This is a genomic window from Mycolicibacterium sp. HS_4_1 (assembly GCF_054515875.1).
This window is the reverse complement of record NZ_CM137261.1, coordinates 459523-517193: the sequence shown is the minus strand read 5'-3', so window position 1 is coordinate 517193 and position 57671 is coordinate 459523. Positions and strand designations below refer to the sequence as shown.

The following is a 57671-nucleotide window of genomic DNA, read 5'->3' as shown; positions in this document are numbered from 1 at the left end:
CCCCGGGCTCGCCCGTCATGTCCATGCTCGGCCTCGACGACACGCTGAGCCGGGCCGGCCGCCTCACCCGACTGGTCGACGACGACGCTCCGCTGGGCCGGGCGCTGGCACCGGGTGGCGTGCTCGATCGGTTGCTCCGTCCAGGTGGCCTGGTGGATCAGATCAGCCAGGACGGCGGCATCCTCGACCGCCTGACCGCCGAGGGCGGCGCCGTGACACGGGCACTGGCACCAGGCGGCGTCATCGACCAGTTGACTCTCGACGGTGGCCTGTTGGACCGATTGACATCCGACGACGGCGCGTTGTCCCGAGTGCTCGCTCCCGGCGGCTTCGCCGAACAGGTGCTCGCCCCCGACGGTGTCGTGGACCGGGTACTCAGCGAGGACGGCATCGCCGCCCGCCTGATCGCGAAGGACGGACCGGCCGACCGCGTCCTCGCCGACGGCGGTGTGGTGGACCGGCTGCTGAGTTCGGGCGGCATCGTCGACCGACTGCTCGAACCGGGCGGCCCGGCCGACCGCGGACTCGCCGACGGCGGTGTCGTCGACCGCGTACTGTCCGCCGACGGCATCCTGGACCGGGTCCTCGCCCCGGGCGGCGTGGCCGACCGCGGACTCGCCGAAGGCGGCGTCGTGGAACAGATGCTCGCCGACGGCGGCCTGGTGGACCGGGTCCTTCGACCGGAAGGCATCGCCGATCGATTGGTCGGCGAGGGTGGTATCGCCGACCGGCTGTTGGCCGACAACGGCGTGGTCGACCGGGTCCTGCGCACCGACGGCATCGCCGATCGCCTGCTCGGCGATGGCGGGCCGGTCGACAAGATGCTCGCCGACGGCGGCCTGGTGGACCGACTGCTCAGCGAGGGCGGTATCGCCGAACGGCTGCTCGACGAGGGCGGCGCGATCGATGTCCTCACCGCACCCGACGGTGCCCTGATGAAGTTGAACGACGTCGTCGACAACCTCAACCAACTGGCACCCGTACTCGCCGGGCTCGCCCCGACCGTCGACAAGCTGTACGACGCGGTACTCGTCCTCAACGATGCGGTGAATCCGCTGAGCAACATCGCCGGGCGAATCCCACTGAGCCGCCAGCGCGGCAAGCGTGCCACCCGGGCAGCCGCCGCGCGGCATGCCATCGATGAGAATGGCCAGGACCAACCGGGATCTGGCCACTGACCCTGACGGGTTAGGATTCGGGGCGGTTTCGAACGTTTTCGGGCCACATGCCTCCCTAGCTCAGTGGTAGAGCACCGCTCTTGTAAAGCGGATGTCGTCGGTTCAATCCCGACGGGGGGCTCCAAATAGGTAGCGACCAATTGTCGGTGGCTCGTCGTAACGTCGCGCTATGAGGTCATGCCTTGGTTGTGGCACTCCGCTCGTGAGGCGCAGCCAGAAGAGCTACTGCGGTAATGCGTGCCAAGCTTCAGCACGCCGCGATGCGAGCACTAAACAGTGGCTCGAAACGGGTGTCGGGCGCATCGACAGCCACCAAGGCCATTACATCCGGGACTATCTTCTCGGCGCTCAATCCGGCTGCTGCGCGATCTGCGGCGGCGACACATCCTGGCACGACCTGCCGCTGGCGTTGGTACTGGACCACATCGACGGCAACCCAACGAATAACCGTCGCGAGAACCTGCGGCTGATCTGTCCGAACTGTGACTCACAGCTGCCGACGTACAAGAGTCGCAACCGCGGCAACGGCCGCCACTTCCGACGCGAGCGTTACGCCAATGGGCAGTCGTACTAGGGCAGATGAACATCCGCCATGCCGGTCGACTCTCCCTACTGCCGGGTGAAGCGCCCGATCCAGGCCAGCGCAAGGCTGACGACGAACAGCATCGGAGCGCCGATCTGCACCACCTCCAGCTGCCAGGGGCTGACGGCCGTGAGCGTCCCCAGGACCACCGCGACAATGACAATCACCAGCCGCACCGCCAGCAGCGGCCGGCTTTTCAGGGCCGACACCAAGGTCTGGCGCCCGACGGTGACCACCAGCTTTCCCAGCGCGGCGCCGAGAGCGACAGTCGCCACACCGATCCCGATCCGCGGTCCCACACCCAGTGTGTTGCCGGGAGCTGCCGTGACGAGCAGCAGCCACAGTAGGAACAGCACTCCGGCAGTGCACCACCGCAGCCACCGGGCCATCGCTAGCGCGATGTTGCGGCGTGCCAAACCGCCGAGAGCGGGGTCGAGCGTGCCGGCGCCGAGAAAACCCCGCAGCGCACCCAATATCCGTCCCCGCGCCATCCGGTTGACCGCCAGGTTGTGCGTCGCTATCGCATGATCGGGTTGCAGCCGGAGTGCTGCGGTGTATTCGGCATCCGATTCGGCGGTTCTGGACAACTTCCGAAAGATGTTCCCGCGCAGGACGAACAGGTCAGGATCTGAGGGTTCCAGACGGATCGCTTCTGTGACCTCGGTCAGCGCGGCATCCAGCCAGCCTTCATCCGACAGGATCTGGGCATACACCAAGTGGGTCCGGTACTCGTTCGGGTTGCCACAGACCGCTCGCCAGGCCATCCACTTCGCCTCGTGCAGCCGCCCCTGTCCACGAAGTGCCAAGGCGTACAAGCGAATCGCGTGCTCATTGTCAGGGGCCGATTTCAACGCCGCATAGAGCCGACGCTCGGCGCCGATGTAGTCTCCGAGCCCGATGGCGGCCTGGGCATCGAAGATGAGCAACGCCGGATCGTCCGGCGCCATCGACAGCGCGTGGGCCAGCACCTCGCGGGCGCGCTGATGGTTGTCGACGTCGAGGTATACCCGCGCCTGTTGCAGCGCGGCGTCGACAGCGTCGGCTGTCACCGAATCTTGTTGCGGCGCAGGTACTTCGCCAGTTCGTCGTAGGTGCCGTCCCGATTGCCGAATTCGACGACGTTACGCGCCGTATCGAACCACGGACCGGTCGACGGGTGAACCTGACGCAGCGCCGCCTCCACGTCGGACATTCGCACCGGCCGTACCTGCCCGGTGTGCAGTGAGTCGGCCATCGCCAATTGCGTTGCGGTGTCACAGACATGAGCCAGATCTGCGCCGGAGAAGCCCGCCGTACGAGCCGCCAGTGCGGACAGGTCGATCCCCTCGATCGGGCGATCCTGCAGATGCAGCCGCCCGATACTGGCCCGGGCCGCGGTGTCGGGTAACCCGACGAAAACCATCCGGTCGAACCGTCCCGGTCGGCGCAGCGCGGCATCGACATCCCATGGCGCGTTGGTGGCGCCCAGGATGTAGACGCCGTCGTTGCTGGCCGATGCCGAATCCAGTTCCTCCAGCAGGGTATTGACGATGGTCCGGATGCCGGACGTGCCACTCAGCGCGGATCGCCGGTGGCCCAGTGCATCGACCTCATCGAAGAACAGCACGCACGGCGCGTTACGCCGCGCGGTGTCGAAGACCGAGCGGATGCTGCGTTCGCTCTCGCCGAACCAGCGGTGCAACACGTCGGCGATGCCGACCTGATAGAAGTTCGCGCCCAATTCGCCCGATACGGCCTTGGCGATGAACGACTTCCCACACCCTGGCGGGCCGTAGAGCAGCAGGCCGCCGCGGGCCGACATTTTGTAGGCCTTCATCAGCTCGGGGTTGCGAAGCGGCCCGAGCAGCGAGAGTTCCAGCTGTTTCTTGACGGCGTCCATGCCACCGACGTCCGCGAGCCGCACCCCACTGCGCGTAACCGCCTCGAAGTCGTCCTCTCCCACTGCCTGCGCGGGTTCGTCGACAAAAGCAGGCTTGACGATGTCAGATACCTGGTCTTCGGCCGCCGCCCAGTCGAACGATGACTTCGGTTGCGGGACTTCAGGTTCCGGTACCGGCACCGGGGCGGCAAGTGCCGCAGTGCATTGCTGCAACAACCCCTGCGCCGTGGCGTCGGTCGGGTCGGCCGCCAGTACCGCACCACAGTGCGCCAATGCCTCGGCGTGCCGCCCCCGCTCGGCCAGCAGTTCCGCCAGGTGCAAGCGCAGGGCCAGCGCGTCCGGACTCTGCTCGACCGCCAGCACCAACTGCGCGATCACCGGATCATCGGTCATTTCCATCCCCCTTGCCCCAAGCCGACCTCAATCCTAGGTCGGCAGTCCCGTCAGCTGCCCGGTCACCGAGGCCCGTACCATCCGGCCGCAAGCCAATGCTGCCCGCCGATCGCGAGCGCGATCGTGACCAGCAACGCCACCACCACCGGCCACCAGCGGGCCGCACGCCGCCACAGCCGGTCGCCCGGCCCACCGTCCCCCACGCACGACTCCCTCTGAATACGTTCCGCAAGGTGTAGTCGGCGGACCGGTGGCCAACCGAACGCCCACCTGGCAGTGATCTGGCACACGGCGAAGGCCGGGCGCCCAGGGGACCTACGATTTTGTTGTGACACTGCGTGACCGCGTAGCCGCTGCTCGACGCCGCGTACTCGGCGACCGGCCGTCCACCGCCGATACCGCGGGGCTGCCCGTCATCACACCGCTGCAGCCCATCGACCAGAGCGACGAACATGCCGTCACCGAGGTCGTGGAGCTGGCGATGAACGTCGGCGAGGTGCTGCTGGATTCCGGCACCGGCGCCATCGACACCAGCAAGCAGATCGCGTTCGTCGCCGCCACCTACGGCCTGACCGACTGCGCCGTCGACGTCACCTACAACGCCATCCACGTCTCCGCCCGCCGAGGGCCCGGCCTGCCGCCCACCAATTACATGCGCACGGTGAAGTACCGGTCGCTGGACTACACCCGGCTCGAACAGGTGGACGTCCTGATCCGCCGGATCGGCCGCGGGCATCTCGGCCTGGGGCCCGCCCGCGCGGCGCTGGACTACATCGTCGCCGCCGATCATCCGTATTCGCGCAAGGTCGCGCTGTCCGGGTGGGCGCTGATGGCCGCCGCGGTGACACTGATGCTCGGCGGCAGCCCCACGCTCGCAGTCGTCTCATTCATCACCACCGCCGCCATCTACGGAACCAACGTCGCGCTCGGCAAGCTGGGCCTGCCGTACTTCTTCCAGCAGGTGATGGGCGGGTTCATGGCGACGGTGCCGGCGGCGTTCGTCTACAAGCTGGCCATCGAGCACAGCGCCGTCGTCGCGCCGTACCGCATGATCGTGTCGGGCATCATCGTGCTCATGGCGGGCCTGTCGCTCGTCGGTTCGGTGCAGGACGCCATCACCGGCGCGCCCGTCACGGCCGCTGGGCGATTCATCGAAGTCATGGTCTACACCGCGGGCCTGGTCGGCGGTGTCGGCATCGCGCTGCGGCTCACCGCCGCCCTCGGCGCGGGCCTGCCGCCGATGCAGCAGGAAGTGCTGCCCTACGCACCACTGCCGGTCATGGTGCTCACCGGCGGGCTCGCGTCGGCAGCCTTCGCCCTCGCCAGCTACGCCTCGCTCAAAGCGCTGACCACCTCGTTCGCCTCGGGTGCTGTCGGTGCGGGCCTGGTCGGGACGATCCTGAACGCCGGGCTCGGGCCGATCGTCGCCTCAGCCACCGCCGCGACGGTCGTCGGCCTCGCCGGTGGCATGCTGGCCCGGCGCGCGGTGGTGCCGCCCATCATCGTGGCCGTTGCCGGCATCACCCCGCTGGTGCCCGGTCTCGCCGTGTATCGCGGGCTGTCGGAGATCATGGCCGGCCAGACGGTGGCGGCCATCTCCAATCTGTTCACCGCCGTCATGGTCGGGTGCACGCTGGCCGCCGGGGTGACACTCGGCGAATGGGTGGCGCGCACCCTGCGCCGTCCGCGCCTTCCCCGCCGACTGCTCGGGTCGCGCGTAGCGTAGAGCGCCATGTCCGAGACCGGAATCTGGATCGCCTGGGGCCTACCCACCCAGGGCCGTGAACTCCAAGCCCTCGCCGCCCTGCGCAATGCGCGGGGATACCTGCAGGCACTCGTCGACGACGGGCGGATCGAAGAGTTCGACATCACGATCCTGCGCCCGCAGACCACGGAGTTGGGCGGCTTCGTCCACATCAAGGGCACGCGCGTGCAGATCGACATCCTGCGCCGCACCGGGGATTTCGAGCGCTGGGCCACCGGCATCCAGCTGGTTGCGGGCCGGGTGGCTTTTGTCGACAGCTGGGTCGACCGGGGCATCGACCACGCCATCGAGTTGTACGAGGATGCGCTGCGCGAGGCCGGCCTGACCAACTGACGGTATCGGAACAAAAACAACCTGCCGAAACGCTTCCGCGGCGCGTTCCGATGTTGTTCCATAGATTAGTTAGCTGGAGTAACAGGGGAGGCACCATGGGCGCCACCAGATATGTCGGCCGGGCCGGCCGGCTCGCCTTCGCACTCGGTATCGGAACCGCGATCGCATCCGGTCAGGGCACGGCATGGGCCGACCCGTCCGGACAATCCGGCAGCAGCGCGCCCTCGGGTCCCGCGGCGTCGTCGCCGGCCTCCACAGCAGGCGAAAACGCCGCTACGTCGGGCACTTCCGGAACCGGCACCAAGCCACCGCACAGCAAGCCCCAACCGAAAAAGGACGACCCGAAACCTGGGTCGTCGGCGACGGGGACCGCCGGCGACGCGACTGATCCGTCCGACACCGACGCGGACACCAAGACGGACACGAAGACCGAAACCAAGACGGACAAGGTGCAGACGAAGGGCCGCGACCGCGGCAACCTGCAGAGGAACAGCAGCGACCCTGCGAAGCCACCGACCGTCACTCCCCCGAAAACTCCGAAACTCACACAGCTGACTGCCTCCGCTACGCCCGACAAGCCGCTCGCCACCCAGCAGACCACGACGCCCACCCCGGTCAGCGTGGCCGCCGTCGCACCGACTGCCATGAAGATCACCACCAGCGCGGTCACGACCTCGCCCACGCCGGTCGCCGCGACGACGAACGTGATCACCCCGACCGTCACCGCTCCGACCGTCACGGCGCTGAACCCGGTGGCCGCCGTCGTGAATGCCGTTGCCGGCGTGCTGAATTGGGCCTTCAATCCGAACGGCAGCCCGGCACAGCCGACCCTGGCCTGGACGGTGCTGGCCTTCGCCCGCCGAGAATTCGACAACCTGCTGACGGCGATCAAGCCGCAGAACGCCGCGGCCGCTCTGGTCACTACGAGCCAACCACTGACCGCCACCGCGGTCGTGGCGGCGGCGACCGTGAGCAACCCACAACCGGCCTTCCCCACTCCCGGCCAGCAGATCAGCGCCTCGACGACCTTCGTCAACTGGGTCACCGGCAACTTCGACCCCAACAACACGTACACGCGGTTCGGGGTCTGGGGTACCGACGTCGGCACCATGTGGGACAACGGGATTCCCGACAATCCGAGCACCCCGATCAACGAGCACCAGGTATTGATGGCGTTCGGTGACACCTTCAGCGGGCCCAACATGACCGGCAACTGGCTGAACAACATCCTTTTCCGCACCTCGAACACCGACCTTTCCAAAGGCATTTCGATCCCGGACGGCCAGTGGCTCAACGGCAACATGTTCGGCGGCACTCCGCTGTCGTCACCGACAACGGCACGCCAGATCATCCTGCCCTCTGGCCTCCCCGCCGGACTACCCTCCGGAGTGACGCTGATCCCGACCTCGGGCATCTCGCTGCCGACACCGGGCACCCAATTCGGCGCCACGCAGTATCTGAGCTTCATGTCGGTCAAGCAGTGGGGCGCGCCCGGTCAATGGACCACCAATTACTCGGCGATGGCTTACTCGACCGACAACGGGGAGAACTGGACCATCGCGCCGCAGAGCGTGCGGCAGAACTGGGGCGGTAACGCCAATTTCCAGCAGGCGGCGCTGCTGCGTCCCGGAGACGGCTACGTCTACTCGTACGGCACACCGAACGGTCGCGGCGGCGCGGCTTACGTGTCCCGCGTGAGTGAAACCGACATCCTCGACGCCTCCAAATACCAGTACTACAACAAGGGCAACCCGGGCTGGTTCTTCGGCCTCGGCGCCGTCAAAGCCGGCTGGTACAACGACCCGTCGATGGCCACCCCCGTCTTCGGCCAGAGCACCGGTGCGTGCGGAATCGCCCAGGCGGGCAACAACGTCGGCGAGATGTCCGTCCAGTACAACAAGACGCTGAACAAGTACGTGACCCTCTACGCCGACCAGTTCAACAACGTCGTGATGAGCACGTCGGACACTCCGCAGGGCACCTGGTCGCAGGCCAAAGTCCTGATGCCGCAACAGAACGGCGGCATCTACGCACCGATGATGGACCCCTGGTCGCCCTCGACCCTGGGCACCGGCACCGACCTGTACTGGAATCTGTCATTGTGGAGTGAGTACAACGTCATGCTGATGAAGACCGATCTCACCAAGGTGTAGCCGTGATCCGCGCGCCTCTCCTGACCGCTGTCGCCGTCGTCCTGGCGACAGCGATGGCACCGTTGTGTTCGGCTGACCCCGTTGCACCACAACAGGATCAGTTGTGTCCGCCGACGGCCGACGAAGCGACCACCATGCCGACGACTCCGGCACCCGTATCGGGGGCCAACACGCCGCTGCAATGCCGTCAAGGCCGCTGGCAGCCGGTCGCGCTACCCGCCGAACCCAGTGACCGATGGTGGAGTACCGGCCCGGCCATTGCGCTGCACGGCCAGGGCATGCGCAATCCGAACCTGATGTCCGGCACATGGAGTGGTACCCCCTTGGCCCCCGGGAACCAGTGCCATGTGACCCAGCGCGTGGTTGTCAGCGCCGGCGTCGTCAGCGCACCCGCGCCGACCGACGGCGCGCCTGATGAGACCATCCACTTCGACGTCGCGCCGACCGCGTCCTCGGTCGAGTTCTCCGGTTACTGCCTCTGGACGCGACTCGGCTGAGTCGTCAGACTACGGCGTCATCTCGTAGCGACCCGCCAGATCTCGCACGGTACGGACCATGCGCTCGAAGCGCTCCGGGTCGCCCACCGGGTCGGCGATCAAATCAAGCGCCAGCTTCTTCTGCGCGGCAGTCGCACTGGTCTTGCAATGCAGCGTGGTGGCGTGCCGCGAGAAGTCGGTGACCAGGACCTCGAACAGCTGGTCCAGCACGTCGTCGTCGGTCCCGTCGATGGCGGCCTGTTCGAGGATCAGCTGCGCGTAGGGCAGCAGCGTGAACAGCTCACCGATCGCGAACAGGAAGTCGATGTCGTCCTGCTGCGCCGCGGTCGGCGTGGCGGCCGCCAGGAGAGTCTGGAAACCGTTGGCCTGCTTGAGGAAGACCGCCACATTCGGCAGATGCGGGAATTCCTCAAGGACGGCGCGCCAGTCGGCGAACGCCACCCGGCTCAGGCCACGGCTGGGGCCCTGCGCGAACAGGAAGTCGTCGTTGGTGAAGTCCCGGCGGCGACGCACTCGGGGCAGCGGGGTGCTGCGCAATGCCCTCGGAGCCTTCGGAATCCGTGCGATCTGCGGCACCACCGCGGAACCTGCCGCCCGCAGGCCGCTGGCCACGACCCGCGTCGCCGCGTTCGGCGAGTACTCCACGGGCAGCTGCTGCAGCGCCAGCAGACCGGCGTCGGCGGGGCGGAACATGAAGTTCTGCATGAACTTCAACGACAGCGCCATGTTGACGTGGACGGTGCCCTCGAGGCGGGGCAGGCCGACCGAACCCAGCAGCGCCATGGGGAAGAACATGTCGTTCTCGAAACCGCGCGCGGCGATGGTGTCCGAGAGCAGAGTGACGATCTTCTCGCCCTCGCGGGTGACGGTCATCTTCTCGATGGCATTGAACAGCAGGTAGCGCCGATCATTCGGCGATGCCGACCGCATGTAGTCGATGGCGCGCTCGCTGTAGAGCTTCATGCCCGCCAGCCGGGCGTAGGCCTCGGTGAGCATGCGGCGAATCTGCGGAAACTCAGTGACGTGCTGCCCAAACAGGATTCGATTCTCCGCGTGCGTGACAGCCTCGTACATGGCGTGCTCACAAGTGCCGATGGCACCGAACCCGAGATTGAACTTGCCGATGTTGACGGTGTTGATCGCGGCGTGGAACGCACCCTTGCCGGCGTGCAGGATGTCGTCTTCGGAAACGGCATAGTTGTCCAGATCGAAAGCCGCTACGTACATCTGGCCGTTGACGACGTTCTTGCGCAGCTTGTAGTCGGGGTGCTGACTGTCGGCCGCGAAGAAGAGATACCCGTCGAAATCCTCGTCGGACTTGCCACCGTCCAGCGCGGTCGAGCTATCCAGGATCGGTTTGTCGGCACGGCGGCCGAACACCGAGACCATGCGGGCGACATTGCCGTTGCCGATGTAGTACTTGCCGCCGGTCGCGCGGTATGCGTCCGCCGAGTTGTCAGAGCTAGGCGTCAGCACCATGTCCGTGGAGTACACGTCGGCGCCGTGTTCCTTCTCGGACAGGCCGAACGCGAAGATCTCTCCGGCCTCGAGAAGCTCGGCGGCGCGCTTGCGGGCTGCGGTGTTCGACGACTGCCAGATGGGGCCCAGCCCCAGGATGGTGACCTGCCAGACGTACCAGTACTGCATGCCGTAGAAACCCAGAATCTCGCTGAACATCGCGTTGCGCGCGGTATCCCAGCGCTTGTCGGGGTCACCGCCCGCCTCCGATGCGGGGGTCAGGAATGTCGCGAAAACCCTTTCCCCCTTAAGGAATTCGATAAATTCCGCATACCAGACGCGGTCGCGATCCTGCTGCGTGAGCCAGGCCTTGCCATGGCTTTCGAAGAACTCGATGGTCGCAGAGAAGATCTGCTGGGTCCGCTCGTCGAAGTCGGCGAAGTCCGGCTTGTACGGGTTGAGCATGGTCATGTGGGCAAATCCTACAGAGGTGAAGCAAAATTATTCAAGCAAGAATAATTGTGCTACGTTCGGTGGCGTGAGCACCGATGCCGTCGCACCACCCCGGGAGCGGGCAGCCCATTTGGGCCCGGAGCGGCGCCGGCCGCAGATCCTCGATGCCGCGCTGCAGATCGCGGCGGAGTCGGGCACCGCGGCCGTCACCATCGGCGCCGTGGCCAAACATCTCGGCGTCACCCGGCCGGTGATCTACTCGTGCTTCAGCGACCGGGTGGAACTCCTTGCCGCACTGCTGGATCGGGAAGGCGAATCCCTGCGAGGGACGCTGCTGGAGGCACTGCACACCGGCCGTGGTGACGACCCGGAGACCGCCTTCATCGACGGGTACCGTGCGCTCTTGCACGCCGTCGAGAACCAGCCGGACACCTGGCGGTTCGTGTATCTGGCGCACGTGGACCCGGCGGTCGCAGACATGGTCGCCGGGACCCGCCGGGCGCTTACCGCAAGTTCCTCGCGCTGGATCGCACCGGCGTTGACGGCGTGGTGGCAGACCACCGACCTCAACCGGAAGATGCCGATATTGACCGAACTGTTCGTCTCCTCCAGCGAGGCCGCGGTCCGGTCCCTCCTCGACCCGGAAAACGACTGGGACGCAGACAGTCTCGGTGAATTCTACGGACGACTCATGTGCCGCGCATTCGCCGCGGCCTAGCAACCAAGGGAGCAATCGTCGTGACGCAGCCAGTACAGCCCCTCGCCGACTACGGATTCTTCGGACCCGACTCGGTGACCTGGAAGGTGTGGGGACACACCACCACCGCGGTCACCGGCCTACAGCGTGCCGTCGTGGTCGAGGAACTCGACCCGTCCCTGATCGCCGCGGTCGACGCCACCCAGGCCAACTATGACCGGCCCCGCACCCGCTATGACCGTACGGTTCGCTACTTCGCGACCGTCGCGTTCGGCGACAGCGAGTCCGTGGTCAAAGCCGCCGACGTATTGGTCAAGGTCCACTCCAAAGCCATTGGCACCGAACCGGTCAGCGGCAACAAGTACGACGCCAACAACCCGCACTCGCAACTGTGGATTCTGCTGACGGGGTGGCATTCCGTGCTGACCGCCTACGAACTGTACGGCGGCGGCAAGCTCACCCTGGAAGAAGAGAACCAGTACTGGGAAGAGTGCGCCATCGCCGCCGAGTTCCAGACCTGCGACCCGGCCGACGTGCCGCGTACCAGCGCCGGCGTCCGCGCGTACTTCGAAGCGATGCGCCCCCACCTCGCGGTCAGTGAGGCCGCCCGCAGCATGATGGACCACCTGCTCAACGCCAAGGTGGTGCTGCCGCCGGCGCCGCTGCCGCTGCGGCCCGTCGTCGAGTTCATCAACCTCGTCCTGCGCGCGGGCGCCATCGCGACCATGCCCCGCTGGCTGCGCAAGCTCAGCGGTTTCGATCAGCCGCGCGCGGTCGACATTGTCGTACGTCCGCTGCTGAAGCTGGGCTACGGGATCGTCGATGCCAATCCGCGGCTGAAACTGGCTGTGGCACAAGTGATCGCGCCGTCGGTGGCCCCGGTGGCCGCGCCCTACATCCTGGGCGTCGCACCTGCATCGGACGAGGTGCTCACGCCGCAGGAGGCGCGCACCCGGTACGGCTACCTGAAACCTGCCGACGCACACCATGATCTGCGCGCCAAGCAGCAGCAGCGCGTCTTCGGCGAAGGCCGGGCGCCCAGCGACGAGGGACTGATCGAGTCGCAGGCGTACCTCGGCAGCCTGGCCTAGCTTTCGCGGTGGCAGTCAAGGGGTGGGCGTGGGCGTTGTTGATCGGCCGGGCGGGCGCTCGGCTTTTGGCGCGATGAACGGTGTGTCGGCGGTGGTGGTCGGTGGGCCGTCGTGTTCCGGCAGGCTGATTAGTCGCCGTGAGCGGCAGGCTTTCGTGTGCGCCGTGATGGCGGCCCAGGGCGAGCGGGCGGCAAGCTAGGTTGCGCCGTCGAGCGGCATAGCCGGAATAGCCGTCACCGCTCGCTGCTGAGCCTTCCTTGACGATAGCGCTGTTCATCGAAGGGTTGTTGGGTTCGAAGTAGCCGGTATGCCAGGCGGCATGCATGGCGTGCGAGCGCGACGCGGGCCTGGATCGGGGCCATGCCGCGGGCTCGGAGTTCGGCGTCGCGTTCGGTGAACGACGGCGAAAATTGTGACAGGCCCCAGGCGATGCCCATCAGGGCATCGCGGTGTTCGGCCAGTCCTTGTCGAGAGATTCGGCCGCGTCGGTGCAGGGTGGCTGACTGGTAGAGAGCCGGCGCCAAACCCGTTGCCGAGTAAAGATGTTCGGCATCGGGGAACCTGTCGATCGGCAAGCTGTGTGCGGCGAACGCCGCGGCGCGAATCGAGGCGACGCCGGGAAGTGTGGTCAGGATCTGACCGTCAGTTTCGGACAGTAAGGCCCCGATTTCCAGGTCGATGGCATCAATGTCTTCGCGCAGACGGCGATAACGGTCCACGTCACGGCCCAGTCGAAGGGCACGTTGTTCGGCATCGGGTGGCGGAGGCAGACACTGACGCCACCGAGTCACCCAGTACTGCGCGGTGCTGGTCGTCAATCGCCCCGGAGCCCGGCGCATCAGCGACCGGCGCTGCGGTGGCCGTCCCGCGAACGCCGCAGCACAGGCCAGCACGGCAAGGCCGGTGGGTGTTTCTATGGCCAGGGATCGTCCATGACCGGCCGGCGCGGACAATCCTGGGCACAGTGCGTTGAGCTGATCATGCAGCCGTTGTTGAGCGACTTTGCGGTCAGCGACCAACCCTCGGCGGTGACGCACCGCGGCACGCAGCGCCTCCACCGACGCGAGCTGACCGCAGCGTCGACCACCGCCTTGGCGAGCCATGTACGTCAAGGCCGCACAGTCTCGATCGTCAGTCTTGAACCTGCCCGAACCCAATTGCGTCCGTGCTGATTTCGTCTCGGACGGAGCGAACAGCCGCACCGAGCCTGGATGGCGACGTTCCAGTTCGACGACCCACGAGTGGTGCAGGCTTCCGGTCGCCTCAATCGCGATCACCGGACAGTCTGGGCCGTGTTTGTTCAGCTCCAACTCCAGCGCAGCGATGCCCTCTCGCGAGACCGGCAACGACCTCGGATCCACGAGCAGGCCGGATCCATTACTGATCCACACCCGATTGAACGCCTTGCCCGGATCCACCGCGACGATCACCGTCGACGGATCAAGCGCAACCTCCAACACCGACATGAGCAGCCTCCTCCGAACCGGAACCTCCTCCGAGGATCCGCTCAGTGACTACTCATGGCCTATCAGCCGGGCAGCAGTGCGGCGACCAGCTCTCGCGCCCGCCGCACTGTGCCGGGTGCTCGATCCGAACTGCTGCTGACGCCGCTCAGCTGGGTAGCGGCAAGCCGAGTGCGGTGGCCGCCACGCCGGCCACCGCGGCCAGCAGCAATGTCAGCACGACGTTCAGCCGGCTGAACACCGCGATCGCTGCAATGGCCAGCACCACGTATTGCCAGGGTTGGCTGATCGACATGGCCAACGGCACCGCCGAACCCAGGATCGCTCCGATGGCGGCCGGGCCTGCACCGTCGAGGAACGCCCGCACGTAGCCGTTGCCGCGAATCAGGTCGAAATGCTTGGCGCCCAACAAGATGAACAGGAACGACGGGCTGAATGCCACCACCGAGGCCAGCACCCCGCCGACCAGGCCCGCGGCGGCATAGCCGACGACGGCGACGGTCTGTACCACCGGCCCCGGCGTGATCTGGCCCAGCGCAACCGCATTGAGGAACTGTGGCCCCGTCATCCATTGGTATTGGTCGACAGCGTCACCCTGCATGAGCGGAATGATGACGAAGCCGCCACCGTACGACAACGCGCCGACTTTCAATGCCACCCAGCACAGCGAACCCAATGTGCCCAGCGTCAGCGACTGGAACGCCAGCAGCGGCATACTGCGCGCACCGGATCGGGGCAGCGTCGTCGTCCGCACCAATTCGATTACGCCACAAGCCAGCAGCACCACCACCAGCCATGGGCCCAGCACGGCCGCGGCAATCGCCCCCAACACCAGATACACCGACCAGCGAATGGCGCTGCTGCGCCGCTGCCAGCTCGCGGGGATCAACGCGGCTCCCGCATGCACCGCGACGGCCGCCACGGCGGCACCCGCACTGGCACCGGCCGCCAGGACCCACCGCGGCGGCGTATCAGCGAGGAACAGCGCCGCCAGCGCGAGGATGACGATCAGCCCCGGCACGATGAACGCGATGCCACCGACCAGCGCACCCAGCCGGCCACGTACCCGCCAGGCGCAGTAGATCGACAGCTGCGTCGACGCCGGCCCCGGCAACAGGTTGCAGGTCGCGATGGCGTCTTCGAATTCGGTGGCACCGATCCAGCGGCGCCGCTCCACACACAGACTGCGCAGCAGCTTGATATGCGTCGGCGGCCCACCGAAACCGATGCACCCGATGGTGCCCCACTCCCGCAGGACGGTGCCCAGTGGCACTCGGGGCGAAACATCGTCTGCCGGTGCGGTCACGACCAATCATCTTGGCGCTAGGGGCACGTCACGTCCATCTCAAAGGGCTCATTCACCTGCCGCGGCGACCGCGGATCACTCAGGTCGCTACCGCTGGCGGTGCCTTTGATGGTGTACGAGCTGCCCCGCACCGCTGCTGCGGCGTTGTTGGCCTGACCGGGCTCGGAGCTCGTGTAGCCCAGCGCAACGCCGTCCACCGTGCCGAGCCCGACGGTACGCACCTGTGGCGGATTGCTCGTGGTCACCACGGCACCGACCCCTCTGGACATGTCACCGATCCCGATCGTGACATAGTCACCAGCCCGGTGGCAGGTCACTCCGCCGGTGACGGCACGGGGCTGCCCGTCGACGAGGACCTGCGGCATACGCATGCCTGAATCCGGCGAGCCGACATTCGGTTCGCCGGATTCATTCGTCGAACAGCCGGCCAGCCCTACGGCCACCACACAGACCACGACACTCTTGCGCATCAACGTTGCCCTCCCTCGGTTCTGGATATCTGGCGGTACAACGCCAGGGGTTACCCAGTGCGAAGGGGATCAATCGTCGACGGCGAAGAGCTACGGGCAGACGGTGACGAACCCGGCGGGGCCGGTCACGCAGGGAAGGTTGACGTACACCTGTGGGCCATCCCAGCCGCCACCGCGCCAACCCGGAGCACCCCAACCGCGGCCCGGATGACCATCCCAGTCGTCATTGCCGTGGCCCCAGCCGCGATCCATCGGGATGACGGCCGGATCATTCACCGGCGCCGCTGCGGAAATGCCCGCGCTCAAACCCAAAAATGCAGCTCCAAGGCTTGCCGCAAGTGCTGTAGTCGACACAATCTTTCTCAACGTGGCCATCGCCAACCTCCGAAATAACACAATCAAATAATCAAAAAATGCCCTGGCAGTATAAGACGCTGACGGATCTGAAGAAATTCCTGGGGCCGCCAACAAGCGACTCCGCCCCCGGATCGGCAGGCCTCGCGTAGCCTGTCAGCAAATCGATCTTGCATGGGAGATCCGGATGAAGCGCACACGCACGGCAGCTCTGCTCGCGGCGGTCTCGTCGGCGGTCACCATCGTGATGGCGGTGCCCGCCCACGCCGACGATCAGGTCGACCCCATGTTCCTGCAAGCCCTGCACGACAAGGGCTTCATCATGCCGAACAACACCGCCCTCAAGCTCGCGCACGGCACCTGCACCGCCATGCGAAGCGGCGGCGTCAACTCGGCGCTGACCTACCTCAAGAAGAACGCCGGCAACATGTCCAACGACGACGCCGTCAAGTTCGGCGGGCTGGCCATCTACGCCTACTGCCGGGAGCTGGCACCCAAGTAATCAGGACTCGGCCGGCGCGTCAGCAGTCAACACGTGGGCCACCTCCATCAGCATCCAGCCGGCCACCTGCACCGAGAGGTCCCGTTCTGGGATATCCGATGAATTGACCGCGCCGTCAATGGATTTCGCCTTCTCGCCGGTGTCCTTCGGCAACTCGGCAGCCCGGTTCCAGAACGCGCCGAACAGCGGGATGCCGTTGACCGACTGCCGATAGTCCCATGCCGACTCCGCCGATTTGAGCACCAGCTCGCGGGCAGTCGCCCTGGCCGCTTCGTCGTCCTCGGTGTCCCCGGGCAGCGTGGTGGCCACCAACGTCAGGTAGCGGGCCAGGATGGCACCGAACAGACCACCGTCGCCGCCACCGGCGCCCCGGATCACACCGTCCTCGACCATGTGGTCCTTGACTGCCGCCACCAGCCGGCGCACCCGCTCGGCATGCCGTGAATCCCCGGTTCGCACGGCCAGCTCCACTTCCAGTCCCAGCACCACGCCCTGGCAGTAGGTGTACTGGGCACGCACCATCGAGCCAGCCTTGATGCCGTCGAACACCAGGTGCGCATCGGGGTCGATCAGCGTGTCGTCGATCCAGTCGGACATCTGCTGCGCTCGTCGCAGCCGGTCGTGGCGGGCCAGGAAGATGCCGGCCGGGCCGTTGGCGGGGGCGTTGAAGAACTGATCCTGTTTGCGCCACGGGATGCCGCCGCCGTCCTCGGGCACCCAGGCGTTCAGGAACTGGTCGGCAAACGTCTTGAGCGCCTTGGGCCGCGCCACGCCGGCCAGCCGGCCCGAGCGCTCCAGGGCCAGGGCCATCCACGCCATGTCGTCGTAGTAGTTGTTGGTCCAGGACCCGTTGTTACGCAGTCGATGTCCGCGGATTTGACGGCTGATGCGGGCCAGGCGGTACTCCTGCGGGTCGCGCAGCTGCGCATCGATCATGCAGTCGAGCAGGTGCGCCTGCCACCAGTAATCCCAGCTCTTGAACAGCCTGTCGGCCCGCGTCGACGGCCAGGCCACCACGCCCAGCTGGGTTCCGGGTAGGCCCCAGAGCCGCCGGATATGCCGATTGAACACAGCCGTTTCGGCGCTAGCCGCACGGTTCGCCCAAACCGCATCGTCGTCGCTCCGCTCCACCGGACGCTGATCCATGCGGTCCATCCTGCCCTACCAGGCCCGATCGAGTCCTGCATGTTGAGTGATCCAGGTATGCATGACGATCCCGGCGGCGACCCCGGCGTTGATACTCCGGGTGGAGCCGAACTGCGCGATGGAGACCGTCATCATCGACCCCGTCTTGGCGTCCTCCGTGATACCGGGCCCCTCCTGCCCGAAGATCAACAGGCAGGCGCGGGGCAGCGTCGTCTCCTCCAGCCGCACCGAACCGGGCACGTTGTCCACGGCCACGGGGGTCAGCCCGGCACCCGCGGCGAAGGCCAGCAACTCGGCGGTGGTGGCGTGGTGCATGAGTCGCTGATAGCGGTCGGTCACCATGGCGCCGCGGCGATTCCACCGTCGGCGGCCGACGATGTGCACGGTGTCCACGGCAAACGCGTTCGCGGTGCGGACCACAGCGCCGATGTTGGCGTCGTTGCCGAAGTTCTCGATCGCGATGTGCAGCGGGTGCCGGCGCTGATCGATGTCGGCGATGATCGCCTCACGCGTCCAGTACCGGTAGGCATCGACGACGTTGCGAGTATCGCCCTCGCGCAACAACTCCGGGTCATAGCGCGGATCGTCGGGCAGCTCGCCCGGCCACGGGCCTACGCCGGGCCCGGCTCCCCACTCGGTGGGGCCTGGCACGTCGGCATGATCGGCGACGTGATCACTCACGCGAAATCCACACCGCCGCATGGGTTCCCACCACGGTAACGGTGGCGTACAGCAATGCCTGGTTGATATCACCCTGCGTGCACAACGAGGCGCGGGTCGAGATCGCGCCCAGCTTGGAGTCCGGCAGCACCAGCAGCGTGGCACCATAGATGTCACACATGTGCGACAGGCCGGGAGGCGGCAGCGTCGGCGCCACCGCGATCATCAGCGGGCCGCCCCGCTTGGCGGAGTCCGTCTTGTATCGGCTTGCCAGACCGCCGATTTCGAGGCCGAGCAGCATATAGCCCTTGCCGGTGAACGCCGTCGGATCTCCTAGCGCCGCGGGGATCAACTGCCCACCGTCGGCCCGGAATCCGTCGACGCTGGTCGCCTTCAGGGTCAGTCCGGTGTCGGACTCATTGGTCGGCGTCAGGCCCACCGGGTACGCCGCGCCGTAGGCCACGGTGGTGTCCTTGATGCGGTCGGCCGGCGAGTACAAGTAGACGCCGCGCACCTGCGACTGGTCGCGCATCGGGCCCAAACAGACTGTGCCGGTTACCTTGTCGGGGTTCTGGACCACCGCCGGATTGATCTTCAGGTTGGGAACGCCGTCGCAGCCACCGATCACGTTCGACTCGAGGGGGTGCGCCAGCGCGCCGTACAGACCGAAGCGCAGCGTCTCGGGCTTGGCGTGTTCACCGCCGGCCTTCGCGGCGGCCATGTCGACATCGACCAACACCTGGTCGTCTTGGAAGCGCAGGTTGGAGACGGACACGTTCCAGCCCAGCAGCGACTGCGATTCACCGATTTTCGCACTGGGGGCACCGTAGATGCTGTTGTCGGCGGAACCGCCACCCGAACAAGCGACCAGCACACCGGCCAGCAGCACAGTCAGCAGCCGCGAGGCCAACGTGCGAACAGACATGCGGCTCAGGTTAGCCGGACGACCTCAGCGCTGATAATTGGGCGCGGGCCGGCCGTTGCGGGCCGGAGCGAACTGCGTGTAGCGACCGATATCGGCGCGACCGGGGGCCTGGTTGCTGCGGCCGGCGGGCAGTTCGTTCTGACGCATCGGGCCGGCGCTGAGCGGACGGCTCGGCGAACCGCTACGACGGGCGACGGCCTGGGCGGCGACGCTGTTCTGGCCGGACGGCACCGGCGGCAGCACCCGAAGCAGGTCATTGAACTGACGGACGGTACGCAGACCCTCATCCCATTGCGCGCGGGTGCTGGTGATCGGCATGGACACCAGGGTCCAGTTCTGCTCGTTCCACATGATCTCGGCGCAATCCGGGGCGGTGTGCGAGAACGTCACCATGCGGCGGTCGCAGGCGCGCCGGGCGGCATCGAGGTTGGTGGAGTAGACCATGCGGGGTCCGATGGCACCGAGGAGCCAGATGTCGTTTTCCCGCGGTTCCGGGATGTCCTTCAGCCGGACGTCCACGGCGACGTTGGTGCCGACCTTGCGGTGCAGGGCGATGACGGTGGCCACGTCGTCGAGGTCGAAGATGAACACGGCCTCACCGCGGATCTGACCGAGCACGACGTTGCGGGCGTGTACGTTCTCGCCGACGGTCGACATGATGCCGCGGCTCCACCGCTTGACCAGGTCGGGAGTCTCGTGTTCGTAGTCGAACCCGTGTGACTTAGCCCAGGACTTGCGGCGCCGGCCGAGGCCACGTCGACGGTCGATGTCGACGTACAGCAGCACTGCCGCACCCACGAAGCAGAGCGCGGAAAGCGTGAACCAGAGCGGGACCATCGGGCCAAGCCTACTGGTTGGAACCCGGATTGCTCGAACTCTAATTGGTAACAAGCTGGTCACATGCTATTTGAGGTACGCCACGATCGCGTTTGTGAGGCCCCTTCGGGCCATGTCGAGATCGGTATACGTGCCGAGCTGACGCTCCGAGGCGATGCCGCGCATGGCGCCGGGGATGAAGGCGGCCACCTCGCGCACGCGCTCGGGGTCCACGCCCAGGTCCGCGAAGGCCTGTTGGCAGGTTTGCAGCCAACTCTGCCCCCATGACGACAGCTCGGCGGCCGTCTTCGGATAGAGCCGTTCCAGTTCGGCATGGTCCCGCGGGAGCGCCGCCCGCAGATTCTCGATGGCCCGCGAGTCGCCGATGGTCAGGCCGTCATACAGCAGGTCGATGATGGTCGCGACGCGTTGCCGCAGCGTAGCGCCGCTGTCGTGGTGGCTCAGCATGCCCGCGCGGCGCTCGGCGGTGCGGCGCAGCACCGCGGCCCAGAAGCCGTCGATGTCGCCGAATTGGTATTTCACCGCACCCCAGGTGACACCGATCTCCTTGGCGATCCGGTTGGCCGATACCGCGCCCGGGTCTCCGGTGGCCAGCGCCTTACGCGCGGCCTCCAACATGCTTTCCCGGGTGGCGTCGCCGCGCTTGTTGGTCCGGCGCACGCTCATCTCGGTCATCTTCAGCAGGCTAGCCCCCCGTACGCACTTTCGCAGAACCCTCTACTAAACCCTTCACAAGTTTCACAGAGCCCCCTACGATTCGGGTCATGGCCAAGCCCACGTTGCCCATGAAACCGACGGGATGGTTCCAGGTCGCCTGGTCGGACGAGGTCGGTGTCGGCGCGGTGCACGCCATGAAGTACTTCGGCGAGGAGATGGTCGCCTGGCGCTCGGAATCCGGCGCGGTCACCGTGATGAACGCCTACTGCGAGCACCTCGGTGCGCACCTCGGCTTCGGCGGTCACGTCGTCGGCGACACGATCCAGTGCCCGTTCCACGGCTGGCAGTGGAACGCCGCCGGTCACAACGTCTGCATCCCGTACCAGGACCGGCCCAACCGCGGCCGCCGGATTCGCACCTACCCCGTGACCGAACGGAACGAGGCCATCTACATCTGGCACGACGTCGAGGGACGCGAGCCGTTCTTCGAGGCGCCCGATGTGTTCGCCTCGTTCCACGACGGCAGCACCGCCGCCGACTACTACCCCCAACAGCGCCTGTTCCGCAAAAGCCTGGAGTTGCATCCGCAGTACGTGCTGGAGAACGGCGTCGACTTCGCGCACTTCAAGTTCGTGCACCAGACCCCGATCGTTCCGGTCTTCACGCGCCACGACTTCGCCGCGCCGATCTCGTACGTCGACTTCACCATCACCTTCGAGGGCAGCGACCAGCAGTCGATCGACGACGTGCGCAGCGGGGTCGAGGCCATCAACGGCGGTTTGGGCATCGCGGTCACCAAGAGCTGGGGAATGATCGACAACCGCACCATCTCGGCCGTCACCCCCGTCGACGAGTCCACCTCGGACGTGCGGTTCATGGTCTACATCGGGCGGACGCCCGGCAAGGACAGTCCGCGAGCCGCCGAGCGTGCCACCGCGTTCGGCGACGAGGTGATCCGGCAGTTCACCCAGGACATCCACATCTGGTCGCACCAGCGCTACTCCGATCCGCCGGCGCTGGCCACCGCTGAATACGAAGGCTTCACCGCAATCCGCAAGTGGGCCATGCAATTCTATCCCGAAAGGTCGAACGAAGATGTCTCCTGAGTCAACGCCGGCGATCCGCGTCTTCCAGGTGGCGACCGGCAACGTCGGCACCGAGATGATCAAGCGCATCAGCAGGCGCCCCGATCTCGAATTGGTCGGATTGCATTGCTACACAACGGAAAAGGTCGGGCGTGATGCCGGTGAGATCGCCGGGATCGGGCCCATCGGGGTCATCGCCACGGGGTCGGTCGAGGAGATCATCGCCGCCAAGCCCGACGTGCTGACCTTCCACGGCGTCTTCCCGGACGAAGACCTCTACGTGAAAGTCCTTGAAGCCGGGATCAATATCGTCACCACCGCCGACTGGATCACGGGCTGGCACCGCGACACCAACCATCCCCACCCCTCCGGGAGACCGGTCAGCCAGGTTCTGGCGGAAGCGGCCGCACGTGGTGGTTCTACGTTCTACGGCACCGGCATGAACCCGGGCGTCAACCAGATCCTGGGCGTGGTGTGTTCGGCCGATGTCGCCGAGATCAAGAACGTCACCACCATCGAATCCGTCGACGTGTCCTGCCACCACAGCAAGGACACCTGGATCGAGGTGGGATACGGCCTGCCCGTTGATGATCCGTCGATCCCGGCGAAGCTCGAGAAGTACACCCGGGTGTTCGCCGACAGTGTGCTGATGATGGCCGACTGCTTCGGGCTCGAGCTCGACGAGGTGAAGTTCAGCTACGAACTCGGCGCCTGCACCAAGGATGTCGACCTGGGCTGGTACACGCTGCCCAGGGGCTCGCTGGGCGGCAACTACATCAAGTACCAGGGCATGGTCGACGGCGTGCCGCGCATCGAGACCCACCTGGAATGGCAGATGACGCCGCACACCGAGCCGAACTGGAACATCAAGGGCTGCTACATCACCCAGATCAAGGGCGATCCGTGCGTCTACAACAAGCACATGATCTACCCGAAACCCGGTGTGGACCTGTCCAATCCGGACAACTTCGCCTCGATCGGCATGACGGTGACCGGGCTGCCCGCGCTCAACGTCATCGCCTCGGTGGTCAAGGCGCCGCCCGGACTGCTGACGAGCGCCGACGTGCCGCTCCGCGGATTCGCCGGCCGCTTCGCGCTCTAACTGTGGGCCATCCTGATTGAAGCCAGGTACTTTTTTGAGGCCTCAGCGGTCCCTGAGCTCAATCTCCGACCGCCAATGGTCGTCCCGATTGAACTCATGTATTTTTCCGTCCACATTTGTTGCGGCGACCACGTGAATCCGCCGTCCCCAAAGTGAAAACCCCCTATTTGCAATGAAATAGGGGGGTTTCACTTTGGGGGAACAGCTCAGCCGAGCACCAGGCTCTCGCCGTCCGCGCTGAGGTTGACCGGGACGACGTCGCCGTCGTGCACCTGGCCGGCCAGCAGCATCTTGGCCAGCTGGTCGCCGATGGCCTGCTGCACCAACCGGCGCAGGGGACGGGCACCGTAGAGCGGGTCGAAGCCGCGGTCGCCCAGCCACTTCTTGGCCTCCAGCGACACCTCGAGCTGCAGCCGCCGCTGGGCCAGCCGCTTCTGCAGCTGAGCCAGCTGGATATCGACGATCCGTACCAGCTCGTTGGGGTCGAGCGCGTGGAACATCAGCACGTCGTCCAGACGGTTGATGAACTCCGGCTTGAACTTCGCCCGCACCGCCGCCATCACCTGCTCTTCGGTGCCACCGGCGCCGAGGTTCGAGGTGAGGATCAGGATGGTGTTGCGGAAGTCGACCGTGCGGCCCTGACCGTCGGTCAGCCGTCCTTCATCGAGCACCTGCAGCAGCACGTCGAACACGTCCGGGTGGGCCTTCTCGACCTCGTCGAACAGCACCACCGTGTACGGGCGTCGCCGTACGGCCTCGGTCAGCTGGCCACCGGCGTCGTAACCGACGTAGCCCGGAGGGGCACCGACCAGACGGGCCACGGAGTGCTTCTCGCCGTACTCGCTCATGTCGATACGGACCATGGCGCGCTCGTCGTCGAACAGGAAGTCCGCCAACGCCTTCGCGAGCTCCGTCTTACCGACACCGGTCGGGCCGAGGAACATGAACGACCCGGTGGGACGGTTCGGGTCGGCCACACCGGCACGGGCGCGACGGACCGCATCGCTGACGGCTTGCACGGCCTGCTTCTGGCCGATGACGCGCTTGCCGAGCTCCTCCTCCATGCGCAGGAGCTTGGCGGTCTCACCTTCCATCATTCGGCCGGCCGGAATGCCGGTCCACGCCGACACCACGTCCGCGATGTCGTCGGGGCTGACCTCTTCCTTGAGCATGACGTTCTCGCGGGCCTCGGCAACCGGGAGCGCGGCGTCGAGTTGCTTCTCGACCGCCGGAATCCGGCCGTACCGCAGCTCGGCGGCCTTGGCCAGATCACCGTCGCGCTCGGCCCGGTCGGCCTCGCCGCGCAACGTCTCCAGCTGTTCCTTGAACTCGCGGACGATGTCGATGGCGTTCTTCTCGTTCTGCCACCGCGTCGTCAGCTCGGCCAGCTTCTCCTTGTGGTCGGCCAGCTCGGAGCGCAGCTTCTCCAACCGGTCCTTGGAAGCGTCGTCCTCCTCCTTGGACAGCGCCATCTCCTCGATCTCGAGGCGACGGACCAGCCGCTCGACCTCGTCGATCTCGACGGGGCGGGAGTCGATCTCCATGCGCAGCCGGGACGCGGCCTCGTCGACGAGGTCGATGGCCTTGTCCGGGAGGAACCGACTGGTGATGTAGCGGTCCGACAGCGTGGCCGCCGCCACCAGCGCCGAGTCGGTGATGCGCACACCGTGGTGCACCTCGTAGCGCTCCTTGAGGCCACGCAGGATACCGACGGTGTCGTCGACCGACGGCTCGCCGACCAGCACCTGCTGGAACCGGCGCTCGAGGGCGGCGTCCTTCTCGATGTACTTGCGGTACTCGTCGAGCGTGGTGGCACCGACGAGGCGCAGCTCGCCACGGGCCAGCATCGGCTTGATCATGTTGCCGGCGTCCATGGCGGACTCGCCGGTGGCGCCGGCGCCCACGATGGTGTGCAACTCGTCGATGAAGGTGATGACCTGCCCGGCCGAGTTCTTGATGTCGTCGAGGACGGCCTTGAGCCGCTCCTCGAATTCACCGCGATACTTGGCGCCGGCCACCATGGACCCCATGTCCAGGGAGACGACCGTCTTGTCGCGCAGGCTCTCCGGCACGTCGCCGGCCACGATGCGCTGGGCCAGGCCCTCGACGATCGCGGTCTTGCCGACGCCGGGCTCACCGATCAGCACGGGGTTGTTCTTGGTGCGCCGGCTCAGGACCTGGACGACGCGACGAATCTCGTTGTCGCGGCCGATGACCGGGTCGAGCTTGCCTTCCCTCGCGCGGGCGGTCAGGTCGGTGGAGTACTTCTCCAGCGCCTGGTAGGTGCCCTCGGGATCGGGGTTGGTGACGCGAGCACTGCCGCGGACCTTCACAAAGGCATCCCGCAGCGTCTGCGGCGCGGCACCGTGGTTGACCAGGATCTTGGCGACATCGGAGTCGCCGCTGGCCAGGCCGTACAGCAAGTGCTCGGTGGAGACGTATTCGTCGTCCATCTCCGTGGCCAGATGCTGGGCAGCCGTCAGGGCCGCCACCGACTCACGAGACAGTTGCGGCGTCGAGTTGGCACCACTGGCGCTCGGCAGCTGGTCGATCAGCCGCTGCGCTTCGGCCCGGATGGTCGCGGGTTCGACGCCGACGGCCTCCAGCAGCGGTGCGGCGATGCCGTCGTTCTGCGTCAGCAGGGCCATCAACAGGTGCGCCGGACGGATCTCCGGGTTTCCGGCGGCAGTCGCCGCCTGCAACGCTGAGGTCAGCGCCGCCTGAGTCTTCGTGGTCGGGTTGAACGAGTCCACGACACCTCCCTTTAGTGTTGAGAAAATGCTTGTCGGTCAGTTCAACGCAGTCAATGTTGAGTCTGTTCCGCTCAAGTCTAGGAAATTTCGACCACTTTTCAAAACAGTCACAAGTCCTTTTCCAGGCTGCCCGAATGCCCTTTCCGGCACAGGCATACTTGTCGCGACCACGAAGGGGTGCAGTGAATGACCGATTGGGTTTCGGTATTGACCGAACTGATTCCTCTGGCATTGGTGATCGCCCTGTCGCCACTGTCGATCATTCCCGCAGTGCTCGTGCTGCAATCCCCCCACGCCCGGCTTACCGGTCTGACTTTTCTCGCCGGATGGCTGGTGGCCATCGCCGTGCTCACCGGGGTGTTCGTCCAGCTGTCCGGACTGATGCCCGAGGCCGGCCGGCCTTCCACCACGGCGTCGTGGGTACGCATCGTGATCGGCGTCCTACTGGTTGCCTTCGGCATCTACCGCTGGGCCAACCGCAAGCACGATGCGCAGGAGCCGGCCTGGATGCGGAAGCTGACCAGCGTCACCCCGGCCCGGGGCTTCGTGACCGCCGCGGTACTCGCGGTGGTGAACCCCAAGGTGCTGTTCATGTGCATCGCTGCCGGCCTGGCCATCAGCACCGATGAACTCCCCCGTGCGGCCACCTGGGCCTCGGTGCTGTATTTCGCGGTGGTGGCAGGCAGTTCGGTCGCCATCCCCGTGCTGACCTACGCGGCCGCCGGCGAGCGACTGGACCCGGCCATGGCCCGGCTCGGCGCCTGGCTGCACCGTCAGCACGCGGTGCTGGTCGCCGGAATTCTGATCGTCATCGGACTCCTGGTCGCATACAAGGGCCTTAGCCACCTGTAGCTGGTCAGGCGGGTTACCGTTAACCATGTCCGAATCCGACTTCGGCGATTTCGAGTTCGAGCGGAAGTTCCTCGTCCGCGATCTGCCCGCCGTCACCGCGTCCGACCCGAGTCCTGCCCTGATCGTGCAGGCATACCTGTTCGCGTCGGACGGTTATGCCGTCCGAGTGCGGGTCCAGGGTCCCGCGCCGGCCGATCTGAGCGATCCGTCGATCGACCTCATCGACGCCATCGGTAGCAGCGACTCGCTCGGCACCATGACAGCCAAGGGACCGGCGGCCGGCGGCACCCGCTACGAGGCCGAGCGCGAACTCGATCCGCTGGTGGCCGGCGAAATCATCCGTCGCGCCGACCATGTGGTGACCAAGGTGCGGTATTCGGTGTGGCTCGGCGAGGACGGCTGGATCGTCGACCGGTTCCTGGGCGGCAACGCCCCACTACTGCTGGCCGAGGTGGAACGCGGCGGCCCGGTGGTCGATCTGGCGATCCCGACGTTCTGCGTCACCGAGGTGTCCGAGGACGACCGGTTCCGGAACGAGTACCTGGCCCACCGCCCATATGGCACCTGGGCCGATGCGCACCGGCGCGAGCTCGATTTGCTGGGCCCCACCTTCGTCAGCACGTTGGGGCAGAACCATTTCGACACCACGTCACCGACGCCCGATGGGACTTGACGACCGCGAAGCCCTGATGACGGTGCGCGCCGCGGTCGACCCTGCCCGCGGCGGGGACGGCGTGATCGGTCGCTTCTACACCCGCTGGTTCGCCACCGACCTGGCGGCGCGGGATCTCTTTCCACCCGACCTGACCGCCCAGCGCACCGCATTCGGTCAGGCGCTGTTCTGGGTGCTCGGCGAATTCATCGACCAACGGGCCGAAGAACCCGTGGCGTTCCTGGCTCAGCTCGGCCGCGACCACCGCAAATACGGTGTGACACCTCAGCATTACGTGGCACTGCACGACGCGTTGCTGGCGACCCTGCGTGCGGAGCTCGGTGACCGCTGGGACGCCCGCGTCGCCGAAGCCACCACGCACGCCGTCGACCTCATCGTCGGCGTCATGCGCGGTGCTGCCGACTCCGAGCAGACCCCGCCCTATGTCGACGGCACCGTTGTCGAGCACCTGCGGGTGGCGCGCGACGTGTCGGTGGTGCGGCTGCAACTGGACCAGGCGCTCTCGTACCACGCCGGCCAGTACGTCGCGGTGCAGGTGCCGCAATGGCCGCGGCGCTGGCGGCACCTGAGTCCGTCCATGCCCGCCGATGCCACTGGCGCCATCGAGTTCCACATCCGGTCGGTCAGCGGCGGCATGGTGAGCACCGCGATCGTCAACCAGACCATGCCCGGCGACCGCTGGCGACTGTCGAATCCCCATGGTGGAATGAATGTTTCACGCTCCGACGGAGACGTGCTCATGGTCGCCGGCAGCACCGGGCTGGCACCGCTGCGCGCGCTACTGATGAACTTGTGCCGCGAGGCCGAGAACCCGCGCGTGCACCTGTTCTTCGGCGGCCGCTATCCCTGCGACCTCTACGACCTGCGCACGCTGTGGGAGATCGCGGCCACCAACCCGTGGCTGTCGGTGACGCCGGTGTCCGAGTACTCCACCGACCCGCCGTGGGCCGCCGACTATCCCGATGTCCAACCACCCCGCGGGCTGCACGTCCGGCAGACCGGGCTGCTCCCCGACGTGGTGACGAGCTACGGCAGCTGGGGCGACCGGCAGATCCTGCTGTGCGGCGGACCGAAGATGGTCGCCGCGACCAAAGCGGCTCTGATTGCCAAAGGCGCTCCGCCAGAACGTATTCAGCACGACCCGTTGGCACACTGACGCTGGAGGATTCCAATGGCCGAACTCGATACCGTCGTACTGCGCGACCCTGAGTCGACGATGACCGCGACGTTCGTGCCCGCCGCCGGGATGATCGGCACGTCGTTTTCCGATGGAGACCTGGAGTTCCTGGGCCAGCGGCGCGGGCTCGATGCCTATCTGACCAACGCCAAGACCATGGGCATCCCGCTGCTCTATCCGTGGGCGAATCGCCTGGGCGCCACCACCTACGACGTCGACGGTGGCGCTGTCACGCTGACGCCCGGATCCGGCGGCGTCCGCACCGACGAGCACGGCTCCCCCATGCACGGCGTACTCGCCGCCTACCCGGGCTGGCGGATCACCGAGCAATCGGCGAATTCAGTGGCCGCCGCAGTGGATTTCAGCCGGCCGGGTCTACTGGCGTCGTTTCCCTTTCCGCACGTACTGACCCAGCGCGTGACGCTGACCACCCGGGTGTTGACCATCGAGACCAGCGTTCGGCCGTCCACATCGGCGGCAGTGCCGCTGTGTTTCGGCCATCACCCGTACCTGACCATTCCTGATGTGCCACGGGCAGATTGGGTGCTTCAGACACCGGCCCTACGCCACCTGCCGACGGATGATCGCGGGTTGCCCACGGGCGCTACGGAGGATTGGGCGGCCCGCTTCGGGCCGCTGGGCGACACCGCGTACGACGACGGTTTCGACCGGGTGCCCGACGGCGCGCAGTTCGTTCTCAGCGGCGGTGGCCACCGGATCACGGTGACGTTCGAAACCGGCTACCCCGCCGCGCAACTGTTCGCGCCGCCGGGCGACGCGTTGGTGGCCATCGAGCCCATGGCCGCACCCACCGATGCCCTGCGCCGCGGCGGCTATCGCTTCGCGTCCCCGGGCCGGCCGGTAACAGCGCGGTTCTCGATCGGAGTTTCCGAAATACCCGCTGGTGCCGCACACTTCTGACGTGACTACGCAAGACCGCCTCGACAGGTGGGAACACCGCGCGGAGTGGCCCCTGGCCGCCGTGGCCGTCCTGTTCCTGGCCGCGTACAGCGTCGACGTCCTGGTCCAGCCGCACGGGCTCGTCGCGCGGCTCGTTTCCCTCTCGACCACGCTCGCATGGGCGGTGTTCACCGCGGACTACGCGGCACGGCTCTATCTGGCGCCTGACCGCAAGGACTGGTTCTTCCGGCATCTGGTCGACCTGGCCATCGTGCTGCTGCCGCTGATCCGGCCGCTTCGCCTGCTCCGTCTGGTCGTGCTGGTGGGCGCGCTGCAGAAGGCCCTCGGCAACGCCATCCGCGGCAAGGTGATCATCTACACCATCTCCGGTGCCGTGCTGTTGGTCTACGTCGGGGCGCTGGCGGTATACGAAGCCGAACGCGGCGCGCCGGACGCCCACATCACGAGCTTCGGCCTCGCGGTGTGGTGGGCGATGACCACGATCACCACCGTCGGCTACGGCGACATGTATCCCGTCACCACCACGGGCCGAGTCATGGCCAGTCTCATGATGATTGGCGGGATCAGTCTGGTCGGTTCGATCACGGCGACCATCGCGTCGTGGATCGTGCAGAGCGTGTCAGACGACGATCAGAAACAAGACGCCGCCACCGCGGCGCATATCGACCAGCTGCGGGGCGAGATTGTCGAGTTGCGGGAGTTGTTGCGCAGCAACGTAAGTGAATCAGCCACGGCCAACTGAGTGGCGTCAGTCACGGTTGGCCGAGCAGCGCATCCACCGTCGGGGCAATCTGGTCGGACAGCTTCTCTGCGGCCGCCGCACTGAGATGGTCGGTGTCGTAGAAGTTCAAGACATCGGCGCTCTGTGCCCTACACAGGAGTTCATCACAGATCACCTTGGCCGGGTCGATGACCCGTGACCGGTTTCCGAGCCCGGCATGCAGCTTCTGAAACCACTCGGGCGCGCCGCCCCAGTACCGTTGTTCGACGCTCATCGGGACGTCGCAGATGAATGTCCGCCACCGCCTCGCCTCGCATTCGGGCCCCGGCCTCTCCAGCTCTGGCGATACGCCGACCAGGTCGACACCCACCTGCGCCTGGTCCAACCGCGCCAGCAGCGCCGGCGTGCCGGCCATCACCAAAGGCTCGCTGTCCGCGGCCAGAACTTGCGATTCATGCGCCAGGCTGGGAAACAGTTCGCGCTGCCCCAGGTAGATCGGCCAGCGCCCGGCGATGATGACGCGGACGTCCCTTCGGGCCTTGACCGCGTCGAGGACCCACTGCAGCGCAACGTTGTTGTGCTGTTCGCATAGCTCAAGACGGGTCCGCTCCAATCCATACGGAATGGCCGGCAACTTGGCGGCACGCGGCAGGTAGGGCGGGCAGGTACCCCGGGCCATCGCAACCACATTGACCGGCCGGCCGTGCACCGCCTTCACCACACCCGGAAGCAAGGCCTGCGCATATGAATCGCCCCACACCACCACCGACGGCCGAGCCGGATCGAAGCCAGGCAGGGGGCACACCTCGTATTCGGGTTTCTGAACCAGTGCGGTGTCGTGGATGCAGCCGGCGGGAAAAGCGGTGTCATGCTTCGCGTGCGCAACAGTAGGCCAGTTGTGCGCTTTCGCCAGCTGGTCGGCGAACAATTCCGACCCGAGTGCCAACGCACATGTGCCGGCGATGACCAACAATCCGGTCAGCACTGTCCTGCGGCCCGCCGGAGCACGAAAGCGCGGTTCCCAGTACAGGTAGCTGGCAAAGGCGAGCACCAGCGCGAAGGCTACGACGATCACCCGCAGCCATACCGGTGGTTCCCTCAGGTACCACGTCGCAATGATCGACAGCAGCGGCCAGTGCCACAGGTACCACCCGTAGGAGAGCTTCCCGATGCCAACGACCGGCGCGGACAGCAGGTATCGCCCACCGGGATCCTCTGCGGCGATGTGGGCCCAGATCATCCCCGCCGTCGCGACGGTCGGAATCAGCGCCCAGGCACCGGGGAACCCGTATACCGGCAAGCCCAAAACGATCACGCCGACCAAAGCGCCGGCCGATATCAGCCAGACGAACCGCCGCATGACTACGGAGCCCGCAGGAGGTCTGACCACCGCCAGGAGCGCGCCGATGCCGAGCTCGTAGGCACGCCCGAAGGGCAGATAGAACGTTTGAGTGGGTGCGAAGCGCCCGAGCACTACGGCAGAGACCAGAGAAGCTGCGCAGACCAGCAGGATCAAGACGATCATCACGCGCCGCCTGTCACGCCCCTGCCGGCGCACGAGGTAACCGGTGACCACGAAAAGCAAAGGGACGCCGAGATAGAACTGCTCCTCGACGGCCAGCGACCAGGTGTGCAGAAAGACATTGGGTAGGTAGGTCGGGACGAAGTAGTCTCCGAGAAACAGGCTGAAGTAGAAGTTCGACGTCGACGTGGCCGCTGCGATTCCACTCTTGGCGACGGCCTGCTGTTCCCCGACGGGGTTGAACACCAGCATCCCGAGCAGGATGACGACCACGATCATCAGCAATGCAGCCGGAGCGAGCCGACGGAATCGGCGCCCGTAGAACTCCCACCAACTGACCGATCCGGCCCTGTTCTGCTCGGCGGTGAGGCTGCGAAGAATCACGAAGCCCGAGATCACGAAGAAGACGTCAACGCCGGCGAATCCCCCGGCAAAGCCAGGGACTCCCGCGTGAAACGCCACAACGGCGACGACGGCGATCGCGCGCAGTGCGTCGATATCCCGGCGATAATTCGACGTCGTCGACCCGGCATTCGAAGTCCCGGAAACAGCCGTTGACGTCGGCTCGACCACCGGCATAGCCTCGCTTCGCGGTATCGCGGGCCGCACCGGGCCGCACAAATTACTTGGGCGTTAATTAATCGCAGCGACAATATCGGCGGCGTGCGTCGGCCGCAACCGAGTCAGCCGATGGGCCGGCTTTCCACGCCCGGACGTTCTTTGTCGGCGCTGCCGCTCTTGACCGACAGCTGGTCGTCGCCGGACTCCCGTACCGCCGCGGCCACCGTGAGTGGCGGAAGGTCGGCGGCAGTAAGGGCCCGCCGGGCCCGGACACCGGTGACGACGATCCAGCCCAGGGTCGCCACCGTCAGGATCGGATAGATCAGTCCGGCCCAGGCCTCGTACCAGGGACGGCTGATCTCCCAGCGATTCGTCTGCAGGCTCGCGAGCGCGTTGGGCACCGCGGTGACCGCTACGATCAGCCACACCCACCACAGCGCCCGCGCACCCGGCTTGTCGCGCCACGGCCCGTGCAGCAGCCAGACCAACAGCGGCACCACCAGCACCCAATGTGCAGTCCACGACACCGGCGAGGCCAGCAGCTCGAACAGCACGACGACCAACAGCGACCCGAGCCGATCACGACGCCGCGGATACAGGCCCAGCGCCCACCACGCCGCCACGGCCAGTGCAGCGGTCAACGCGACGACCACAATCCATTGCACACCCATGCCGGGGTCATATCCCAGCACGCGAGCGATGCCCCCGCGCCAGGACTGGTTGTAGACGTTGCCGATGGTGAAGAGGCGGTCCTTGCCGATCCAGTCGGTGAAGAAGTACCGAACCCTGTCTCCGGCAACAAGATACGAGACGCCGAGCGTCGCGAAGAACACCACCGCCGAGAACGCCGCGGCCGCCCAGCGCCGCATCCCGACGAAGTACAGGCCGGTGATCGCCGGGGTCAGCTTGATGCCCGCGCCCAGTCCGACGAGCAGTCCCGACACCCACCAGCGCGAGCTATATGCCGCCACCATGACCATCAGCAAGAGAAAGACACCGACGGTAGCGTGCTTGATGTTGCCGACGATCGGCTCGAGCCACAGGGCCCCTGCGGTCCACAACATGGCGATGCGCTTGTTGTCGGCGTCGATCATCTTCTGACTGATCCGGACGATGGCGTACAGCGCGGCGACGATACCCACCCGCCAGGCGAGCGCGACCAGCCCAAAGGGCAGCAGATGCAGCGGGTAGAACACCATCGCCGCGAACGGCGGGTAGACGAACGGCATGGTCTCGTTGTGCGCCGGATCGAGATAGGCCACGTCGTACAGCGTGGCCGGGTGGTCCAGCGCCGCGCCGCCGGCCACGTAGATATGGAAGTCGATCGGGTCGGTCATGCTGCTGACCACCACTGACACCACGGCGCTGATCAGTAGCACCAGCGGAGCCAGCGACTGCCAGCGTTGCGTGCCCCAGCCTGTCAAGGCGCCCATGCATCCCCCACGCGTCGACGTTCGTCGCGTCTAGATTAGATACAAGAGCGCCTTGTTGCAGTACTTTGGGCGCCGATAGTTATTGCCCCGCAAGACAATTCACAATCAGCAAAATATGGCAAATATATTTGTGGGGCTCAGCTGGGAAACCCGGAAGACGAGCAATGTCCGGAGGTCTGCTTACTTAAATTGCAGAAATTGGGCAGCAATCGAATGTGTGCGCGCACCGAAAGAGCCCAATCAGCTGTCGTGGCGGTTTGGCTTCAGGGGGCCGCCACCGCTACGCGACGACCCGTCACGACCATCCAGCCCAGCGTCGCCATAGCCACGATGACGTAGATCAAGCTGGCCCACGCCTGGTACCACGGTCGGCTGAACTGCCACAAGCCAGGCTCGGCGAGCGCCAGCAGGCTGGGAACGCTGACGAACGTCACCCCGACCCATACCCACCCGAGTACCCGGGCGCCCGGTTTGTCGCGCCACACGCCCGTAAACAACCAGATGATCAACGGCACCAACCAGATCCAGTGGTGCACCCAGGAAATCGGTGACGCGAGCAGCCCGAAAATCTCGACGACCAACAACGAGCCCAACCGGTCGCGCGTCTGCGCACCCGCGCCCAGTGCCTGCCATGCCAGCACGGCCAACACAGCCGTAACGGCGAGCACCGACAGGACCAGCGGCCCGTGCCCAGCGTCATACCCCAGAATCCTGGAGATGACACCACTCCAGGATTGGTTGATGGCCGTGCCGACCGGGACCGCAAACTTGCCGATCAGACCAGTGAAGTAGAAGCGCGTCTCACTCGGCACCAGGAGCGCCGACAGACCCACCGTGGCAATGAATACCACTGCCGAAGTCACGGCTACCGTCCAGCGGCGCATCCCGACGAAGTAGAAGCCGGAGATCGCCGGGGTCAGTTTCACGCCAGTGGCCAACCCAACCAGCAGACCCGACACCCACCATCTGGTGCTGTACGCCGCGTACATCACAGCGAGGGTCAGGAAAACCCCGAGCTGGCCCATGTTCAAGCAAACCCGCACCGGCTCGAGCCAGATAACACCCGCAGTCCACAGCATCGCCTCTTGGCGTCCGCCATTGCCCACCAGAAGCTGCGCCATTCGCACGATCCCGTACGTCGCGGCCAGAATTCCCAACTGCCACAACAGCCCTGCCAAGGCGAACGGCAGAAAGTTCAGTGGGTAGAACAGCATCGCGGCGAACGGCGGATAAATGAACGGCAAAGGCTCGGTCGGTGACTGACCCGCCATCGGCGACTGGCCGGAATAGACCAGCGAATACAGCGTGTTGGGGTGCTCCAGCGCTGCGCCACCCAGAACGTAGACGTGCAAGTCGACCAAATTGGGCGGGCTCGGGATGGTCACGGCGAGCAGAACTACGGCACTGACAATCAACAGCGCCGGTGCCAGACGCCGGCGGCGGTCGGTTAGCGGCGCGACGTCAAGCACGACGGCCCGTTCGGATGATCGAGCCCAGCGTCAACAGTTCAGCCACGATGTAGAACGTCTCCCCCCGGGCTGAAAATATTTCGGCCTGCTCATTTGCCAGATATTGACCTTGGCAAAGAATAAGGGGTTGAACACGCTGCGGCCAAACTGACCGCCAGTTGCTGCGTTACCTGCTTCCGCGCCGCGGCTGCCACAGCACCAGTGCGGTGCTGGGCTTGCGGACGCGTTCGAGTTCGGCCGTCACTTCGGACAGCCGGGCCTGCAGCGCCTCGACCTGATTGGTCAGCTCGATGATGCGCTTGATGCCGGCCAGGTTGACGCCCTCGTCCTGAGACAGCCGCTGCACCTCGCGCAGCAGGTCGACGTCGTGCTGCGAATAACGTCGACCTCCGCCCGAGGTCCGCTGGGGGCTGACCAGGCCGAGCCGGTCGTATGTCCGCAACGTCTGTGCGTGCATACCGGCCAGCTCGGCGGCCACCGAAATCAGGAAGGTACGGGCTTCCTCAGTTTTTCGTCGTGCACTCACTGTGTCCTCGGTTCTTCGCGCATGCGCTCATCACAGGGACCCTGCCCAACCGGCCCGCGGATCAAATCCGCTGGCCCGCTCCGCCTTTGCGTACGCCTCCAACGCCTCGGCCGCTTCGCCTTCGAGGTTCGGTGGCACGGCCACCTTCACCGTGACCAGCAGGTCGCCATGGCCACCGGCGCTGCCGCGCTTGGGCACACCGCGCCCACGCACCCGCAGGATGCGTCCGTCCGACGTACCCTTCGGCACGCGCACACCGACCTTGCCTTCCAGCGTCGGCACGGAAAGCGTTGTCCCCAAGGCTAACTCGTGGAAGCTCACCGGAACGGTGACGGTCAGGTCATCACCGTCACGGCCGAATACCTTGTCGGGCCGGACGTGCACGGTGACGTACAGGTCGCCCGAGGGCGCCCCGCGCAGACCCGCTTCGCCTTGACCCGCAAGCCGGATGCGCTGACCGTCGATCACCCCCGGAGGGATGCGCACGTTGATGGTGCGCGTCCGGGTGGAGACGCCGGTGCCCCGGCACTCGTCGCACGGGTGCTCGATGATCGAGCCCGTGCCACGGCACTCGGTACACGGCTCCGAAAAGCCGAACGCACCCTGGTTGCGGTTGATGACGCCGGCGCCGTTGCAGTTCGGGCACACCTTCGGGCTGGTGCCCGGGCGCGCGCCGCTGCCGTGGCAGTTGGTGCAGGGTGCCGGGCTGGTCAGGCGCAGCGGCATCGCCACGCCCTTGGTCGCTTCGAGGAAGCTCAGCTCGGTTTCGGTTTCCAGGTCGTTGCCGCGGCGCGGCCGGCTGGGGCGCGGCTGCTGCGCTCCCCGGCCGAACAGGCCGCCGAACAGGTCACCGATGTTGGCGCCGCCGGTCTGCCCGGCCTGGTCGAACAGGTCGCCCAGGTTGAACTCCGACGTGTCGCCGCCGAAACCTCCGAAGCCGCCACCGCCACCGCCACCACCGAAGCGACGGCCGAATCCACCGCTGGCGAAAAGCCTTCGGGTTTCGTCGTATTCGGCACGCTTGGCGTCGTCGGTGAGAACTTCCTTGGCCTCGGTCGCTGCCTTGTAGCGTTCCTCGGCTGCCGGGTTGTTCGGGTTGCGGTCCGGATGGTTGTCGGCCAGCACCTTGCGCGCGGTGCGCTTGATCTCATCCTTCGTGGCGTCAGAGGTGACGCCGAGTTCCTTGTAAAAGTCCTTCTCGACCCATTCACGTTGAGCCATGTCGCGTCACCTCCTCAGCGTCGCTCGGTTACTCGTTTGATTCTGGTTTCTGTTCGGTCGCAGCGGCGGCATTGGTGGGCGTGTCGGGCGTATCAGCTGCGGGTTCGGCGTCGACGACACCGACCATCGCATGCCGCAGCACCTGCTCCCCGAGCTTGTAGCCGGGACGCATGACGGTCCCCAACACCGGGTTGGAGCCGTCGCCCTCGTGCTGAACGGCCTCGTGGAGCGACGGGTCGAACTCGTCACCCTCGGCGCCGAACGACGTCAGACCGAGGCTCTCCAGCGCACCGGAAAGCTTGTCAGCCACCGACTTCAGCGGGCCGGCCTCCAGATCACCGTGGGCGCGAGCCCGCTCGAGATCGTCGAGCACCGGCAAGAACTGCTGCACGACAATGGCTTTGGCGCGCTCCGCCGCAGCCTGTTCCTGGCGGATCGCCCGCTTGCGGTAGTTGTCGTACTCGGCCTTGAGCCGCTGCAGATCTGCCTTGAGCTCGGCGGCTTCGTCGGACACCGGAGACCCGGCGGCCTCGCCGGAGGCCGGGGCCCCCGGCGCCGACCCCTCGGGGGCCGACGCCGGAGCGCCCTCACGCTTTTCGCCGGTTTCCGGATCGATGCGCCGCTTGTCGGTGATGGTCACCGGCTCGTGCGAATCGTCCTGGCTCACTTGTTCTCCTGATCGTCCTCGACAACCTCGGCGTCCACGACGTTGTCATCGGCAGCGCCGCCCGCAGCACCCGCGGCTCCACCACCGGCGGCCTGCTCGGCCTGAGTGGCCTCGTAGATCGCCTGGCCCAGGGCCTGGCTCTCGACACCCAGCTTCTCCATGGCCGTCTTGATGGCGGCGATGTCGGTGCCGGCGAGCGCGGTCTTGGCCTCGGCGATGGCACCGTCGACCTTGGTCAAGGTGTCCTCGGGGACCTTCGAGCCGCCCTCGGCTTCACGCTGGTCCTTGACGAACTTCTCCGTCTGGTAGACCAGCGACTCGGCCTGGTTGCGGACGTCGGCCTCTTCACGACGCTTCTTGTCCTCTTCGGCGTGCGCCTCGGCGTCCTTGATCATCCGGTCGATCTCATCCTGGGACAGGCCGGAGCCTTCCTGGATCTTGATCGTGTTTTCCTTGCCGGTGCCCTTGTCCTTGGCGGTGACGTGCACGATGCCGTTGACGTCGATGTCGAAGGTGACCTCGATCTGCGGCACACCACGCGGGGCCGGCGGGATGCCGGTCAGCTCGAAGCTGCCGAGCAGCTTGTTGTGCGCAGCGATTTCGCGCTCGCCCTGGAAGACCTGAATCTGCACCGACGGCTGGTTGTCGTCGGCCGTGGTGAAGGTCTCGGACCGCTTGGTCGGGATGGTGGTGTTGCGCTCGATCAGCTTGGTCATCACGCCACCCTTGGTCTCGATACCGAGGGACAGCGGGGTGACGTCAAGCAGCAGAACGTCTTTCACCTCACCCTTGAGCACGCCGGCCTGCAGCGCGGCACCGACGGCCACGACCTCGTCCGGGTTGACGCCCTTGTTGGGCTCCTTGCCACCGGTGAGTTCCTTGACCAGTTCGGTCACGGCGGGCATACGGGTCGAGCCACCGACGAGGACCACGTGGTCGATGTCGGAGACCGAGATGCCGGCGTCCTTGATGACCTGCTGGAACGGCTTGCGGGTGCGGTCCAGCAGATCCTGGGTGATGCGCTGGAACTCCGAACGCGTCAGCTGCTCGTCGAGGAACAGCGGGTTCTTGTCCGCATCGACCGTGATGTACGGCAGGTTGATCGAGGTGCTCTGGCTCGAGCTCAGTTCGATCTTCGCCTTCTCCGCAGCCTCACGCAGACGCTGCATCGCCATCTTGTCCTTGGTCAGGTCAATGCCGCTGGTGCCCTTGAACTTCTCCACCAGCCAGTCGACGATGCGCTGGTCCCAGTCGTCACCACCGAGGTGGTTGTCACCGGAGGTCGCCTTGACCTCGACGACGCCCTCGCCGATTTCCAGCAGCGAGACGTCGAAGGTGCCGCCACCGAGGTCGAAGACCAGGATGGTCTGTTCCTTCTCGCCCTTGTCCAGGCCGTAGGCCAGGGCGGCCGCGGTCGGCTCGTTGACGATGCGGAGCACGTTCAGGCCGGCGATCTGACCGGCTTCCTTGGTGGCCTGACGCTGGGCGTCGTTGAAGTAGGCCGGGACGGTGATCACGGCGTCGGTGATGTCCTCACCGAGGTACGCCTCCGCGTCGCGCTTCAGCTTCTGCAGCGTGCGCGCGCTGATCTCCTGCGAGGTGTAGTTCTTGCCATCGATCTCGACAGTCCAGTCGGTGCCGATGTGCCGCTTCACCGAACGGATGGTCCGGTCGACGTTGGTCACTGCCTGGTTCTTCGCGGGCTGGCCGACCAGCACCTCGCCGTTGCGCGCAAAGGCGACGACCGACGGGGTGGTGCGGGAGCCCTCAGAGTTGGCTACGACGACGGGGTCGCCGCCCTCCAGCACCGAGACGCAAGAGTTGGTGGTCCCGAGGTCGATACCGACCGCACGAGCCATAGTGATGCCTCCTGATAGACATTGTTGGATGATCTGAGCGAACTACGCTCAAGCTTGCTATCAGACGGGGCCGCCTGTCAAGCCGAACTTGAGCCAAGTGCACTCAACTTGTTGTCGCTGAGTCCAACCTGGGCGGTTCGCGATCTATTCCCGATTCCCCAACAATGCCTATCCGGCCCGATCCACGCTGGTCAGGCGCCTCCCACGGCGATCATCGCCCGCACCGAGTCCGGCAAGTCCGCCGTCGACCAGTCCGCCCGCTGGGGCTCCCCGTAAGCGACGGAGAACGGCACGATGCCGGCCCAGGCGGTGGTCTCCTCGTCGGGTTCGGCCATCGGACCGCCGTTGACCTTGTAGACCCAGTCGCCGTCGACGATCGGCAGCGAGATGACATTGGTCGCCGCGATCTCCTTCGGCAACATCGCGCGCACTTCGGCGGTACGGCCGGGGATCAACAACTCACTGAAGCGCTCGAGCAAGGCTGCCCGATCCGCACGGCGCGCAGGTTGCACCTCGCCGTACAGCACTGCAGACCGGTAATGCACCGAAGAGTCAAAAGTGCTGTGCGCCACCACAAGTGCATCCATGGCCGTCACACAGAAGGCGACCTGCTTCCCTGCGCTCTTGACGCCCAGCGTGCCCGCGCCGGTCGAGCCGTGGATGAGAATCCGATCCTCGTGACGGACGTACAAAGTCGGCACCGCAAGGGGCCGGACCTTGCCGTTCGGACGTGCCACGTCGCCGACGTTCAGCACGCCCCACCACTGCTCATCGAGAAACTCCTCGAGGGCGGCGCGCGCCGTCGACTGTCGGCCGTACTTACGGGTGACCTTTTCCATGCTTCAAGATCACCATGAATGCGGCCTTGTCTGAACAGCCAGAAATGATGTTCTGGCCAGGCCAGTATTCTGTCGAGATGGCCCGTCACACCCGGCTGGTGCATCTACCTCTCGACAGCACCGATCTCAGTGGCAGGTCGATCGCGAGTCAGCTCGTGGCCTTGATTGCCGCCGGGCAGGTCGGCGACGGGGACTGGCTGCCGTCCACCCGCGCGCTCGCCCACGACCTCGGGACCTCACGAACGATGGTCGCTGCCGCCTACGACGAGCTGGTCGCTGCCGGATTTCTCGAAGGTGTGCCCGGCGCCGGCACCCGGACCACCGCCGGCGCCACGGCCGCAGCCCGGGCCGGGCTGTCCAGCCGCGCGCCCCGCCTCGACGACCAAACCGCGGTGTCGAAGCGGGCTGACGTGGCGCACCAGACCGACTCCGTCGTTGACCTTCGCCCCGGCTCCCCTGACACCGGGCTCATCGACATGCGGGCGTGGAACCGTGCGTGGCGGGCCGCGGCGGCGTCCCGACCGACGACGCTCTCGCCGTGGCAGGACACCGACGGCGCCTTCACCGCCGCCATGTCCCACCACCTCCGCATCAACCGGGGCGTCGACACCGACACTGTTTTCGACATTCCAGGATCGACTGCCGCCGTCCAGACACTGGCTGCGGTCAGTGGCCTCACCCGCTGTTATCTCGAGTCGCCCTGCTACCCCGCCGCGGCGGAGGAATTCGCCCGCGCCGGCTTGGAGCCCATCTTCATCCCCGTCGACCATGACGGGCTGCGCGTCAGCACGCTCGGCGATGAAGCCGGCATTGTCTACACGACACCGGCGCATCAGTACCCACTCGGACACCGACTCTCGGTGAACCGGCGAGCCGAACTCGTCGCATGGGCCAAGCGGACCGGGTCGATCGTCATCGAAGACGACTACGACGGCGAGTTCCGCTACGGCGTTGCGCCGCTGCCCGCCATCCGGTCGATTCCCGGCGCCGGGGCACACGTCGCCTACGTCGGCACCGCGTCGAAGATGCTCGCGCCGAGCCTGGGCGCCGCCTGGTTGGTGCCACCCCTGCCCCTGCGCGACGCGGTCCAGACCTATCTTCGCGATCACCGCATCGCGGTGTCCACCATCACGCGTATCGCCCTCACCGAACTGATCACCGCTGGGGACCTGCAACGACACCTGGCGAGGGCCGGCCGTGAATATCGTTGCCGCCGCGACATTCTGATCACCGAGCTCGAAGCCCGGTGCCCAAATCTGGAGGTACTCGGTGTCCAGGCGGGGCTGCACGTCGCCATCCTGCTGCCCGACGGCCACCGCGACCGCGACATTGCCCAACGACTCAAGGCCGATGGCCTCATCGTCTCTCCGCTGTCGACGTTCCCCCAGCGGGCCGGCTCCGAGATCAACGGCCTGGCAGTGAATTTCGCGCGGATGGACCGAGTGATCGCGCAGCGATTCGCCGATGGTATTGCCACGGCGATCAAATAGCGCCCCCTAGAACGGTGCCGGTTGGTCCCAGTCTTCTTCTGCGGCGAGGGCTTGCTCGATCTCGCGGTGGCGGCGCCACTCCTCTGTCGCGATGCGTTCTTCGTTGATCATCCGGGCTTCATTGATGAGTTCCTGGCGTTCTTGGGCTCGGGTGCGTCTGCGTTTGGGCATGCAGTACCCGCGGCCCGGTGTACGCACCGGCTCCTGGTTGACTTCGGGCGTGCCACTCGGTGTGGCCAGTTGTGGGTACCAGTGCGCGCCTTCGGGTTTGGTGATGTACGTGTGCCCGGTGGGGGCGGTCCACACCACTGTCCCGTCTGGGAATTGTTGATCGCGCCAGTGGTGGAACGTTTTCAGCAAATGATGAAACCGGCACAGGGCTTTGAGGTTGGACGGATGGGTCGGCCCTGCCGGGTGGGGCACGGTGTGGTCGATGTCGCACGCTTGCGCGGGCCGGTCACAGTCCGGGAAGCGGCAGGTCAGGTCGCGGCAGCGGACGAACTCGGCCAGCTTGGCCGAGGGCCGGTAGCGCGGCTCGGCCGCATCCGGCGGAACGCCCACCTGGCGGATGGTCGCGCCGTCGGCGAGGCGAGCGACCTGCTCGGCCGGGATCTGCCCATATCCGGGCAGCAATCCCGGCGCGCCACCGTCGAGGGTGTCGGCGCCGGCGATCACGTGGATCACCGCGCGGGTACCCACGGTCGCAGCGGGCAGATCCGCAGTGGCTGCTGCCGCGCAGTGAGGTTCCCCGCACGCACACCGCAGCCGGTCGCCGCGGGCGAGGGCGTCGATGGCGGCAGCACGCCGCTGATCATGGGACCGCCCATCGTTGCGGCATACCCCGCGTGCCAAGTCGTCCAGGACCACGTCGAGCACCGCGGCGGTCGCCGCATCCACTGTTCCGCAGACACTGGCGCACCCCGGGCCGCAAGCACGAATATCGAGGTAGCGGGCTTGTGACGGGGGCCGGGGTGCATGGACCCCGGCCTGATCGGAGGCAGCGATGATCGCATCGATACGTTGCTCCATCTTCGGTTTCGACAACCGCCCCCACGCCACGATTCTCGCGGCCAGATCCGCGTCGACCTGTTCGGCGACGTCGTCGTCGATGATCAGGTCGGTGCGCGAGACGATCATCGCGACCATCACCGCATCGATCAGGCCTTTGGCATAGACCGCTGCCACCTTCGGCAGGCGGGTACGCAACGTCACCGCGCGGTCCACCTGCGCCTGCGCGCGTTTGCGGGACACCCCGAGCGCGGCGGCCACTTCCACGATCAGTCCGGCATACCCGTCGATCGCCCAATACCGCTTTTCCACATCATCATCGGGAGCCCGTAGCGCCCACAAATCACTGATCGCCGCCAGCCGGCGCGCCCCGGCAGCGTTCTCCTCACGAGTGGCGAGGGTGATCGCGTCGACCGCCGCGGCCGCAGCGGGGGGATCACTGCTTGATTCGAACATACTTGCGATACTACGCCCGCCCACCGACAAGAAAGCCCCACCAGCAAGAGTGGCATCAGCGACGATTAGGGCGCCTAAATAGCACTGCCGCAGCAGGATTCGCGTGGCGCGGGCACCGCGAGACGGGAATCGTCGATGCTTAGCCCGACTAGCCGAAACTGGCGCATAAGTATTAGGTGAACTAACCGTCGAGGCTCCCAATGGGGGCGGTCGGCAGCGTCCCAACACGCGCACGGCGGTTAGGTCAACTAAGCGCCGACGATGGGGACGACAGACCCACTGGCCGAACGCTAATCTCCCACCATGAGCTACGCCGACCAAACAGCCTGGCGCACAATCCAACAGCACCTGTCTGCGGAATACCGGATCAAGCCCGGCATGGAGCCGACCGAGGAGTGGTGGGACTGGCAGGGGCACCACATCCACCTGGATACGTACCGCAACCCGGACTCGCCGGTGAAGGTCGTCCTGTTCCACGGCGTCGGCACCAACGGTCGTCAGATGAGCACCATCGCCGGCGCTCCCCTCGCGAGGCGCGGATACGAGACCATCGCCGTCGACATGCCGGGCTACGGGGTCACCGAGGTCGCGCCGGGCGCGCTGGTGACCTACGACGACTGGGTCGCCGCCGGAGTCGATCTCGTTGCGGCCGAACGCAAACGCGACGACCGCCCGATCCTGCTGTACGGCCTCAGCGCCGGCGGGATGCTGACTTACCACGTCGCCGCGATCAGCCCGCACGTCGCGGGCATCGTGGGGATGACGTTCCTCGATCAGCGCAATCCCCGGGTTCAGGTCGAGACGGCGCTCAACCCCGCCATAGGTCGGCTCGGCGGACCGATGATGAGCCGCGTCGCCCGGACACCGCTGCGCCGCATGCGCATCCCGATGTGGGCGGTGAGCAAGATGCACACCCTGGTCAACGACAAGACGGCGCTGCGGGCCTGTCTCGCCGACCGCACCTCGGCCGGGAACTGGGTCACGATGGCGTTCCTCGCCTCGTACATGGCCTACCAGCCGGCCGTCGAACCCGAGGACTTCACCACCTGCCCGGTGCTGCTGACCCAGCCCGGCGCCGACCGGTGGACACCGCAGCATCTCAGCGACCCGTTCCTGGACCGGATCACCAAGGTGCCGGTCACGAAGAAGGTGCTCGACAACGCCGGTCACTACCCGATCGAGCAGCCGGGCCTGGACCAGATGGTCGACGCCATCGACGAGTTCGCTCAGACCCTCGCCACCCGGTAAGCCGGGCCTGCGAAACCCGGCATGGACACGGCGTCGCGGATTTAGAGTCAGGTACACCCGCCGGACCGGCAAAGGAGTGCCCATGACAACCACCGCTCCCGTCGACGTCCTGGTCGTCGGCGCCGGGATTTCCGGCATCGGAATGGCATATCACCTCAAGACTTTTCGGCCGGGTACGTCGTTCGTGGTTTTGGAGGGACGAGACGCGATCGGCGGCACCTGGAGCCTGCATCAGTATCCGGGCATCCGGTCCGACTCGGACATGCCGACCTTCGGCTACGGCTTCAAGCCGTGGACGCACCGCAAGTCCATCGCCGACGGGCACATCATCCTGGACTATCTGGAGCAGACCGTGGAGGAGAACGGGCTCGCCGACCACATCCGATTCGGCTACCACGTGGAATCGGCGAATTTCGATTCCCAGCAAGCACTTTGGACCGTCACCACCACCCACGAGGGCCAGACCGAGACGTTCACGTCACGCTTTCTGTTCCTCGGCACCGGGTACTACGACTACGAGAATCCGTATCTGCCCGACTTTCCGGGTCGCGAGGATTTCGAGGGTCCGGTGATCCACCCCCAACTGTGGCCGAAGGATCTGGACTACGCCGGTAAGAACGTCGTCGTCATCGGCAGCGGCGCCACCGCCGTCACCCTGATCCCGAACATGGCCGACAAGGCCGCGCACGTCACCATGCTGCAGCGCTCCCCGAGTTACGTGTTCTCGATACCGGCGTCCGACCCGATCGCCAACGTGCTCAACAAGGTGCTCGGCCATGAGCGGGCATACAAGATCGTGCGACGCAAGAACATCGCACTGAACCGCGGCCTGTTCAAGATGTGCATGCGCTACCCGAAACTGATGCGAAAACTGTTGATCGCCAACGTGGCTCGGCAGCTGCCCAAGAATTTCGATGTCGACACCCACTTCACCCCCAAGTACAACCCGTGGCAGCAACGCCTGGCCATGGTCCCCGACGGCGACCTGTTCAAGATGGTCGCGTCCGGCAAGGCCTCGATCGTCACCGACCACATCGAGCGGTTCACCAAGCACGGCATCCTGCTGAAATCCGGGCAGGAGCTGGCCGCCGACATCATCATCTCGGCGACCGGCCTGAACATGACGCCGTTCGGCAAGATCGCCCTGAGCGTCGACGGGCACCTGCTGCATCTACCCGACCTCACCGTCTACAAGGCGATGATGCTCTCCGGCGTGCCCAATTTCGCATTCGCGGTCGGCTACACCAACATCGCCTGGACGTTGAAGGTCGATCTGGTGTGCGAGCACTTCTGCCGGATGCTCGACTACATGGACGAGCATGGCTACGACAAGGTGGTGCCCGTCCTGGAAGACGGGACCATGGCACGAGTTCCGTTGCTGGACATGACCTCCGGGTACGTCCAACGGGCCGTCGCAAAGTTCCCGCGCGGCGGCACCTATGGCCCGTGGGCGTTCAAGCATGCCTACGAGATGGACCAGGAACGATTGCGCAACGGACCCATCGAGGACCCCGCACTGGTCTTCACGCCCGCCGCCGCCCCGCTATCCGTGGTCTGACCGAAGGAGCGATCATGAAAGCCGACTTCTTTTTCATCAGCCACGGCGAGCGTTGCGCCGCTTGGCATCTGACCGCCGAGAGTGACGCGCTGGCCGGTCAGACCGGGCGGCCGTGCGTGGTCATGGCCCACGGCTTCGGCGGAACCCGCGACTCGGGCCTGCTGGCGTTCGCGGAGCCGTTCGCCGCCGCCGGGATGGACGTGGTGGTGTTCGACTACCGCGGCTTCGGCGATTCGGAAGGCGAACCACGCCAATATATCTCGGTGAAGAAGCAACGTCAGGACTACCACGCCGCCATCGATGCCGCCCGGAACCTGCCGGGCGTCGACCGCGACCGCATCGCCTTGTGGGGCACCTCATATTCGGGAGGGCATGTCATCGCTGTGGCCGCCGCAGACCAGAGGGTGGCCGCAGTGGTGTCACTGTGCCCCGCGACCGACGGCCTGGCCGCGCTGGTACAGGCGTATCACGAGGCCGGAGCCGGGCCGCTGGCCCGCATGGTCGCGCATGGAGTGCTCGATGCCGTAGGAGCGCGCCTCGGCCGCCGTCCGCACAACCTGCCACTGACCGGGCACCATGGCGACACCGCAGTGCTCACCACGCCCGGCGCCGAAGAGGCGTACGTGGCCATGGCCGGCCCGACCTGGCGCAACGAATTCACCGCCCGCACGGCGCTGGAGATCGCGTTCAACCGACCGACCGTGCACGCCAGCCAGCTGGAATGCCCGCTGCTCGTCCAGATCGGCACCAACGACCTCATCGCGCCGCCGGCGCCGCGCGCCGCGCCGCCAAAAAGGCGGGGTATCTGGCCCATCTGTGCGAATACCCCGCCGACCACTTCGACTTCTACGACGGGCCTGTCCACGAGGCCGCCCTCGCCGACGAAATCACCTTCCTGACCCGCGTCCTCGATCCGATCCGGTCGACCGACGTGCATTTGCGGTCGACGCACCCACCGACACCCAGGCTGGCGGTCAAACTGCCGTGGTGAACGGATCGGCTTGGCATGATCTGCACCGAGTGTTGATCGAAAGGGCGGGCTGAATGTTCGACAGGGTTGTGGCGACGACGCGCAACTGGCTGGAAGTGGCCCGCTACGGCGGGCTCGAGACAGGCGAAGAGCCGTCGCCGTACGACGTCGTCGCCCAGGGCCGGATCCACAAGCTGCGGCGGTACCGCACCAGCGGCGAGAAGGGCCGCCCCCAGGTGCTGCTGGTGCCGCCGCTGATGCTGACGGCCGATGTGTTCGACGTGTCGCCGCAGGCCAGCGGCGTGCGCACGCTCATCGCGCACGGTATCGACCCATGGGTCATCGACTTCGGCTCGCCGGAGAAGGAAGCCGGCGGCCTGGAGCGCAACCTGGCTGATCACGTGCTGGCAGCGGACGCGGCCATCGACGAGATGTGTGCCCTCACCGGCGGCGACGTGCACCTGGCCGGCTACTCGCAGGGCGGCATGTTCTGCTACCAGGCCTCGGCGTACCGGCGCAGCGTCGGCATCGCCAGCGTCATCACCTTCGGCAGCCCGGTGGACCTGAGCAAAACCGCCCCGATGGGCGTCCCGGCAGAAATCGCCATTCCCGGCATGGGATTCGTCATGGAGAACGTCCTGCGGGGCCGGTCCGTGCCGGGCTGGGCGACCCGGCTGGGGTTCCAGCTACTCGACCCCGTGAAAGCCGTGACGGGCCAGCTGCAGTTCCTGTTCGCGCTGCACGACCGCGATGCCCTGCTGCCCCGCGAAGGGCAGCGCCGCTACCTGATGAACGACGGCTGGGTGGCGTGGCCCGGCCCGGCGCTCGCCGAGTTCCTGCAGCAGTTCCTGGTGCACAACCGGATGTTGACGGGCGGATTCACCATCGCCGGACGACCGGTGACGCTCGCCGACATCACGTCGCCGATTCTGGCGTTCGTCGGAGATGTCGACGAAATCGCTCCGCCGGCCTCGGTACGCGGAATCCTGGGTGCTGCGCCGCGTGCGGATATCTTCGAAAGCACCTTGCACGCAGGGCATTTCGGTCTGGTTGTGGGCAGCACCGCGACGTCGCACACCTGGCCGCTGGTGGCCGACTGGATGCGGTTTGCCGAGGGCAAGGGCCCGCAGCCGGAGCACGTCACCAAGGTCGACGCAATGACCACCGCCGCCGAACCGGCGCCGGCGGGGCCGGGCGAGGGTGTCCAGACACTGATCGACGCCGGCCGCATGGTCGCGGGCTCCGTCGCACGTTCGGTCGGTGACGTCCGCGGCATGTTCGGCACGGTGTCGCGCCAGATGCCCCGGCTGGCGCGCATCCGGAGACTGGACGCGAACACGCGAATCTCGTTGGCGCTCTTGTTCGATGAGCAGGCCCAGCACGCGCCCAACGACGTCAGCTTCATGTACGAGGACCGCAGCTACACCTACGGCGAGAACAAGGTGCGCATCGACGCGGTGGTCCGCGGTCTGCTCGCCGCGGGCGTGCGTGCCGGTGAGCACGTCGGTGTGTTGATGGGGACCCGTCCGTCGGCGCTGGCGGTGGTGACGGCGCTCAACCGCATCGGCGCGGTGGCCGTGATGCTGCGCCCCGGCGCCGACACGGCGCGCGAGGTCGAGCTCGGCAAGGTCAACCGCGTCATCGCCGACCCCGAACATTCCGAGGCCGACTTCGCAGGCCGACCGCTGCACACCTTCCTGCTCGACACGCCCTACCTCAACCGGGACCGCACCCTGACCGCGCTGGAGATCGGCGAGACCAACGCCGTGCGCATCCCCGACTGGTACCGTCCCAACCCGGGCCGTGCCGGTGAGCTCGCGTTCATCTTCTTCGGCGGCCCGGACGACGACCCCCGCCCCATCCGAGTCACCAACGGCCGCTTCGGTTTGTCGGCGTACGGCACCGCGACGTCGGCGACGCTGAACAACTCCGACACCGTCTACAGCATCAACCCGATCTACCACACCTCCGGTCTGCTGACGGGCATCGGCGGAGCGGTCGCGGGTGGCAGCCGGCTGGCGATGGCCACCGACCTGGACCCGACGACATTCTGGACGGAAGTACGCCGGTACGGCGTGACCATCGTCTGCTACACCTGGGCGCAGCTGCGGCCGCTGGTCAACGCCGCCCCGCAGCCCGCCGAGCGCAACCACTCGGTCCGGCTGTTCGTCGGCTCCGGTATGCCTCGCGGCCTGTGGCGCCGGGTCCTCGACCGGTTCGCCCCGGCCGGCGTCCTCGACTTCTGGTCCACCAGTGAGGGCGAGGCCATCCTGGCCAACGTCAACCCGGCCAAGCCAGGATCGCTGGGCCGGCCCCTGCCGGGCAGTGCCACGGTCGAGGTCGTGCGGTGGGATCCGGAAGCGCAGCAGGTTGTTTCGGGCGCGGACGGTTACGCGATCCGCTGTGCCGACGACGAGACGGGCCTGCTGTTGGTGAAGATCAGTTCCGCGACCACCGCGTCCGCGCCGCCGCTGCGCAATCTGTTCGAGGCCGGTGATGCCTGGTTCTCCAGCGGCAGCCTCGTCAGCCGGGACAGTGACGGTGACTACTGGCTGATCGACTCCGTCGACACTCAGATCCACACCGCCGGCGGGATCGTGGCCTCGTTGCCGATCACCGCAGCCCTCGGGAAGCTGCCCAACGTCGACCTGGTGCACACATACGGAGTCCCATCCGACGACCACGAAGTGGCCGTCGCGGCCCTGTCACTGATCGCTGGGCAGGACATCACCGCCGCCGACCTGGACGAGGCGCTCGCGAACCTGCCTGCCGAGGAGCGGCCCGCATTCGTCCGTGTTGTCGACGAGCTGCCGATGACACCGTGGCACCGCCCCGTCGCCGGCCCGCTGCGCCGCGACCCGTTGCCGCCCCCGGGCCGCCACTTCACCCGCATGGACGACGGCAGTTACCAGAAAAGCTGAGACAAGCCTGACGGATCTGTCAATAATTTGTCGCAAGGTCGGGCCTACGGAAGTTGGAGACATGAAGAAGTCCGCAGCTGCAGTGCTGTTCCTGTTGGCGTCCGCGGCCGTGCCGGCCGTCAGTACGCCTGTCACCCACGCTGATGTGTGCGCCAACGTCGGCGGTCGGCACGTCAGCGCGGGCGGCTGTACCAACGTCGCCGGTGACGCCGCGGTGGCCGCTGCCGTCGCGGCGCCGGAGGACGCTGCCGCCCAGGCCGCGGCGGGCCGTCCGCCGTGCTACACCCCGGCCGGGGTGCCTTACTACACGCCGGGCGACTTGCCTTGTAACTGAGGCCCTTTAGGCTGCCGGCATGCACAAATCTCTGCAGCGGGCCGCCGTCATCGCCGCGGCCGCCTTGGCGCCCATGGCCCTCACCGCAGCGATCGTCCCTGCCGTGAGTCACGCGGACTGCGACAACGGCACCTGGTGGGACCCGGTGCAGAACCGGTGCCAGGCCCCGCTGGTGCAGAACTGTCCCGGCGGCTGGTGGGACCCGAACATCAACAGCTGCCGTCCTCCGGTCTCGACGACGCCGCTCGACTGTCGTGACGGCGCGTGGTGGGACCCGATCAACAACATCTGCCGACCGCCGGTACTGCCTCCGCAGTAACCTGTTAGCCGATGAACCACCATCGGCTGATCGCCCTCGTCGCTGCTTCTGTCCCGCTGCTCGCCGGCTGCGACGGCACCACCCCCGGAAGCCCGAAGTCGGGGGTGCCCACCGGAGAATCACCGTCGGCGAGCACACCGACACCGAGTTCGAAGGCCATCCGCCCCGTCCCGGTCAACCCGATCCCGGTCCCCAGCGCCGTGCCGCCCACCGCGCAAGCCCTCGCTCCGCAGAACGGCTACGTCTTCATCGCGACCAAGTCCGGCCAGACCCGGTGCCAGCTCAGCAAGGCCGAGGTCGACTGCGAGTCGGCCTTCACCAACGCGCCGAAGCTCAACGGGGAGTCGGCCAACGGCGTCCGAGTCACGGCAGCTGGCGAATTGTCGTGGGTGGTGGGCAATCTCGGGGCCATCCCGACGGTGACCATCGACTACCAGACCTATTCGGCGGTGGGCTGGACCATCCTCGCCGGAGCCGAAGGCACCCGCTTCACCAACGCCGGCACCGGCCACGGGATGTTCGTCTCGACGGCGAGTGTCAAGGCGTTCTGATCACTAGGCTGGGCGGCATGGACTTCCGGGTATTCGTCGAACCGCAGCAGGGTGCCACCTATGCCGACCAGCTCGCCGTCGCGCAAGCCGCCGAAAGACTCGACTACTCGGCCTTCTTTCGATCCGACCACTACCTGGCCATGGCCGGCGACGGGCTGCCCGGCCCGACCGACTCCTGGGTGACGCTCGGTGGCATCGCGCGCGAGACCAGCACCATCCGGCTCGGCACCATGGTCACCTCGGCGACGTTCCGGCACCCCGGCCCGCTCGCCATCGCCGTCGCACAGGTCGACGAAATGAGCGGTGGCCGTGTGGAATTAGGCCTCGGTGCCGGCTGGTTCGCCGAAGAGCACGAGGCCTACGCCATCCCGTTCCCGCCGCTGGGCGAACGCTTCGACCGGCTGGACGAGCAGCTGCAGATCATCACCGGCTTCTGGGACACCCCGGTCGGAGAGCACTTCGACTTCGACGGCAAGCACTACACCGTGAAGAATTCCCCGGCTCTGCCCAAACCCGCGCAGGCCCGCCCGCCGGTGATCATCGGTGGCGGCGGCGCCAAACGGACCCCGGCGCTGGCCGCCCGGTTCGCCTCGGAGTTCAACATTCCGTTCGTCGACATCGACACCCTCACCACCCAGTTCGGCCGGGTCCGGGCCGCCGTGGCCGAAGCCGGCCGGGCACCCGAAAGCATCACGTACTCGGCAGCTTTCGTCCTGTGCGCGGGCAAAAACGACGCGGAGCTCGCCCGCCGAGCCGGCGCCATCGGTCGCGAGGTCGACGAAATGCGCGGCAACTCCCCCACCGTCGGCACTCCGGCGGAGATCGTCGACAAGCTGGCGCCGTTCGTCGCGGCCGGTGTCGAGCGCGTTTACCTGCAGGTGCTGGACATGTCCGATCTCGACCACATCGCCTTCTTCAGCACGGAAGTCATTCCGCAGCTACGCTGACCGGCCATGACCGAGCGGCCGTGGCATGAGCGCACTCCGCACGTCGTCGGCGCCAGCATCGCCGCGCTGATCGCCATCGGCCTCCTGTACTTCGCCGGCGCGTGGCTGACGCGGCACTACAACCAGCCGCAGCCGGCACCCGTGCCCGTCATCATCGATAGCTCGACGACTCCGGGCACGGCGGTGAGCACAACGACGAGTTCAGCGACCACCAGCTCGTCGACGACGCCGCCGTCCACCACCGACATCGACCTGCCGCCCGCCACGGACACCACGACGACGTCGACGGAAACGTCGATCACCCAGTCACGGCAGAGTCACACGACCACCGACCCGCGCTGGCCCTACCCGTTCACGTCGAGGCCGCACACCACGGTATTGCCGCAGCCGCAACACTAGTGCGTGAAGAACTCGATCATCAGGACTTGGAGCTCACCGACGCAGCCACCGAGGATGGCACCGATGGCGACCATCAACGGTTCGTCATCCTTGAACACCGGCCGCAGAATCGACTCGTACTCCTCGTTGGAGAGCTGATTCATCTTGTCGATGATGGTCTGCTCGAGGTCGATCTTGCTCATGGCATAGTCCTGGGCGTCCAGCAGCGTGGCCGGCAGCCGCTCGACGACGAGTTCGACGACCTTGTCCTTCAGCGCGTTGTACTTCGCCGTGCCGACCGCGAACTTCACGACCGTGCCCGTCCACCCACCGACTTCGCTGTCGATCGCGAGTTCGACCTCGCGGGCGACCATCGAGAACAGCTTGTCCGCACCTGGGCCCTTGAGAATCCCGTCGAACAGGATGTCCGGCGCGAACAGGTCCTCGGACAAGATGCGGGCGTAGTCCGCGGTGATCTTCTCGCGCTGCGCATGTAGCAGCCCCTGGAACTTGATGAAGCCCAGGAACTTCGTCGGCTTGATGGGCCGGAACAGCATGTTCAGCGCGATGTAGTCACTGACCAGGCCGATACCGAAACCGAAGGCCGGCATGATCCACGGCAGTTTGAAGATGGCCCACACGAACATCTGGGCGGTACCGATGATCAGGCCGAAGTAGATGCCGCTGCGCCGGACGAACGCCATGGCGTCGTCGGACAGGCCGCGCATCAGCTTGTTGAGCTTCTCCTTGTTGCGCACCAGCGTGGTGACCGAGAGGAACTGCAGGTCGACGAACCGGCTCAGGTCCGCCTGCATCTCGTTCAGCATCTTCTCGGTGATGCGCGGCGCCTGGGAGTGGATGCGGTTCAGGATCGCCTGCCGCCCGGCCTCGGGCAGGGAATCCCACAGACCCGGGCGGATCTCCTCGGCGACGTCGCGCGCGATGTCGTTGATCGACGCCGCCAGCGGTTCACGCAGCACCTCGACGGCCTCTTTGGCGTCGATCCGGGAGACCAGTTCCTCGGGCTTGAGCAGATTCGAGGTGAGCAACTCGATCGTGGTCGAGCCGACCTTGCCGGCGCGCCGCGGGATGATGCCCTGCCAGCCGATGGGGCCGATGCCCTTGAACTCCAGCGGCCGGTAGATCATCTCCATCGCGACGATCTTGGTGCTCCAGCCGACGAACGCGGCCACCAGCGGCATGGAGAAGTAGATGATCCAGTGCGCACGGAAGTCAGTGAGGATCTCGGTCAAAGACATCAGCGCCACCCGTTCTGGTCGTCCTCCGCGGTAGCGGCGGCCCACAGCGACCGGCCCAGCGGCGACAGCGTCAGGGTCAGCTTCTCCACCTTTGCCGGCAGTGGGCCTTTCGACGCGGCCTTGATCGCACCCAGCACGATGGTCTCAGCCATCAGCACCTCGTACTCGGTTTTCAGCGCGGAATCCTCCGGACCGATCTCCACGAGTCGCAGTGCCAGCAAATGCCCGACGTACTGCGGCGTCATCTGTGGCAGCGCGACGTTCGCGGTCCGGCCCACCAGGGCCGCGTTCTCCAGCACTGCCTTGCGGGTCCGGTCGAACACGTTGACCAGAGGAGAGACCGAGCCGTCGGACAGCGCGCCGACGATGCGGGCCTCGTCGGCGACCAGCTGATCCAGCAGATGGTGGTACAACTCGGTCTGGCTGCCCGCGGTGTTCTGGTCGAGCGCCCGGTTCAGCAGCTGGCTCATCTTGGAGTTGAGCGACTCGTCGGTGGCTGCCGGTGTGGACGGTTCGGGCGTCGCGACGACGTCGTCTTCGGTGTCTTCCGGTTCCAGTTCGTTGAGGCCTTTGCGCAGGGCGCCGACGATCTGCTGCTCGGTCCAGCTGTACACATCCAGGCCGAGACGAGCAGCGTCGACCGCGCGTCCTACCAGTCCGAAGGGGTCAAACGATTGAGCCACCCGCAAACGGTAGCTGCGCAGGGTACCGCTTGGCCAACGATCACGAATATCTCACCTTCCCTGCGCCGCATAGTCGGCCACCAGGGCCTCCGCACTTCGCACAGCGGCCCGACAGGCGCGTGCGGTAAAGGGATCGTTCAGCGGATGATCGGCCCGTCGGCGCCACCGCTGCACCGCCGCGAAGGCTGCCCGCGGACCGTCATACGGCGCATCGTTACTCAGTCCCAGCCGGCTCGCCGCGTCGGTGCCAGAACCACCGATGATGCGGCGCAGCGACGCCATTTCATCGTCGTTCAATGTGGTTGGCCGGGAACGCAATTGACCGAGCAAGCGCAATTCTTCGAACGCGTGGGTGTCGGCCAGCAGCGGGTCGATGTCCGCCAGGATGAACGGCGTCGCGTAGATGGGATTGTCCTCCACGAAGCGGCGCAGCGAGCGCAACGCGGTGTGCGCCTTGAGCATGTCGGCGCGCTGCGCGAACTGCTGGTCGATGACGTCGCGCAGGGCCACCAGCCCACTGCGGTCCAGGAGCTCGTCGGCCAGCCCCACGGAGTCGGTGACACCGGCGCGCAGGACCGCGATGGCGATCCGGATGCCGAACATGCCGAACCGGTCCAGCAGCCCGGCTCGCGTGACGGCGTCCACCGGCAGCGAATCATCTTGCCGGGCAAAGCGATCCGCCGACAGCATGGCCCTGGTCAGCGCGGTGGCGGCGTCGCCGTCCAGGGCGGCGAGTTTCTGCAGCGCCGCGAACTCACTCTGCTGTAGCGTGCGCGCGGTCAGCGCCAGCAATCCCGACACCGGGACGACAGCCTGACACACGCCCGTGCGGTCCAGTTCCGTGGTGAACCGGGTGGCCACCTCGCGTGCCGACATCATCGCGTCGATGCGTCCGGCCCCGATCTCGTCGGCCCGCGACGCGACCCCGATCACGCCCAGCGCGCCCGAGCCGCTGCCGACGAGTTCCCCGATCTGCTTGAGCAGCGCGATGTCTGGCGCATTGAGCGTGCGCAGCAGGAACACGACGGCGTCCACCCGAGGGACCCCGTCGCGCGGCACCAAGAGTTGCAGGGTCCGGTCGGAGACGTCACGCGACAGCGACGACGTGCCCGGCGTGTCGATGATGGTCATCTGTTCCAATTCGGCTGCGGGCCACTGCACGTCGAGGTCGACGATGTCCCCCACGTTGGCCGCGCCCTGCGCACCGGAGTACCGCGCGAGATCGAACGTCAGGCCGCCATCGCGGGTGATCGGCACGTCGGTGCGGCGGCCGTCGCGGTGGTTGGCCGTCACGCGCGGCGTCATACCGTGCCGGAACCAGGTGACCAGGCGGGTGGCCTCGGTGGCGTCGGTGGGCGCAATCTCTTCGCCCACAAGCGCATTCACCAACGTCGACTTGCCGGCCTTGAGCGTGCCGGCCAACGCGATGCGGATCGGCTGGTCCAGCCGGCGGCCGATCCAGTCCAGTTCGGCCAGGGCCTGCGGGCGGTGCTGGTAGACGGGGTCCGACCGATAGGCCGAGATGACGCCGCCCAGGATGGCGCGGACGCGTGCGCTGGTGCTCACTGGGCGAGTGCGGGAGTCAGTTTCACCGCATTGTCGATGACTTGACGCAGAATGTTCAACTGCCGCTCCAGTTCCCGTACCCGGTTGTCGCGTTCGCCCGCTTCGATCTGCGCCGCGGCAAGGGTTGCCTGCAGCGATTCGTTGAGCGACCGAGTGGTCTGGTTCGCGATTTCGCGGTAATGATCCCGCAAGTGGCGCTGGATGTTTCGCAGCCGGTCCCGCGACTCCTTGCCGACGGCGAACGACACGTCGTCGACGAACCGGCGGACGTTCATCTTCGCCTCACCCCGCACGCGCAGCATGCGGTTCTCCATGTCCTCCTTGTAGGCCTTGCGGCCCAGCACCAGTCCGGCACCCAGTGACAGCGGGTTGAACATGCCAAGCCCGGCGAACGAGGTCAGCATGCCGAACATCAGCACACCGCCGTAGGACCCGCGCATCCCGGTGATCACCTTGTGCCCGGCCCTGATCGGCTCGGACTCGAGCCGTGCGACGGGGTTGAACTCGCCCAGGCCGGCGCCCATGTCGCGGGCCCTGACCTCGGCCAGTTCCACCGAATCCAGCCCGGCCTGGACGAAGGTGCGGGCCACCTCTGCAGCCAGCGCCTCGGCGCGCTGGTGGGCCCAGACGAAGTTGTCGCCGACCGCGGTGGCGACCACGTTCTCCAACTCTGCGCCGATCTCGGCCCAGTGCTGGGTCGGGTCGCAGCCGTCGATGATCCGCTCGGTGTGCGCGGTGATGTTGCGGAACCGGTTGCGCAGGTCGTGGTCGACGTCGGCGGTCAGGTCGGCGATGCCGTCGTTCAGTACCTGCTGCCACAGTGCGGTCTGCTGCAACGCGTTCTGGGCGTCGTCCTTCTTCTGCTCCAGCTCGGCCTTGATGCGCTCGATCTTGTCGGGGTCGTTGATCGCGGCCAGTTCGGTGGACACGGCGAGGGTGAGATGTTCTGCGGCCGAGTGGATTTCGGTGACGACCTCGTCCTTGATCCGGTCGTTCTCGCGACTGAGCACCTTGTCGGTGAGGAACTTGATGAGCGCGGGGAAGTTCGACTCGTCGTTGAGTTCCTTGTCGTTCAGCGCCAGCGCGTGGGTGCGCAGCGCCGACGACACGGGAACGACGGGCACGTTCAGCCGCGCGCGCTGCAGGTGTGCGGTATTGGCCGCGACGATCTCCCGCCAGTGCGGGTACAGGTCGGTCTTGGTCGCGACAATCGTTGCCACCGGGCAGATTTCGATGGCTTGCCGGATGAACGTCAGCTCGGGCGCGGTGAACTCCTGGCTGGTGTCGCTGATCATCAGGAGCGCGTCGGCGTCGGGTAGCAGCCCGAGGGTGGCCGACAGGTGGGGCTGACCCAGCCCGCCGACGCCCGGGGTGTCGACGAAGGTGAGTCCGCCCTTGAGCATGGGGCTCGGCGCCGCCACCTCGACGCGCAGCACCCGACGGCCTTGGGCCTGCGGGGCCTGCCGCAGATCGGCCGAAAGTTGGTTGGGCGGAATGGCCACGACGCTCGGCTCCAGCCCACCATCGGGCGGAGCCAGCACGAGCTCCGCAGCCGCCGCGTCGCCGTAGTGGACCACGGTGGTCAGCACGGTGCTCTCGTCATCCCCGACGCGGGCGACCGGCATGTTCAGCAACGAGTTCAGCAACTGACTCTTGCCTTGCTTGAGCTGCCCGGCGATGACCACCCGGATTTGCGGATCGCTGATCCGCGTCTTCGCCGCCAGCAACCGCTGCGCCAGGTCATCGCGGTCATTGAGGCCCGCGATCCGGCTGGTGTGGTCGATCAACTCGACGATCACCGC

52 protein-coding genes, 1 tRNA gene and 1 pseudogene (2 of these 54 only partly in view) are annotated in these 57671 nt (G+C 66.4%); 27 read left to right on the top strand and 27 right to left on the bottom strand.

What is annotated here, in order from left to right; all coding sequences use genetic code 11:
• The 3 genes from ACX12F_RS02260 to ACX12F_RS02250 all read left to right on the top strand — a co-directional run.
• A protein-coding gene (locus tag ACX12F_RS02260) for a hypothetical protein (protein WP_459368091.1) crosses the window boundary here: on the top strand, positions 1–1178 show its 3' portion. Its footprint begins 118 nt before the window's first position; 1178 of the gene's 1296 nt are visible here — the last part of the coding sequence; its start codon lies off the left edge, out of view; it ends in the stop codon at positions 1176–1178.
• 49 nt (positions 1179–1227) lie between these two features.
• Positions 1228–1302 (top strand) — tRNA-Thr (locus ACX12F_RS02255).
• Positions 1303–1347: 45 nt separating this feature from the next.
• Complete coding sequence (locus ACX12F_RS02250) at positions 1348–1752, top strand: HNH endonuclease (RefSeq protein WP_459368090.1); 405 nt, start codon at positions 1348–1350, stop codon at positions 1750–1752.
• A gap of 35 nt (positions 1753–1787) precedes the next feature.
• Here ACX12F_RS02250 and ACX12F_RS02245 read toward each other — a convergent pair whose 3' ends face one another.
• The 3 genes from ACX12F_RS02245 to ACX12F_RS02235 all read right to left on the bottom strand — a co-directional run bounded on the left by ACX12F_RS02245 (position 1788) and on the right by ACX12F_RS02235 (position 4236).
• Complete coding sequence (locus ACX12F_RS02245) at positions 1788–2810, bottom strand: tetratricopeptide repeat protein (RefSeq protein ID WP_459368089.1); 1023 nt, start codon at positions 2808–2810, stop codon at positions 1788–1790.
• Entirely contained in the window at positions 2807–4033 is a 1227-nt protein-coding gene (locus ACX12F_RS02240; protein WP_459368088.1) for an ATP-binding protein, read from the bottom strand. Before ACX12F_RS02240 ends, ACX12F_RS02245 begins: the two co-directional genes overlap by 4 nt.
• Positions 4034–4095: 62 nt before the next feature.
• On the bottom strand, positions 4096–4236 hold the full coding sequence (locus ACX12F_RS02235; RefSeq protein ID WP_459368087.1) for a hypothetical protein: 141 nt from the start codon (positions 4234–4236) through the stop codon (positions 4096–4098).
• A gap of 125 nt (positions 4237–4361) precedes the next feature.
• Between ACX12F_RS02235 and ACX12F_RS02230 the strand changes: the two genes are divergently transcribed.
• From ACX12F_RS02230 to ACX12F_RS02215, 4 genes are all read left to right on the top strand, one after another.
• Entirely contained in the window at positions 4362–5759 is a 1398-nt protein-coding gene (locus ACX12F_RS02230; RefSeq protein WP_459368086.1) for a threonine/serine exporter family protein, read from the top strand.
• A gap of 6 nt (positions 5760–5765) precedes the next feature.
• A complete protein-coding gene (locus ACX12F_RS02225; protein ID WP_138228426.1) occupies positions 5766–6131 on the top strand; it encodes a hypothetical protein in 366 nt (121 codons plus the stop codon).
• Positions 6132–6226: 95 nt separating this feature from the next.
• Positions 6227–8284, top strand: coding sequence for a glycoside hydrolase family 183 protein (locus ACX12F_RS02220; RefSeq protein WP_459368085.1), 2058 nt, complete (start codon positions 6227–6229; stop codon positions 8282–8284).
• Between the two features lie 2 nt (positions 8285–8286).
• The gene (locus tag ACX12F_RS02215; RefSeq protein ID WP_459368084.1) at positions 8287–8781 is read left to right on the top strand and encodes a hypothetical protein; all 495 of its coding nucleotides are present in this window, start codon (positions 8287–8289) and stop codon (positions 8779–8781) included.
• A gap of 9 nt (positions 8782–8790) precedes the next feature.
• On the opposite strand, the gene ACX12F_RS02210 is transcribed toward ACX12F_RS02215, so the two are convergent.
• The gene (locus ACX12F_RS02210) at positions 8791–10710 is read right to left on the bottom strand and encodes an acyl-CoA dehydrogenase family protein (protein WP_459368083.1); all 1920 of its coding nucleotides are present in this window, start codon (positions 10708–10710) and stop codon (positions 8791–8793) included.
• A 67-nt stretch (positions 10711–10777) separates the two neighbouring features.
• On the opposite strand from ACX12F_RS02210, the gene ACX12F_RS02205 reads away from it, so the two are divergent.
• Complete coding sequence (locus ACX12F_RS02205; RefSeq protein ID WP_459368082.1) at positions 10778–11410, top strand: TetR/AcrR family transcriptional regulator; 633 nt, start codon at positions 10778–10780, stop codon at positions 11408–11410.
• Between the two features lie 20 nt (positions 11411–11430).
• Positions 11431–12480 carry an oxygenase MpaB family protein gene (locus ACX12F_RS02200; RefSeq protein ID WP_459368081.1) on the top strand — a complete coding sequence of 350 codons (1050 nt, stop codon included), beginning with the start codon at positions 11431–11433 and terminating at the stop codon, positions 12478–12480.
• A gap of 233 nt (positions 12481–12713) precedes the next feature.
• Here ACX12F_RS02200 and ACX12F_RS02195 read toward each other — a convergent pair whose 3' ends face one another.
• The 4 genes from ACX12F_RS02195 to ACX12F_RS02180 form a co-directional block, all read right to left on the bottom strand.
• Complete coding sequence (locus ACX12F_RS02195) at positions 12714–13946, bottom strand: IS110 family RNA-guided transposase (RefSeq protein WP_459366464.1); 1233 nt, start codon at positions 13944–13946, stop codon at positions 12714–12716.
• 145 nt (positions 13947–14091) lie between these two features.
• Positions 14092–15249 carry a chromate efflux transporter gene (gene chrA / locus ACX12F_RS02190; RefSeq protein WP_459368080.1) on the bottom strand — a complete coding sequence of 386 codons (1158 nt, stop codon included), beginning with the start codon at positions 15247–15249 and terminating at the stop codon, positions 14092–14094.
• Between the two features lie 17 nt (positions 15250–15266).
• Positions 15267–15719, bottom strand: a complete 453-nt coding sequence (locus ACX12F_RS02185) for a lipoprotein LpqH (protein WP_459368079.1) — start codon at positions 15717–15719, stop codon at positions 15267–15269.
• Positions 15720–15809: 90 nt separating this feature from the next.
• The gene (locus ACX12F_RS02180) at positions 15810–16025 is read right to left on the bottom strand and encodes a hypothetical protein (RefSeq protein ID WP_459368078.1); all 216 of its coding nucleotides are present in this window, start codon (positions 16023–16025) and stop codon (positions 15810–15812) included.
• A gap of 235 nt (positions 16026–16260) precedes the next feature.
• Here ACX12F_RS02180 and ACX12F_RS02175 point away from each other — a divergent pair, with 235 nt between their 5' ends.
• A complete protein-coding gene (locus tag ACX12F_RS02175; protein WP_459368077.1) occupies positions 16261–16575 on the top strand; it encodes a DUF732 domain-containing protein in 315 nt (104 codons plus the stop codon).
• Here ACX12F_RS02175 and ACX12F_RS02170 read toward each other — a convergent pair whose 3' ends face one another.
• The 5 genes from ACX12F_RS02170 to ACX12F_RS02150 all read right to left on the bottom strand — a co-directional run bounded on the left by ACX12F_RS02170 (position 16576) and on the right by ACX12F_RS02150 (position 20818).
• On the bottom strand, positions 16576–17721 hold the full coding sequence (locus ACX12F_RS02170) for a glycoside hydrolase family 76 protein (RefSeq protein ID WP_459368076.1): 1146 nt from the start codon (positions 17719–17721) through the stop codon (positions 16576–16578). It lies immediately after the preceding gene.
• 15 nt (positions 17722–17736) lie between these two features.
• A complete protein-coding gene (locus tag ACX12F_RS02165; RefSeq protein WP_459368075.1) occupies positions 17737–18423 on the bottom strand; it encodes a TrmH family RNA methyltransferase in 687 nt (228 codons plus the stop codon).
• Entirely contained in the window at positions 18395–19306 is a 912-nt protein-coding gene (locus ACX12F_RS02160; RefSeq protein WP_459368074.1) for a hypothetical protein, read from the bottom strand. The genes ACX12F_RS02165 and ACX12F_RS02160 overlap by 29 nt, the downstream gene beginning before the upstream one ends.
• Before the next feature lie 24 nt (positions 19307–19330).
• Positions 19331–20143 (bottom strand): trehalose monomycolate transport factor TtfA, encoded by an 813-nt coding sequence (gene ttfA, locus ACX12F_RS02155; protein ID WP_459368073.1) that lies wholly within the window; start codon positions 20141–20143, stop codon positions 19331–19333.
• Positions 20144–20209: 66 nt separating this feature from the next.
• The gene (locus ACX12F_RS02150) at positions 20210–20818 is read right to left on the bottom strand and encodes a TetR/AcrR family transcriptional regulator (protein WP_459368072.1); all 609 of its coding nucleotides are present in this window, start codon (positions 20816–20818) and stop codon (positions 20210–20212) included.
• An 89-nt stretch (positions 20819–20907) separates the two neighbouring features.
• On the opposite strand from ACX12F_RS02150, the gene ACX12F_RS02145 reads away from it, so the two are divergent.
• Together ACX12F_RS02145 and ACX12F_RS02140 are read left to right on the top strand one after the other, a co-directional pair.
• Positions 20908–21906, top strand: a complete 999-nt coding sequence (locus ACX12F_RS02145; protein ID WP_459368071.1) for a 3-ketosteroid-9-alpha-monooxygenase, oxygenase component — start codon at positions 20908–20910, stop codon at positions 21904–21906.
• Positions 21896–22987 carry an NAD(P)H-dependent amine dehydrogenase family protein gene (locus ACX12F_RS02140; protein WP_459368070.1) on the top strand — a complete coding sequence of 364 codons (1092 nt, stop codon included), beginning with the start codon at positions 21896–21898 and terminating at the stop codon, positions 22985–22987. Before ACX12F_RS02145 ends, ACX12F_RS02140 begins: the two co-directional genes overlap by 11 nt.
• A gap of 206 nt (positions 22988–23193) precedes the next feature.
• Here the strand turns inward: ACX12F_RS02140 and clpB are convergent, their stop codons facing one another.
• On the bottom strand, positions 23194–25740 hold the full coding sequence (gene clpB / locus ACX12F_RS02135) for an ATP-dependent chaperone ClpB (protein WP_459368069.1): 2547 nt from the start codon (positions 25738–25740) through the stop codon (positions 23194–23196).
• Positions 25741–25926: 186 nt separating this feature from the next.
• On the opposite strand from clpB, the gene ACX12F_RS02130 reads away from it, so the two are divergent.
• The 5 genes from ACX12F_RS02130 to ACX12F_RS02110 are packed head-to-tail and all read left to right on the top strand — an operon-like array spanning position 25927 to position 30105.
• Entirely contained in the window at positions 25927–26592 is a 666-nt protein-coding gene (locus ACX12F_RS02130) for a GAP family protein (RefSeq protein ID WP_459368068.1), read from the top strand.
• Positions 26593–26617: 25 nt separating this feature from the next.
• The gene (locus ACX12F_RS02125) at positions 26618–27265 is read left to right on the top strand and encodes a CYTH domain-containing protein (protein WP_459368067.1); all 648 of its coding nucleotides are present in this window, start codon (positions 26618–26620) and stop codon (positions 27263–27265) included.
• Positions 27255–28421, top strand: a complete 1167-nt coding sequence (locus ACX12F_RS02120; RefSeq protein ID WP_459368066.1) for an FAD-binding oxidoreductase — start codon at positions 27255–27257, stop codon at positions 28419–28421. The genes ACX12F_RS02125 and ACX12F_RS02120 overlap by 11 nt, the downstream gene beginning before the upstream one ends.
• A gap of 15 nt (positions 28422–28436) precedes the next feature.
• Positions 28437–29363 carry an aldose 1-epimerase gene (locus tag ACX12F_RS02115; RefSeq protein WP_459368065.1) on the top strand — a complete coding sequence of 309 codons (927 nt, stop codon included), beginning with the start codon at positions 28437–28439 and terminating at the stop codon, positions 29361–29363.
• 1 nt (position 29364) lies between these two features.
• The gene (locus tag ACX12F_RS02110) at positions 29365–30105 is read left to right on the top strand and encodes a potassium channel family protein (protein WP_459368064.1); all 741 of its coding nucleotides are present in this window, start codon (positions 29365–29367) and stop codon (positions 30103–30105) included.
• Positions 30106–30115: 10 nt separating this feature from the next.
• Here the strand turns inward: ACX12F_RS02110 and ACX12F_RS02105 are convergent, their stop codons facing one another.
• The 8 genes from ACX12F_RS02105 to ACX12F_RS02070 all read right to left on the bottom strand — a co-directional run bounded on the left by ACX12F_RS02105 (position 30116) and on the right by ACX12F_RS02070 (position 40181).
• Entirely contained in the window at positions 30116–32185 is a 2070-nt protein-coding gene (locus ACX12F_RS02105) for an acyltransferase family protein (protein WP_459368063.1), read from the bottom strand.
• 104 nt (positions 32186–32289) lie between these two features.
• Positions 32290–33600, bottom strand: a complete 1311-nt coding sequence (locus ACX12F_RS02100; RefSeq protein WP_459368062.1) for a mannosyltransferase — start codon at positions 33598–33600, stop codon at positions 32290–32292.
• Between the two features lie 263 nt (positions 33601–33863).
• A complete protein-coding gene (locus ACX12F_RS02095) occupies positions 33864–35069 on the bottom strand; it encodes a mannosyltransferase (RefSeq protein WP_459368061.1) in 1206 nt (401 codons plus the stop codon).
• 166 nt (positions 35070–35235) lie between these two features.
• Positions 35236–35526 (bottom strand): heat shock protein transcriptional repressor HspR, encoded by a 291-nt coding sequence (locus tag ACX12F_RS02090; RefSeq protein ID WP_459370216.1) that lies wholly within the window; start codon positions 35524–35526, stop codon positions 35236–35238.
• A gap of 99 nt (positions 35527–35625) precedes the next feature.
• Positions 35626–36816, bottom strand: a complete 1191-nt coding sequence (dnaJ, locus tag ACX12F_RS02085; protein ID WP_459368060.1) for a molecular chaperone DnaJ — start codon at positions 36814–36816, stop codon at positions 35626–35628.
• 28 nt (positions 36817–36844) lie between these two features.
• Complete coding sequence (gene grpE / locus ACX12F_RS02080) at positions 36845–37483, bottom strand: nucleotide exchange factor GrpE (RefSeq protein WP_459368059.1); 639 nt, start codon at positions 37481–37483, stop codon at positions 36845–36847.
• Positions 37480–39342, bottom strand: coding sequence for a molecular chaperone DnaK (dnaK, locus tag ACX12F_RS02075; protein ID WP_459368058.1), 1863 nt, complete (start codon positions 39340–39342; stop codon positions 37480–37482). Before dnaK ends, grpE begins: the two co-directional genes overlap by 4 nt.
• Before the next feature lie 191 nt (positions 39343–39533).
• Entirely contained in the window at positions 39534–40181 is a 648-nt protein-coding gene (locus ACX12F_RS02070) for a pyridoxamine 5'-phosphate oxidase family protein (RefSeq protein ID WP_459368057.1), read from the bottom strand.
• Positions 40182–40258: 77 nt separating this feature from the next.
• On the opposite strand from ACX12F_RS02070, the gene ACX12F_RS02065 reads away from it, so the two are divergent.
• A complete protein-coding gene (locus ACX12F_RS02065) occupies positions 40259–41671 on the top strand; it encodes an aminotransferase-like domain-containing protein (protein ID WP_459368056.1) in 1413 nt (470 codons plus the stop codon).
• A gap of 6 nt (positions 41672–41677) precedes the next feature.
• On the opposite strand, the gene ACX12F_RS02060 is transcribed toward ACX12F_RS02065, so the two are convergent.
• On the bottom strand, positions 41678–43135 hold the full coding sequence (locus tag ACX12F_RS02060) for an HNH endonuclease signature motif containing protein (RefSeq protein WP_459368055.1): 1458 nt from the start codon (positions 43133–43135) through the stop codon (positions 41678–41680).
• 303 nt (positions 43136–43438) lie between these two features.
• On the opposite strand from ACX12F_RS02060, the gene ACX12F_RS02055 reads away from it, so the two are divergent.
• From ACX12F_RS02055 to ACX12F_RS02015, 9 genes and pseudogenes are all read left to right on the top strand, one after another.
• Positions 43439–44383, top strand: coding sequence for an alpha/beta hydrolase (locus tag ACX12F_RS02055; protein WP_459368054.1), 945 nt, complete (start codon positions 43439–43441; stop codon positions 44381–44383).
• Positions 44384–44465: 82 nt separating this feature from the next.
• On the top strand, positions 44466–45941 hold the full coding sequence (locus tag ACX12F_RS02050; RefSeq protein WP_459368053.1) for a flavin-containing monooxygenase: 1476 nt from the start codon (positions 44466–44468) through the stop codon (positions 45939–45941).
• A 14-nt stretch (positions 45942–45955) separates the two neighbouring features.
• A pseudogene (locus ACX12F_RS02045) lies at positions 45956–46932 on the top strand (alpha/beta hydrolase).
• 53 nt (positions 46933–46985) lie between these two features.
• The gene (locus ACX12F_RS02040) at positions 46986–49832 is read left to right on the top strand and encodes an AMP-binding protein (RefSeq protein ID WP_459368052.1); all 2847 of its coding nucleotides are present in this window, start codon (positions 46986–46988) and stop codon (positions 49830–49832) included.
• Positions 49833–49893: 61 nt separating this feature from the next.
• Positions 49894–50166 carry a hypothetical protein gene (locus ACX12F_RS02035; protein WP_459368051.1) on the top strand — a complete coding sequence of 91 codons (273 nt, stop codon included), beginning with the start codon at positions 49894–49896 and terminating at the stop codon, positions 50164–50166.
• Positions 50167–50185: 19 nt separating this feature from the next.
• Positions 50186–50485 carry a hypothetical protein gene (locus ACX12F_RS02030; protein ID WP_459368050.1) on the top strand — a complete coding sequence of 100 codons (300 nt, stop codon included), beginning with the start codon at positions 50186–50188 and terminating at the stop codon, positions 50483–50485.
• 11 nt (positions 50486–50496) lie between these two features.
• On the top strand, positions 50497–51036 hold the full coding sequence (locus ACX12F_RS02025; protein ID WP_459368049.1) for a hypothetical protein: 540 nt from the start codon (positions 50497–50499) through the stop codon (positions 51034–51036).
• A gap of 17 nt (positions 51037–51053) precedes the next feature.
• A complete protein-coding gene (locus ACX12F_RS02020; RefSeq protein ID WP_459368048.1) occupies positions 51054–51983 on the top strand; it encodes an LLM class F420-dependent oxidoreductase in 930 nt (309 codons plus the stop codon).
• Between the two features lie 6 nt (positions 51984–51989).
• Positions 51990–52382, top strand: coding sequence for a hypothetical protein (locus ACX12F_RS02015; protein WP_459368047.1), 393 nt, complete (start codon positions 51990–51992; stop codon positions 52380–52382).
• Here the strand turns inward: ACX12F_RS02015 and ACX12F_RS02010 are convergent.
• The 4 genes in view from ACX12F_RS02010 to ACX12F_RS01995 are tightly spaced (at most 51 nt apart) and all read right to left on the bottom strand, a layout consistent with a single transcriptional unit that may run on beyond the window.
• Positions 52379–53620: a DUF445 domain-containing protein gene (locus ACX12F_RS02010; protein ID WP_459368046.1), complete on the bottom strand. Its 1242-nt coding sequence runs from the start codon at positions 53618–53620 to the stop codon at positions 52379–52381. The two genes, ACX12F_RS02015 and ACX12F_RS02010, sit on opposite strands and share 4 nt — an antisense overlap.
• Positions 53620–54303, bottom strand: a complete 684-nt coding sequence (locus ACX12F_RS02005) for an Abi-alpha family protein (protein WP_459368045.1) — start codon at positions 54301–54303, stop codon at positions 53620–53622. The genes ACX12F_RS02010 and ACX12F_RS02005 overlap by 1 nt, the downstream gene beginning before the upstream one ends.
• Positions 54304–54354: 51 nt before the next feature.
• Positions 54355–55869: a dynamin family protein gene (locus ACX12F_RS02000; protein WP_459368044.1), complete on the bottom strand. Its 1515-nt coding sequence runs from the start codon at positions 55867–55869 to the stop codon at positions 54355–54357.
• On the bottom strand, positions 55866–57671 hold the 3' portion of the coding sequence (locus tag ACX12F_RS01995; RefSeq protein ID WP_459368043.1) for a dynamin family protein. The gene runs 36 nt beyond the window's last position; 1806 of the gene's 1842 nt are visible here — the last part of the coding sequence; its start codon lies beyond the right edge, outside the window; it ends in the stop codon at positions 55866–55868. Before ACX12F_RS01995 ends, ACX12F_RS02000 begins: the two co-directional genes overlap by 4 nt.

Excerpts from the sequence above, each read along its gene's own strand:
- ACX12F_RS02030 (WP_459368050.1), top strand. The coding sequence starts at position 50,186 with ATGCACAAATCTCTGCAGCGGGCCGCCGTCATCGCCGCGGCCGCCTTG.
- ACX12F_RS02250 (WP_459368090.1), top strand. The coding sequence starts at position 1,348 with ATGAGGTCATGCCTTGGTTGTGGCACTCCGCTCGTGAGGCGCAGCCAG.
- ACX12F_RS02070 (WP_459368057.1), bottom strand. The coding sequence starts at position 40,181 with ATGGAAAAGGTCACCCGTAAGTACGGCCGACAGTCGACGGCGCGCGCC.
- ACX12F_RS02090 (WP_459370216.1), bottom strand. The coding sequence starts at position 35,526 with ATGCACGCACAGACGTTGCGGACATACGACCGGCTCGGCCTGGTCAGC.
- ACX12F_RS02150 (WP_459368072.1), bottom strand. The coding sequence starts at position 20,818 with ATGACCGAGATGAGCGTGCGCCGGACCAACAAGCGCGGCGACGCCACC.
- ACX12F_RS02015 (WP_459368047.1), top strand. The coding sequence starts at position 51,990 with ATGACCGAGCGGCCGTGGCATGAGCGCACTCCGCACGTCGTCGGCGCC.
- ACX12F_RS02140 (WP_459368070.1), top strand. The coding sequence starts at position 21,896 with ATGTCTCCTGAGTCAACGCCGGCGATCCGCGTCTTCCAGGTGGCGACC.
- ACX12F_RS02100 (WP_459368062.1), bottom strand. The coding sequence starts at position 33,600 with ATGGGCGCCTTGACAGGCTGGGGCACGCAACGCTGGCAGTCGCTGGCT.
- ACX12F_RS02025 (WP_459368049.1), top strand. The coding sequence starts at position 50,497 with ATGAACCACCATCGGCTGATCGCCCTCGTCGCTGCTTCTGTCCCGCTG.
- ACX12F_RS02170 (WP_459368076.1), bottom strand. The coding sequence starts at position 17,721 with ATGGATCAGCGTCCGGTGGAGCGGAGCGACGACGATGCGGTTTGGGCG.
- ACX12F_RS02125 (WP_459368067.1), top strand. The coding sequence starts at position 26,618 with ATGTCCGAATCCGACTTCGGCGATTTCGAGTTCGAGCGGAAGTTCCTC.
- ACX12F_RS02240 (WP_459368088.1), bottom strand. The coding sequence starts at position 4,033 with ATGACCGATGATCCGGTGATCGCGCAGTTGGTGCTGGCGGTCGAGCAG.
- ACX12F_RS02195 (WP_459366464.1), bottom strand. The coding sequence starts at position 13,946 with ATGTCGGTGTTGGAGGTTGCGCTTGATCCGTCGACGGTGATCGTCGCG.
- ACX12F_RS02220 (WP_459368085.1), top strand. The coding sequence starts at position 6,227 with ATGGGCGCCACCAGATATGTCGGCCGGGCCGGCCGGCTCGCCTTCGCA.
- ACX12F_RS02035 (WP_459368051.1), top strand. The coding sequence starts at position 49,894 with ATGAAGAAGTCCGCAGCTGCAGTGCTGTTCCTGTTGGCGTCCGCGGCC.
- ttfA (WP_459368073.1), bottom strand. The coding sequence starts at position 20,143 with ATGGTCCCGCTCTGGTTCACGCTTTCCGCGCTCTGCTTCGTGGGTGCG.
- ACX12F_RS02115 (WP_459368065.1), top strand. The coding sequence starts at position 28,437 with ATGGCCGAACTCGATACCGTCGTACTGCGCGACCCTGAGTCGACGATG.
- ACX12F_RS02165 (WP_459368075.1), bottom strand. The coding sequence starts at position 18,423 with ATGCGGCGGTGTGGATTTCGCGTGAGTGATCACGTCGCCGATCATGCC.
- ACX12F_RS02145 (WP_459368071.1), top strand. The coding sequence starts at position 20,908 with ATGGCCAAGCCCACGTTGCCCATGAAACCGACGGGATGGTTCCAGGTC.
- ACX12F_RS02050 (WP_459368053.1), top strand. The coding sequence starts at position 44,466 with ATGACAACCACCGCTCCCGTCGACGTCCTGGTCGTCGGCGCCGGGATT.
- ACX12F_RS02175 (WP_459368077.1), top strand. The coding sequence starts at position 16,261 with ATGAAGCGCACACGCACGGCAGCTCTGCTCGCGGCGGTCTCGTCGGCG.
- ACX12F_RS02040 (WP_459368052.1), top strand. The coding sequence starts at position 46,986 with ATGTTCGACAGGGTTGTGGCGACGACGCGCAACTGGCTGGAAGTGGCC.
- ACX12F_RS02105 (WP_459368063.1), bottom strand. The coding sequence starts at position 32,185 with ATGCCGGTGGTCGAGCCGACGTCAACGGCTGTTTCCGGGACTTCGAAT.
- ACX12F_RS02185 (WP_459368079.1), bottom strand. The coding sequence starts at position 15,719 with ATGCGCAAGAGTGTCGTGGTCTGTGTGGTGGCCGTAGGGCTGGCCGGC.
- ACX12F_RS02060 (WP_459368055.1), bottom strand. The coding sequence starts at position 43,135 with ATGTTCGAATCAAGCAGTGATCCCCCCGCTGCGGCCGCGGCGGTCGAC.
- ACX12F_RS02225 (WP_138228426.1), top strand. The coding sequence starts at position 5,766 with ATGTCCGAGACCGGAATCTGGATCGCCTGGGGCCTACCCACCCAGGGC.
- ACX12F_RS02020 (WP_459368048.1), top strand. The coding sequence starts at position 51,054 with ATGGACTTCCGGGTATTCGTCGAACCGCAGCAGGGTGCCACCTATGCC.
- ACX12F_RS02130 (WP_459368068.1), top strand. The coding sequence starts at position 25,927 with ATGACCGATTGGGTTTCGGTATTGACCGAACTGATTCCTCTGGCATTG.
- dnaJ (WP_459368060.1), bottom strand. The coding sequence starts at position 36,816 with ATGGCTCAACGTGAATGGGTCGAGAAGGACTTTTACAAGGAACTCGGC.
- ACX12F_RS02160 (WP_459368074.1), bottom strand. The coding sequence starts at position 19,306 with ATGTCTGTTCGCACGTTGGCCTCGCGGCTGCTGACTGTGCTGCTGGCC.
- ACX12F_RS02010 (WP_459368046.1), bottom strand. The coding sequence starts at position 53,620 with ATGTCTTTGACCGAGATCCTCACTGACTTCCGTGCGCACTGGATCATC.
- dnaK (WP_459368058.1), bottom strand. The coding sequence starts at position 39,342 with ATGGCTCGTGCGGTCGGTATCGACCTCGGGACCACCAACTCTTGCGTC.
- ACX12F_RS02120 (WP_459368066.1), top strand. The coding sequence starts at position 27,255 with ATGGGACTTGACGACCGCGAAGCCCTGATGACGGTGCGCGCCGCGGTC.
- ACX12F_RS02055 (WP_459368054.1), top strand. The coding sequence starts at position 43,439 with ATGAGCTACGCCGACCAAACAGCCTGGCGCACAATCCAACAGCACCTG.
- ACX12F_RS02065 (WP_459368056.1), top strand. The coding sequence starts at position 40,259 with ATGGCCCGTCACACCCGGCTGGTGCATCTACCTCTCGACAGCACCGAT.
- ACX12F_RS02210 (WP_459368083.1), bottom strand. The coding sequence starts at position 10,710 with ATGACCATGCTCAACCCGTACAAGCCGGACTTCGCCGACTTCGACGAG.